This is a genomic window from Butyrivibrio sp. AE3009, from assembly GCF_000420845.1.
Classification (GTDB): Bacteria; Bacillota; Clostridia; order Lachnospirales; family Lachnospiraceae; genus Butyrivibrio.
Genome location: NZ_ATVS01000012.1, coordinates 1 through 57,671, shown reverse-complemented (window position 1 = coordinate 57,671; position 57,671 = coordinate 1). Strand labels below are relative to the sequence as shown.

The window sequence follows — 57,671 nt, the reverse complement described above, 5'->3', positions numbered from 1 at the left end:
TAAGTGGTAAAGAACAATCCTATCACGGTATCGTATCTTTGCTAAACAATGAGACTGTTTCTCCATTAAAAGGTCGAATTATTATGGGGGCAGAAAAGGTGACAGGTGGACTAAAGGCTCAACAAGTTATAACCATTCTTGATAAGTCCGATATCAAAAATATCGGAGGAAATAACCTAGATGAGGAAAAAATGCTTCAGTTGATTTCGAATTATCTACATGGATGGGAACAAGCAGTTGGCACAAAAATTTCAGATAGAGATGCTCAATACGGCCCCTTCTCAAAAATATCCGGCTTACGTTTCATGATATTAATGCTGCCCACATTCTTTGAACAAGCCAAAAACGAAAGAGCAACATTCGATGAAACATACATCAAGAATAAAATCAACACATTATTCTCCGATAATGGAATAGCCCCATCAGACGTCTTCGATAAAAACAGCGCATACTACAAGAGTCTTGGCGGGAACCCATTTGGAGGAGAAACCCCTATCACAATGCTCGCAAAAGACTGGAGTAATAAACTAAAATCATTAACTTCTGGTGACTTTGATCCATTGGCATAATATGCTCCAACAGTGCAAGAGCTGACGTCCTTCAACGTCAGCTCTATTTTTAAAACCAGAACACAAGCTCTTATTCTGGCTCTCCATCCTTATGACAAATCTCAAAGTACTCACACGTCACGCAAAAATGCCTGCAGAATTTGTTATAACCCATAAGACATTTTCTTACCCAATACAGCAATCTCTTCATCAGCTCTTCCCCCTCATGTCTCAAAAGATAATCATCAGTAGTACAGCAAAAGCAATGATCAAGAACAATGTGAACTTCACTGCAAAGAGAGCAATCTTTGCAATAGCCACATCAAATTTATCTATTGGTTTGCAGCATCTATTGTAAAAGAATATGTAATGTTTGTTATCCATAACGTGCCTCCTTACCAGCCCATATCATCCATATCAACTTCAAAATCGAGCCATGCCTCCAGGCGATCATCTTCTCTGTCACGCCTAAACTCTTTCTGTTTCCGCTCAAAATCCTTGCGCTCTTTCTTTGACATTCCACTTACAAGACTCTTATATTGAGATTCTGAAATTCTTACGTCTTTATCCTTTTCTCTTTTTCCAAAAAACATATTTTGTACCGCCTTTCTATGAATCAATTTGCAGTTCCACCCACAAATCACTTTGTTTCACCTCTCCTGATGATAGAATTGTCTCACTTGACATATCCTATAAAAAGGACAGTTTGCCAAGTCAACATCCATGCGGCTTTCAAGTATTTTATTGCAATAAAAAAGAGGGTAGCCTCACAATTGCAAAGCTACCCTTTTCATAAAACTCACTATTTAGTTAAACGGAATCACATCCAAATCCGGCAGATCGTTGAAGCCATCATTAGCATCACCAGACTGATCTCCTGAACTCTTGCTCTCGGCAAATTCCAGGTTCTCTACGATCACATCTGTGGTGTAGATCTTGGTACCGTCCTTGTCATAGCTGCCGGTTTGGATACGGCCGGTGACGATGAACTTTGTTCCTTTCTTGCCGTACTTCTCCAGGAAGTTGGCCTGGTTTTTGAAAGCTACGAGGCCAATGAAGTCAGCATTTGGCCCATCTCCTTCTTTTTTGAAATCTCTGTTTACTGCAAGAGTACATCTTGCTACTTTCTTGTCGGAGTCAGCATTTCTGATCTCCGCATCCTTAGTTAATCGTCCTGATAATAATACTTTGTTCATGTGAAATATTCCTCCTTATGGTTTATGTGTTTCAGGTTTTGTATCATTTGAAATATCCGCGGAAAGCCGCTTCTGAAGAATCCCTGCGAGGGCTTAAAAGAAAGTGGCAAGCAGTGCATTTGGGCCACAAATGCTCTTGCCGCTTGTTGGGAAGTTATTCCCAAACCCTTTAGACCGATGAAAATCATCGGAGCTTAGCCCTCGCAGACTCGGACTTTTTACCTGGTGGGATTACTTCGTGGTCTCTCTTTTTGATGGTCTCTACCATTGGTATCAAGCTGCAGCATGGTCTCCACGTTATACTTGGCTTCCTGGAGTTTTTTATTGCTTTCATTTGCCAGCTTGTAGTCTCTGTAGCATTTCTTTTTCCTGTCCATAAGCTCGCTGTACTCCCTGTTGAGGTCCTTCAGTTTTGGGATCTTACCATCAAGCTGATCAAACTTTTTCTGAGCAGCTTTGCGAAGTGCAAGCTCCTCTCTGTGAGCTTCATAGAACTTTGGGCTGAACTTGGATTTGCGATATTGCTCATAAACATCCTTGGTCTTGGAATAGTTGATGATGTGTTTCCTGATATCGTTGATTTCAGCAATTCTGCCTTCAATGCCCTTGATTTCTTCTGTAAGAGCACGGAAATTCTTGGATGAAGAATCAGCCTTTTCCTTCAGATCTTCATAGCTCCTGATTCCCTTTTCATTCAGAAAAAGAAGTGTGTTCATCATGGCCTTGCTGTTAAAACGCTGTCCCCAGCGAGCGTAGCCTTTGCCTTTTCCCTGGCGGAGCTTTTCCTGGATATCGATGAGAAGGTCGAAATGTCTCTCTGGCTTTTCTGTCTTATTCTGCCCTTCTCCTTCGATAATTTTCGTCAGATAATCTGTAGAATAATTCTGACCAAGAGATTTGAAACGGACAAAATTCTTTCTGCCAAGTCCTCGTATTGCAAGGTGTTTACCTCGCTTAAGTTCATATCCTTCCTTCACCAAAGAGCTCAACAGATCTTCGAAGGTTTTGGGATTTTCAGCCACAGCCTTATCGATGGATTCTCTGATATCCTGCCTGCAGCTCTTTTCATACTTAGGTCTCTTGCCGGGATTCTTGTATGGCTCTATAACTGACAAACCATGCTCCAGGCAAATGATGTCACTAAGAGTTCTAAGCCCCAGGCCACAGTACCAGGAATCTCTGAATTTCCTGTCGCAGTGAAGATTCACCGAGTTATAAATGATGTGGTTATGAATGTGCTCTTTATCAATATGCGTGCAGCAAACGAAAGCGTGCTCGCCCTTGGTAAACCTCATGGCAGTTTCATAGCCAATTGCATTCGCCTCCTCAGGAGTTACTTCTCCGGGCTTGAAGGACTGGCGAATCTGATAAGCAATGATATCGCCCTCATACTCTCGTCCGGTGTTCTTGATATATTCCTGTCTTGCTGTTTCGAACTCCTTGGCAGGAATCTCATCATTGCAGGCATACGAAGTTACATATCTGCCATCATCGGTCTTATCCTCATCCTTGGCATAATCGATTCTTGCAGAAAGGCATTGTCCGATGGACTTGCCCTGGTTCTTATGCATGGCAATAAGCTTAGTGGCTGCCATGTGACACCTCCCTTCTGCTACTCCATGGAATTAAACTTATCCAGAAGTTCTCCCAAAAGCCTCATTATCTCTCTGTGGGATCTTTTGATATCCTCGATGTCGCTCTTATAGATACTTCCGGTCTCATTAGCTCTGCGTGCATACTGATTCAGGTTGTTGCTGCAGATTTTTGTAAGTCGCAGAATTTCCTTAAAGTCGGACATATCAACTTCTATGACATATCCTCTAAGGACAAGCTTACGCAGGTAAGCACTTCTGTTTCTAATGCCTACCTGCTCCATTCTGCTGTTAACAGACTTAAGCTCGTCTTCAGAAACTCTGCACTTGATTACAAAACTTCGATTACTCATCGCTCCTATCGTCCTCGTCATCATCATCCTCATCAGAAATCTGATTCAGATAATCATCCTCTTCATCCACATAATCAGCATCGGGATCCGGCTCCTCCTTTGGCTGCTTCTTCTTTTTCTTGAAAGCAAAGAAACCTGCGATCATTGCAATTGCTGCAAATGGAAGTGCTATAAGTAAAGGTGTGTAGTCCTTCTTTGGAGGCGCAGGTGCCGGCTCAGGCTCGGGTTCTGGCTGCGTTACAGGTTCCGGCTCGGGCTCTTTTTCTTCTTTGATGCCCTTGTACTCTTTTACTTCATCCTCATCCATAAGAGAGAGAAGATCACGCTCATCAACCATATTCAGGAAGTGAACGTTCTCATTTCCATCGTCGTCTCTGTCGATGATGATGTAGAAGTAATTGCCGCTCTTGGTAACAACAGTGATGAACTGTTTGCCGCCGCACTCAAGAGTTCCGTAGTCATCAACCAGCTCCATGTTGCCATCGGGAGTAAGGGGACCATATTCCTCTATAGGCTTCTCTTCCGGTTCTTCAGGAACGATTTCCTCCTCTTCTACCGTTTCTTCAGGATTGACGTAGGCAAAGGCCGTTACCGGTGTCATTCCAAGAAAAAGAGCTGAAGCAACTGCCACAGCTCTTACGCAAAATCTCCCTAATTTAATTTTCCTCATCTTCTGTTTCCTCACTTTCTTCATCTTCGTAGATGTATTCCGATTTCTCTTTTCCCGGATCTGACTTGGTAAAGGCATCCGCCACCTCATCAAATCCATCTGCACTCTTTTGAGCCGTAGCTAACTGAAGTAGTCTTGCCAGCTCTTCAGGCTTAAGTTTAAGTGCATTTACTTCCGCAATGATCTGATTGTTCTCAGCAGCCTTCAGCTTCTCTTCACAGTTTTTTACCCTTTGGTCAGCTTCGGCTTTGCGCTTCTTGGCGCGTTCCAGTTCATCACGGAGTCTGTCAATTCGCTCGTACATAACTCTCCCTTCTACCCATTGATTCTTGCATAGGTATAAAAATGTTTTCTCCAATAATTGGTGTTTACTGATGTGTACTGGATTGGTGATCCGCAGTGAAGCATCATTCCATCTCCCACGTAGATTCCCACGTGGCTTGCTCCCTTCACATCATAGGTTCCTTTGAAAAAGATAAGATCGCCGGGACGGGCCTCTGAAGCAGGAATCCTGGTACAGCGATTCAAAAGTCCGTTAGCTGTAGTTCTGCCAACATTCCAGCCATTACCACAGTGATTGATCACCCAGCACACAAAGCCTGAACAGTCAAAGGATGTTGAAGGCTTGCTTCCTCCCCAGACGTAAGGATATCCAAGATACCTCTCCGCCTCTCGGATCATGTTTGCAAATCTCACATCCGTAAGAGCCTCCGGTGGAATCTCGTAATCCCCATATCTTCCCGGATCCACAATGGAATAAATGTCATCATCGAAAAGATATTTTTTATTGCCATAGGTCTCAAGAAGAACCTCATATCTTGCCAGCTGATCAGCTGTAAGGCCAAGGCTCCTTATGACAGTGTCGAGGGTGTGATTAACAAGGCTGACCTTCAATATCTTCCACTCGTACTGTTCTATGTAGGTGTACTCCTCGTAGTAGCCGCCATCTTCATAGCTGTCATCCTCTACCCAGCGATAATCTGTGACTTCTCTTTCTCTAATTTCTGTCACAGGTCTCAGGGCCAAGGTGTACTGCTTTTCAAAGATTTCCTCTATTTTGGCCTGTACCATGCTTTCCGTATACTGCTCATAGAGAACAGTAAGAACTGCAGCCAGCTGATAAGGATTGTGACCGATGTTATCCAGAGTGTACTGATATTCATCAAACCCCGGATGATCTACTTCGATATTATCGATGGTGTCCTTCAGTTCATCCTCCAATTCTCTATAATTGGCTTCAACAGCCAGGATCTCATCATCCACAGCTGTATAGCTTGTTGTGATTCCCACATGGGAAGCGCCATTAAACACACAGCCGCAGGATGAAAAGATTCCGGAAATAAGAATGATAAGAGCCAGCACAACAGCAATTACTCCAATAGCTTCAGCATGCTCTTTCAGGAATTCTCCGAGCTTACCAACCAGGTCCTCAGCCTGATCAACAAACTTTCTGCCAACATTTCCAACCTGATTTGCTGCTTCTTTGGAGCTTTTCTGAAATGCTTTTTCCTTTATTTCCTTCTTCATCTGACTGTGTTGTCTGGCCTTAGACTGAGGATTGGATCCTGACTTCTTAGCAGCATTTTCTTCCCTGACATCACGCTTATGTTTATTCTCATAGCGCTTATTGCTGTAGAGGTCATGCTTAACAGCCTCAGCCATGGCGCTGGCTGCAGAAAGTCCTGCACGCGCACTCTCTGCCCCAACGTTCTGGTCTTTATTCTTATCGTCTGATCCTTCTGAAACACCGGAGGAAACGGCTCTTGTGGCAGTTGCAGCCTTTCTCGCCATTTCCCTTGCCGCAATTTCCTTATAGGCCCAGGTTCTTCCCTGGGACCTCATCTTCGCCAGGGCCTTTCTTTCCTCCAGGGTCATCTCGTTATCTTTTTTCCCGGTACGAAACTTATCTCTTGCAGCCTTCGCAGCCGTAGTACTGGTCTTGAGCTTTGAAGCGTTGTTTCCACTTTTCTCATTCATTAGCCTGCTCCTTTGCTTCCTGAACCTCCTGAGGCTTCGTTGTCATAATGTGATACAGTTCAAGATCCTTAGGGAATCTGTCTACAAAGGGAAGAATGACACTTCCGTAAAATAAAAGTCCTTCACCTTCTCCCGAATGAGTCACATACGAGAGCTGATGAGGACTTATATTAAGCTGCTTTGCAAGGATTGCCCTGTCTCCAACCGCCTGATTCAGCATGATAACGAAGTCAGAGTTTTCAAAGATATTTTCAACCTCCTTGGAAGCCAGGAGGTCCTTGACGTTCTGAGTTATGCCACTGGGAATGCCACCCCACTTTCTGAAACGCTTCCAGATCTCTACTGTATAAGCGGCTGTCTGCTCTTCTTTGAGGAGCAGATGCATTTCATCTAAGTAGTATCTGGTGGACTTTCCGGCCTCTCTGTTGGACGAGACTCTTCCCCAGACCTGATCCTGAATTATGAGCATTCCGATCTTCTTGAGCTGCTTACCAAGTTCCTTGATGTCATAGCACACAATTCTGTTGGTGATATTAACATTGGTCCTATGGTTAAAGAGATTAAGTGAACCCTTTACATAAATCTCCAGGGCGGTTGCTACATGCTTGGCTTCAGGCTCATCCTGCTTCAGAAGCTCTTTATACAGGTCTTCCAAAAGAGGCATGTTCTCAGGTCTTGGATCCTCGAAGTATCTCTGATAGATCTGATGGATACATCTGTCTATTACAGTCTTTTCAACAGGAAGAAGACCATCCTTACCGCCAACAATCAGCTCGCACAAAGACAATATGAAATCAGCCTTTAGCATGATTGGATTATCATCTTCGCTGTAGTTCATGTTGATGTCCATGGGGTTGATGTACTGGTCAGATGTAGGACTTATCTTGATAACCTGGCCTCCAAAGTGCTCAACCAGTGGCCTGTACTCGGCTTCAGGATCTGAGATGATGATGTCATCGTCAGTAACCAGGAATGCATTTGCAATTTCTCTTTTTGCGGCAAAAGACTTACCGGAACCGGGAGTTCCAAGGATAAGGCCGTTAGGATTCTTAAGGAGCTTGCGGTCCACCATGATAAGGTTATTGGACAGAGCATTGAGTCCGTAGTACAGTGACTCTTTTCCCGTCTGAAACAGCTCCTGTGTGGTAAAAGGCACAAAAATCGCAGTGCTTGAGGTTGTCATGCCTCGTCTGATATCCACAAGGTTTGTTGCCAGAGGAAGGCAGCTCATAAGTCCCTGCTCCTGCTGATAATCAAGTCTCACCAGGTTACAGTTATGCTTCTGGGCAATACTGTTTGCCTGGAAGAAATTGTTCTCAAGGTCCTGCTGGGTCTTTCCGGTATTAAGGATAAGGAACGTCATAAGGAACATTCTCTCATTCTGTGACTGCAGTTCCTTCAGAAGTGCCTTGGCATCTTTGCCGTAGGTGGCAAGATCTGAAGGAATTATATCCATGTCGTAACCGGCACGAACAGCCTTTTTCTGCTCCTCAATCTTGGAACGATCCAGTTCAGTGATTGTGTGCTTGATGGTCTTAATAGCCTCATTCTGATTAACAGACTGCAGATGCATTGTGACAATCTGGCTTGATTCCATGGAAAGGAAATCTGCCAGCATTCTGTCGCTGATATCTGAAGCTGTGATCTGCAAAAAGCTCATGCAGCCGTAGGCATCCCCCATCTGGAAGAGTCTTCCGTTTTTGAAATTAAAGCTGCTTGGTGCAATAGCATCTTTTACCGAGGCGCCTGCCCTCACTGTGTCCTTCCAGTCAAAGAAGAACTTGGCATCATCCCCGATATGGAACTGAGCGTGCATGATCTCCAGCCTCTCTTTTCCATTAAGGGTCCTTGCCTGGACTCCAATACGCTTGAAGTTATTGAGAAGGTCCGTCTCGATGTGGATGAGCCTTGGCTTCGCAGTCTTCATATTCTCAGCATGAATACCAAAAGTAAGATACTTGGTCTTGGTAAGACCGTTATTGCCGGCCTGCATCTGATGGAACAGCATGTAGCTATACTCATCACGGACCTTGTTGTAGCCGTCAGGTCTGTGCTTAATCGCGATCTTTTTCTCAAACTTCTCAGCATCTGTGGACATGTTTAAGAAAGAAATCTGGAAGTGCACAGAACTATCGAAGAAGTTAAGGAAGCTGCACCACTCCTCAAAGATCTCTGTCTGGTCCTCTGCCTGAGCCAGCTGATAGTTTATGTCCTGAAACTGGATTGTCTTGGTGTAGAAGTCCTTTCCCACTCGGCATATCCCATCAGGAAACATGCGGTCAAAGGGTATGCTCTCCTGAGCGCTTTCCGGGACGTTTTTCTTTTTCTTTTCCCTGTGAAACAGTTTTATTGCCTTCATCTGTCTCTTTATTCCTTTCCTGCTCTGCTATTTCCTCAAGCAGTGCATAATAGTTTGTATTTTTGTAGAGGCGTTTCTTGGGTCTTTCAAAGGTTGCTTCGTAGAAATGCTCCAAATACACCTCCAATGGCTGCCCATTCTTTTCATACATGGCAAGAAAAAACAGTGGCATCATGGAAAGCATCATTCCAAGCATTGCCACTGTTATGTTTCCCAGCCTCTTTATGAGAAAGAAAGCCGGAACACCGATCATTGCTCCAAGTGAAAAGCAAATAAGCTGCCTCTTTGTCAGATTGAAAAACACCTTGGATTTTACTTTGGAAAAATCCCTGGGTGCGCTTATATAATTTGCCATATTCCTCCTTTTCCTTAAGTTGCATGGACAATCGATTTGGCGATTGATCCGGTCTTCAGGAGCGTAAAACCAAGCAGTATCGTAAAGCCCAGTACCTTCCACAGCGAACCCATGATGTCAGCAGAAAAAGCTACCGACTGAATCATTACAGCGTAGATTCCCACGCAGACCATGATAAGGAAGCCCTGAAGTCCAAGTGCCCAGAGGGACCTGAAATAGTTCTGTCCGATTTGTGACTGTTCGCGGCTTCCAAAGGTTGCAAAAGGAATCGGAGCCAGGGAAATTGTGAGATATATCTCAATCATTCTTCCATTCACTACGAGGAAGATGAAGATTGCAGCTATCTTCACCAGGAACTGCACGATGAAGCTCTGTAAAAAGATACTGAACAGCACTCCGGTGTCGTAGGACTCAAGAGTTGCCTGCATTCCCGCCAGAGCTGATGCATCAATTGCGGTACTGGCCATGATGATTCCGCCGCTTCTGTCTATGATCCACTTGGCAACATCAAACACTGCCAGGGTTATGGTAAAGGTGTTGGAGATAAGTGTTACTGCTACAAAGGTTTTGAATATCCACTTAAAGAATATAAAAGTCTCGAAGTTAGCAAGATTGTTGTGGGCGATAACAAGCTGAATAAGCTCGTAGCAGGCGATAAAAGTAAGGATAATTCCTGCTACCGGCATAATCAGGTTGTCCGACAGATTCCTGATGAGGTTATAAACCGAAGGCAGGTAACTTGCCGGTGTCTGCCCCACCACGTTTGCTATCTCTCCGACTTCACTATTCATGGAGTCAAAGGTATTGGTCAGGTGTTCCATTATTCCTTCGATGAGCATGTTTCTAAACCATTCTTCAATTTGTTCTAATACGGCTTCCATTCATGCCCTCCATTATTTTCGATTAATTTGGAAAAAGCCGGGGAGATTGCTCTCCCCAGCCTTAGGTTCAACCTTCCTGCGGATCAAAAGAGACCTGCAAGAAGAGGCACAAGTGTAGTACCGATGAGGGCGATTCCGCCGCCAGCCATGAGCTGCTTCATACCCTGGGACTTAGCGCCGGGGTTATCACCGCCGTAACCTTCCATGAGGTTAACGCCTCCCCAAATGCCAAGGCCTGCGCCAAGTGCGATTACAAGTGCCTGAAGTACTGTGATTGAACTCTGAAAAAATGCCATAATTTTGTCCTTTCTACCGCTATCTTTTTGCGGTCAGCGACGCCAACGTCTTTGGCGCCGGTAATAATGTTTTTGTTTTTAAGTTTCGTTGAAATCAATGTCGATGACTATAAATTCGTCATCGGCGTGCAATATTATGTTGTTCTTTTTCTTGAGATAGTTCTCAATGTGGAAATAGTTCTTTTTGTCATAATCCGCTGTCAGAGGATAATTAGGATGCTTGGTAACATCATACTTCTTGGAAAAGAATGGTCTGACGCCTCTGATCTGGACAATACATTTTCCACCATCCATAACTGCCAGTTCGTCCATGCTCATAAGGTCATGGGCTGCTTTCTGGCAGTTAATTCCATAGGTAGGCTGTGAACCTCTTGTATCCTGGGTTGTATAGAAATCAATGGTCTCTTTTCCCAAAATAGCATTGAGGTCCTTCAGGGTCTCCTGCTCAGCGCCACCAAGAAAGACCTGTGAATCCATGTTTCCAACAATGGTATCGCAGCCATCCTTGTAGATGGTCTTAAGCTGGGACTTGGCCTGGAACATAAGACAGGCTGAGATTTCTCGGCTTCGAATAGTTGCAACGATCTTCTCCAGATTCGGGATCTGTCCGATGTTCGCGCACTCATCGATGAGGCATCTTACATGGACCGGAAGTCTGCCATCATACTGGTCATCCGCTTTTTCACAGAGGAGATTAAAGAGCTGGGTGTAAACCATGCTTATAAGAAAATTGAAGGTGCTGTCTGTATCCGACATGATCAGGAAAAGAGCTGTCTTCACATCTCCAAGGGTATCAAGCTCCAGCTCATCGTACTCTGTGATTTCTCTAAGCTCCGCTATATCAAAGGGAGCCAGCCTTGCGCCTGCACTTACCAGGATTGACTTGGCAGTCTTTCCTGCAGCTAGCTTATATTTTTTGTACTGCCTTACCGCGAAGTGATCCGGCTGTTCTGCCTCAAGTTCCTCAAAACTGAGGTCAACTGGGTTCTTGAAGGTCTCATCTTCCTCCCTTACCTCCATGGAATTGAGCATCTCCAAAAGAGTCTTGAAGTTCTGTTCCTCTACCGGAGCCTCAAAGTGAATGTAGCCAATGAGCGCAGTATAAAGAAGCCTTTCCGCCTTGTCCCAGAAGGGATCAGTGCTGCTACCTTCACCCTTGGTATTCAGCATGAGAACTGTTACCATCTTCAGGATGTCTTTTTCCGAGTGAATGTAGTAAAAAGGGTTATAATGCATGCTCTTGGCAAAGTTTATGGTGTTGAAAACCTTGATCTTGTAATCGTTCTTAAGAAGCGCCATTCCTGTTTCAGGAAGGAGCTGTCCCTTAGGATCAGTGACCACATAGCTGGAGTGCATCTGCAGCAAATTGGGCTTAATGAAAAACCTTGTTTTACCTGAACCGGAACCACCAATAACCAGTACGTTTTTGTTTCTTGCGTACTTGGGATTAGCGGGTCTTGAATTCATCGTCAGCTTCTCTGAATCAGAGAGAATTATGTTATTCTTGAATTCAGGGTCAACATAGGGTGTGATCTCTTTTTTTGTTCCCCATCTTGCAGAGCCAAACTCCACTCTGTGTCTGAATTTCTTTTGGTTGTCCTTCCTATCCCAGATGAAAAGAACTATCAATAGGAGTGCCAGGCTAATGAGGCCCACAAGGGCTTTGGGATTTTCAAGGATTGTCTCAAAGGTTATCACCTGGTCCTCACCTTCTCCCTATGGGCTACCTTATGTGGAATCTCTGCCGCTTTACTCTTCAGCTCTTTCAGGTGCTGGATTATGGATGGCTTCTTGGGCTCAAGCATTTTCTTTTCCGTGTAAAGCTGAACCACCTTGGAGATGGCATCCTGGTCTCTTGCCTTGAAAAAGATTGTGTAAATCGGCGGCTCCTGTCCTTTGTTCTTAACTACAGCAAAGTCCACACCGAACCTGCCGGCAATCTTCTGGAACTCCCTGAGGTCAGTCTTAGCGACGTCAACGCTGGTGACGCCCTGATCCTGGCCAATGAGCTGTTTTACAGTCTGCTTGCCAACGGGCTTTACGTCCTTCTTGGCCTTAACTTTGGCCTTTAGCTCCTTTTTTGTTTCATCAATCCAGCGCATGACCTTAATTGCATCCTCCAGAGAAACTCTGGAAGATCGATAGACATAGCTGATGGATTCTTTTGTTACTTCTTCTCCTACCATCCCTTAGTCCTCCGATAGCTTATAAGCATTAAACTGGAAGGGTCCGGCCTGATAGTTGCCGGTCTGCTCACGGAAAGCTTTTCTGGCCTCTTCCACCTCGTTCTTTTCCAGAGGTTTAAGACCGTTGTCCTCTTTCATGATGAGGCAGTCGTAAAAGATAAAGCGATGTCCCATAAGCTCAAGGACCTTGTTCTCATCATAGAGAACCACAAAGTCGGTTCCGGGGATAAAGTCTTTTCCCAGATTTCCTTCATAGGACTCCACCATGTAGCTGGTGAGGTTCTGACACATTCCCCAAACTACTTTGTTGCTGTCGATATAGATGGAGATAGGGAAATCCTCCGGAAGTCCCTGGTCTGAAAGGCCGATTTTCTTTCCATTTCCTGTAAGAATGTATTCCATGTTCTTCCTCCTTTCCGATGATCAAAGGCAGCCAAAGCTTACTCAAGGCAGAGTCCCGGGTGCTTGTCCTTCCATTCCTTGATTCCTTCCTGCTTAAGAAGATTCTTGTAGCAGGGAAAACAGATGGGATGCTCCTTGGCATAGGGACAAGTCCTGCAGGGAAAATCAGCGCTAAGAGCTGCTTCCAGAACTTCTTGTCTGTATATGCAATTTCTTTTAACACCGCCACAAATGTCTTTGTGCTCACAGCCACGGCAGTTCTTTGGCTTGTCCTTTGAAAAAATCATCTTATCTAGCGTCTCCTCCCTTAGCTTTGGGCTTAATTTCGGGGGCATTCTCCTTTTTGGGAGCTGCAGCGATCTGCTCTTTCTTGGCCTTAAGGTCGGCTATGAGGGATTTCTTTTCCCCCTGGACCTCAGACTTGGCCTCATGAGCTTTCTCGTTTACGATCTCGCCCTTGATTCCGTCCTTATCAACGTTGGGCTCTCCCATGTCGATTCCGGCTTCCTTGGCCTGCTGGCGCTGCACGAACTTATCACCACGCTCAAAGATCTTGGCCTCAGCATCGTAGTGATAAACGTTGTCGGTAAGCTGCTCTGCAGGATCAACCGTAGTTGCATTCACCTCTCTGACCATCATTTCCAAACTCGGAACATCGAACTTTCCGTTGTCAGGTATGATCAGAAGTTCGTGGATGCTGCTTGGAAGCAAGAAAAAGCTTTGATTTCCAACCCTTTCCGATGCTTTTTCACAGAAATCTCTGTAAGCAAGCACTCCGGCTCCGTGAACGTTGCCTTCAACGCTGACTACGATCATCTGCTCCTCCTCAGGGGGAACATTAAGTCCCAGCATCTCGACATTCTCAACTCCCATCTGTCTTGCAAGAACCTCAGCCATGCCTTCGAATACAATAGGCTGGATCTCAGGCGCTTTCTCCAGCGCATCAGCGTGAAGCTGCTCTGCAGTGATGCCGTACTTATCAAGAAGGTCGTTGGTTACAAGGATTGTTCCGTGTCCATCCTCCATTCCGCATACCTGGAAGCGGTAAACCACAGCCAGGTCCTCAATGTTCTTGTGAGGAATGTTCTTAAGGAAGTCAGCATTTCTATCTGCTGAAACAACCTCCATGACCAGTGTTTCCTTCATGACGTCGTAGTTCATGATGTTCTCGATGTTGAACTCGGGTTTGTTCCTGAGGCTCCCATCAGCCAACTCAGCGGCCTTATTAAGAACTACGTCGTAGGCTTCGCCATTTCTGTAGGCATCATAGAGAGTGTCCAGATTCATACTCACTCCGATCTCGCAGTCCTCAGGCTTAACAGTCAACGCATCGTAGGCTGAGTTAAGCTTCTCAACAGTTCTCTGCTCAACCGAAGCATCCATGCCGTACCTGGAATAAAGCACTTCCTTCAAATCTTTGGCGATCTGTTCTTTGAATTCTTCAAAATCCATACGTCTTTTCCTTTCTGTTTTTGGGAAAAATAAAAGCGCCGCCCTGATGTTTCCACCAGAAGCAGCGCTTCACTAAAGTTATGTTTCTTTTGCAAAAGAAAAGCCTCAGAGCGAATCGGTTTGTTCTCTCGTTCACTCCTTGGCTCATTATAATAATAACACCCTCAAAAGCGGGGTAAAATTATCATTTGGTTATCGTTTGGTTATCTCTTGGGTATCATTTGGGTATCATTTTTCGGAGTTTATTAACAGCATTATCGTAATTCAAAATGCTCAACTTTTAATCTAGGGACATAGTATGAATCTACAGTTTTATTATATGAAAATCCAATCAGCAGGCTCCCCTGATATTCTTTTTGTTTAATATCTATAGTGGCCTTTCCATCGCCATATCCATATGCTATTACCTTGTCTCCAACTCTTAATGTAGGCTCCTTAACCGACCTATCATCGTATAATATAACCGTCTCTCCTTCATATGTTGCCCAATATGAAAGACTATAAGTGATTCCAAGTAATTTCGAGTCCTCAATTTTTGTTATTGTTGCATTCATTCTCAAAGGAGTCGATTCATACGTCTCTGGATATCTGTAAAGATCCTCATATCCTATAACCTGCGTCGAATCTTTAAATGCTTGTAAACTACCTTTTGACACATCAACATCTACAGAATACTCATCTGATAAATCTGTTCCGGGATCAAATTCTGCTGCAACAACTGTATTTTTCGCGCCATCGCTAAAGACTTCTGTAGCATACATACTTATGCCCATGTCATCGAGCACTTGTTCAGCGCTCTCAGCATCCATCCCAATTAAATTGGGCATTATTTTAGCTTTCCCTTTCGATGTATATATAATTACAGTCTCGTCTTCTCCAACCTTCACTCCTGCAGTTGGCTCTGTGCGTATTACGACGCCCTTTTCATAAGAATCACTATACTCTGATTCTTCATCAAACTTAACATTACTTCCGAGTACGCTCCTTATTTCGCTTTTAGCATCATACTTTTCAAGGCCTAAAACATCAGGCATAATCATGTTTTCTTTTGACGAATTAGAATTATTATCACTTCTGGTACGCTCATTAGTATTAACATTGACATTTGCATTTACTTGCTCATAATCTTTTTCTGAATATGTTTCTATACTATTGCGAGCTTCCATCGGAGTTTCTGATACATCATTCTTTGTATTTGGCAAAAATACTGAAACCCACCCCATGCATCCCAAAAAGCCTATAATCATAGCTGCAATAGATAATCCATGTTTGTGTTCGTCATCTTTTTTTGCTATATCAATTATGCTGAGAATGACAGCTACTGGACCGGTAATAAATAATAAGGAGCATACTAATGCAGCAACGCTAATCCATGAATTCTTCTTTTTTACTGCCTTGGTTGGATTTTGCATTGATTGATTAGCACTTTTTGTAACATTTTTACTACCAGTAGCAACAGTGCGATTAGCTGAGGAATTCTGCGGACTTACACCTTTGTTTTGTGGAGTTCCCGCTGAAGTTGAGGTACTTCTTTTAAAACGAGTACCACATTTAGGACAACTGGCTGACTGTGCAGGAATTATTGCACCACATTTTGGGCATTTAGCCTTTGCAGTAGTAGCAGTAGTGGCCATATTTAATCAAACCCCTTTCGTTCATCTCAGATCACAATCTTACAAGTATCATTCTATCATCGATATGTAAATTAAATGTAAACGTAATATAATAATGTGATTAATTGTTCAACTTCCTTATCAAAAACAAGATTTCCCCATATCGGCATTTTTTACTTTGCCAATATGGGGAAGTATTCTTAGTCCCAGGAATGGGCCATGATCCCATAACCTTCCGCGTATGAAGCGGGTGCTCTGCCTCTTGAGCTATCCTGGAATAGCGGATATGGAGGGGCTCGAACCCACAGCCCTTCGGTTAACAGCCGAATGCTCTGCCATTGAGCTACATATCCAAAACTGCGGTAGCAGGGCTCGAACCTGCAACCTCCTGAGTCAGAGTCAGATGCTCTACCAGTTAAGCTATACCGCAATAGTGCCGCCTGTGAGGGTTGAACTCACGACCTTCGGTTTAAGAGACCGCTGCTCTGCCAACTGAGCTAAGACGGCTAAGTGCTCCCCACGGGGGTTGAACCCGCATCTCTCGGCTTAAAAGGCCGGTGCATATCCGCTCTGCCAAGGAAGCATAATGGGCACGGACGGTATCGAACCGCCTCACAGGGATTTTCAATCCCTTGCTCTACCATTTGAGCTACGAGCCCTTAGAGACAAAGGTGGGATTCGAACCCACGCTCACGGAGTTGCAGTCCGCTGCCTTTCCAGCTTGGCTACTTCGTCTTAAACTGCGGCAATAGGACTTGAACCTATAATAGTCCTGAGTCAAAGTCAGGCGCTCTGCCAATTGAGCCATACCGCATTGTGCAGTCTTAAGCGACTGCGATTATGTCATCAATAGGAACCTCAAGATACACCGAAAGAGCCACAATCCTGTCTATGCTTGGAAGAACCTCTCCCCTTAAGTATCTATAAACAAGCGATGTACTTGCACCGAGGTATTCTGAAACTTCTGATACTGTATGACCGCTTTCTCTGATCAGCTCCCTGATCCTTAATCCTGTTCCCTCGATATCTATTACTGGATAATCCATTTCTTTTTCTCTCCTTTTTGCATTAAAAAAATCCACCTAACGCAAGTTAAGTGGACCTAGAACTACTCTATTCTTAATGCTCAGGATTTCTTCGGATTATCTTTTCCCGGATCCTGGACCATCAACCACCAACTTGCAATTTGCATAACTAACAAAGCACTTCTGATTTTTGCAGAACTGCATGAACTGTTTGTTATTAAATTGCTTGTTGATAGTTACGTAGTACATTCTTAATTCTTCTCCTTAATCATTGCTGCTGTATCGCAGCTCTTTGCGTTTCTGTAATTGTATTATTTATCAGAAACCTTGATCTGTATAGTGTCATCAGATGACACTGAGCGTTTGCGGAAGGATTCGAACCTTCGGCACAGTATTCCGTGCTCTGCATTAGCAGTGCAGCACCATAAGCCATCTCGGTCACGCAAACGTAGTGGGCAGGGTGAGACTCGAACTCACGTTGTTTCTCTTGTCAGGGTTTTACAGACCCCTGCCTTCGCCGCTAGGCATACCTACCCATAATAGCTCCTGCGGGGTTTGAACCCGACATCTCCAGCTTGAGAGGCTGGCGTCCTAGCCGATTAGACTAAGGAGCCTTACTGATTCCAACGGGACTTGAACCCGGTATCTCTGGCTTGAAAGGCCAGTGTCCTAACCCTTTAGACTATGGAACCATGCGCAGGCGATTTCACGCCCGCTAATCTATATTCAGTTCATGCGCTTAGTGAATAAAGCCATTCCCCTTCGACTACGATAATGTCATCCATAGCAACACCTAAAACAGCTGCTAATACGACTAAATTGTCCAGTGTTGGCATGGCAGTTCCGTGCTGCCACTTGTAAATCGCCTGTGGAGTAGCAAAACCGAACACATCCTGTAAATCCCTAACAGACATACCGGCTGCCACTCTTAAATCTGTAATTCTCTGTCCCGTAGCGACCATGTCGATCGCTGGAATATTCTGTGTCATTTTCGACTCCTTTCTGGCTCTTGGCCAAGTACACGAGGTGGGATTCGAACCCACATGCATCACTGCGTCTGATCCTAAATCAGGTGCGTCTACCAACTTCGCCACTCGTGCAAAACAGACCCGCCAGGACTTGAACCCGGACTAACAGTTTTGGAGACTGCTGTGCTACCAATTACACCACGAATCTATAACGCAGAGCCTGGGATTCGAACCCAGATATCCGTGAGGAATGTCGGTTTTCAAGACCGATGCTGTACCAATTGAGCCAACTCTGCATATTTTCAGACAAAAGAAAAAGCTGCCTGCCTCATCTAAGAGGTAAGCAGCTGCTAAACATGTTCATCTATAAGCTCGGATCCTGTCTATCACGATCCTGCCAAAACAACATTTTCTCGCATTTGCCTATCCTTAAATGAGCGCATGAAATTAAACATCCACTCTGATTTGCTCTGGAGTGATGATTCATAACTTTCGCTATACAGGCAATAATTGCGATTCATTGTTGTCATGTCTCTTTCTTTTCCTTTCCGCGAGCGTTTATCTGCTCCGCTTATCTCTTTCTATATCGTATAGTAACACCGGTTAGTTTAGTTGTCTATTAGCCTCGTAGTATAAAATAATCATATCCAATTTGTTGTTATTATTCGTTCAATAAGCTTGCCCCATTCAGATATATCATTCCATACAATATCTGATTTCTTACGTTCACTAAGCTTATCTCCAACTCTGCATCCAAGATCAATTGCCCAGTTCTTTGACATATCTTCTGAATCAAAGTATTTCCATTCCAGACCATTTGTATAAAGAACTCTTTTATATGAATCTTTATGTTTACTAATCTGTTCTACATGATCATCATAAATCTCATATGTATTTTTAGCCTCTATACAGCCTTTAATTACCGGTTCAGTCATTGATCTATTCAATACAACAAAATCAGGGAATCCACCTTTCCCCTCTAATCTTAAATCATCATTGCTTATTGTTCTTCTTGCAGAAACATCACGTAACGATATTTTAGGGCAATACTCTCTAACTATAGAAGCTATGATAGAATACAACTCAATTTCAACACCATGATTTTGTGCACATGAAAGCTCTATTTCTTCTTTGTAACACTCAAAATCGTTATATACAGCCATTCTATGTTTCTCCTTATTCAGCAACTAAAAGCTCTTGACGTCTATCTCTAACCAAACTAACTGCAATTGTTACAATCATTGCACCAGCTATAATTACAAGCCCGCCATTATCAAATGCTTTATAGAAGCCCTCTGAATAATTTGCTTTAATGTATTTAGCCCAAATATATCCCAGAATAACGAGCAAGTTTACTGCAACAGTCGCTGCATAAAGGAAAGCAACTAATATACTAGCTACGATGTTCCTTCTCGTTGCTCGTATCTCTCCTGTACTTGCGAAATTAGAGGCTATTACAAAGCCTGCAGAAATCAAGTATATAACAGTAACCAACACAGCTTTTTGCCAAGAGGGATACTCTATACTGCTGTTAACCACAATCATTGCCAATCCAATAAAGAACATTGACGAGAATGCGACCATCGGTCCGCTAGTCTGTTCATTCTTTACCAATACAAAAATAATAGCCTCAATAATGAGTATAACTGCAATAATGCTCGCCTTACTCTCTCCCGGGATAATATCCTTAAGACTTGGAAAAGCAAACACAAGGAACAATACTCCAAGCAAGCCAGAGACATATGGGAGTTTAGTCATAACTGCGTTAAATGATTTCCTTGCAATCCACATTCCAATGGCTATTGCTAAAACTACTGCTGCTAACATTACTGATCCCCCTTTTATTTTCCGTCCTTTTTCATCTGATTAAGCTTGTTTACGTACACAGCTGCTCTTGAATAGAACTTAAGCTGTTCCTCTCCATCTTTTACTGTAGTTGCTCTCTCAACTCCCTTGGCTGTTCCCTGGCGTACTGCCTCATTGAACATCTTGCCAAGGCGAGCTCGTACCTGAGCAGGTGATTCTTTTATCTTGTACTCTACAAGGACCTCTCCCACATCAGAGAAGGTGGGGAGATCTGCCAGAGTGAACTCTTTGTCCATCTTCTTGGCTTCCTTGATCATATTGCCGACAGCAACTGAATAGTCGTAGGTAGTTCTTTTGCCGAACTTCTCCTCGATCATCTCGCAAACATAATAGTTAACAGTTACGTTCTGCTTCTTGGCTTCCTTCTCGATGCGATCATACAGATCCTGGCTAAGCGAAAGATTAACTCTTGGCATATCTTCATCCTCCTTGTGAGTATTGTTTGACATTCCTGATGATTCCATTTTATGAGTGTTGTTCCGATATGTCAAACATTTTTATACGACGCCACATGCAAGATCATGGCTTACCTCCGACTGATAGTAACTGCTCATTGTTGTTGGGGCATTGAACAGAGCCGACAGAAGGTAGCTCTTTATGTTCCTCACCTTGGTGGTATTGTCTTTCATACAGGCCATAACGTACTCAAGGTGCATGCTGTTAAGCTTGAGGAACTTGGACTTAACCAGGTTAGTAGGATACTCATTCTTGGAGATCCAGATTGTAGGATTCTGGCAAAGAACTGTCTCCAGCACAAGGTCATAGATTCCCTCAATGATCTCTGTATCCTGAGGATACCTTTCAAGCATGATATCAAGCTCAAGATTCTCCCTTACGATTTCTGCATAGGCGTTATACTCATCATTCAGATCTGTTTTCATCGAAACGATATGATTAGTATTTATATCTCTTTTAGTATTATTTATATTAATATTATTAGTGTCGGATTTGCCGTGGTCTAGAACCGGATTTTCACTGGGTCTAGAACCCGAAATTTCCGTGGTCTTGACCCCGATATTTCCGGGGTCTGAAATTTCACTTTCTGTTTCAGAACTTGGTTTTTCCAAGGTCTGAATCTCCTCATTTCCTGCTGATGCAAAATTCTTGAGATAAATGATAGTGGGCTTCCCCTGGCCCTGTTTTCTGCGCTCTATAAGCCCAAATTCCTCAAGATTCTTGAACAGGCATCTGATCTTATCCTCGCCACAGCCCAGCATTTCTGCGGCTTCTGTCTGTGCAAAGTATATATAAGCCCTCTGAAGCTCATCAAACCACTTATTCTTAAGGGATAATGACATTCTATCAAGCATAAGACCGTAAAGAGTCTTAGCAAGAGCGTCAAGCCCGCTAAAATAGGCGTTTGTGAACAAGAGCTTTGGTATTCTGTAAAAGGCAAGCATTTCAGCTTCCTGACCGCTGAAATAATCAAAAATGATTCTTTCGCTCACTCTTTTTTCCTCCCTTCAATGATTTTCTACGATGTTCTATGGATTTGGGTGGTGCAGATTCTGCACTACCCTATTAGTTGAAATCTGCATCTACGATTGAAATTCTTAACGTAGATCCGACTTGGCTTGCCTTTTTCCTGGAGCTTACTAATAAGACCAAATTCCTCTAATTCGTTCATACAGTCGATTATTGTGTGTCTTGAGTAGTTTATGTCCTTTTCAAGCTTTCTGAGGGGATAAAGGATATATACGCGGTTCTTATCATCAATCCAGCTGTTCTTTTTTGCCTCAGTCATTTTGGCTAAAAGAACTGCATACATCATCTTCGCTGCAGGAGACAGGGAAGAGAAATCCTCCCCTGTCAGTAATTCCTTTGGAACCGAAACTGATGCAAACTGCTGGGACTGTGTATTGTAGAAATATTCCATCATTTATTCGTCCTCACTTTCATGGGTCCTTCTCCATTCCTCACACATCTCGAGGATAATCTTCTCAATCTGCGTCTGAGAGTAATATACCGGGAAGAACTTGTTGAGCTTACGCTCATTCAAGGTAATCTTTTTTCTTACATGTGGTGTTGCTCTGTTCTGGATAAGAATATCTATCATCTGTTCCTGGGTAAGAGAATCATCCTCACGGTACTTTCTGAGGTCCATAAGCTGTTCCTGCTTGATCATGCCGTTTTCGTGGATGTATTCCCAGAGCCATTGCTGATAGGTATGGTTTAAGTAGGAGATCTCTACCGCCACAAGGAAAGCTAATTTTCCTTCATCTACCATGTTTAGAAGCTTAGGAATCAGCTCTGTGAGTCTGATATATCTAAATACCTGAGTTCTGTTTAAGCCGCTCTCCTTGCCGATAATATCTCCGGAATTTGACTTTGTTGCATCATGAAACAAAGTTCCTGTGACCTGTTTTCCCTGATGCTTTATCGCATCCATCTTCATCTTGAAAGCAAAGGCCTTCTCACTTGGCAAAATCTCTTCCCTCTGCATATTTGCATTGACCATGGCTATGGTTGCATCATCATTTGTCATTTCCTTGATGATGGCAGGAATCTTACGAAGTCCGGCTCTTTTAGCCGCATGTAGTCTTCTGTGGCCGGAAATCATCTCATAAGTACCTTCATCATCAGGTCTTACCAAGACAGGCGTAAGAACACCGCTTTCCTTGATACTTTCCACCAGCTCATCCATCTTTTCATCATCAACAACCTTAAATGGATGATTCTCAAAGGGATAAATAGTCATTACATCAAGATCAACAGTCCCCTCGGTGCTTGGAACACCGAGGAGCTCATCTATACTAGATAGCTTTACTTTCTGACCAACTCTTTGTGCCATCGTTCAAAACCTCCTTAATAAATGATGTGTAGGCAAATGCTGCTTTTCCTTTTGGATCATAGACGTAAAGGCTGCTTCCTGAAGCACTTATCTCAGCAGCTCTCACTGAAAGCGGGATTTCTGTCTCAAATACGTTGATACTTGAGGAATAAGCCTCATAGATCTGAGCCGCTATATCTTTTGCATAATTTGTTCTGTTATCAACCATGGTGATGAGTATTCCCTCTATTTCGAGCTTTGGATTGAGCTGCCTCTTTACCCTTCCTATTGTCTTAATAAGCTGTTGCAGGCCCTTTACAGGAAGATATGCAGCCTGGCATGGGATAATCACTGAATCTGCACAGGCAAGGGCGTTAATTGTCATCATTCCAAGAGACGGCATGCAGTCAATTATGATATATTCATAAGCCTCTCTGGCTTTATCCACATATTCCCTAAGGATTGTCTCTCTGCTGATAACTCCGGTCATGCTGATTTCCAAGCTTGAAAGCTCGATATTGCCCGGCATAAGGTCTACGCCCTCAGGATGATGGATGATTCCCTGTGAAACATCCACAGGCTCATCATTTATGATGTTCACAAGGGCAGTTGCCAATGAAAAATCCAATCTATCCGGTTCATCACAACCAAGGCTGATTGACATTGACCCCTGAGGATCTGCATCTATCATGAGGATCTTGTGGCCTTCCCTTGCAAGGCCTATTCCTAAATTCACGCTGGTGACGGTTTTTCCTACTCCGCCTTTCTGGTTTGCTACAGCAATTACTTTAGACATCTCTTTTACCCCCTTATTCTTTGAATGACTCGATAAAAGCATCAATCTTTTCTGTATTACAGAGAACTACCCCCTTTACCTTCCGGGTTGCCTGAGCCTCTTTTGCCAAAGCCTCGAAAGTATGACGCCCCATTGAGTAAAGCTCAGCCCCTTCCGCATACCTGACGTACTTTTTCTTGCCTTCTTTTACGATCTCTTCCAAATTTTCAATTTTCCTTCTTCTGGTCATATCCATATCCTCGCTTTCATAGTCTTCATTGCAGTTTTCTTCAATGTACTTATCCAGAACATCCAGATCCACAAGGGCAGTTTTCCGAAGTGAAATGTTGGCTCCGGCTTCCTTGCACATGACTACAAATGACCAGTAGGCCATGCTATAGAGCCGGGCTCCATTCTGATAAGTGCAGTACCGGTGTTTTTTACCGGCAAGATACTTTTCCAGATCAATTGGTGGGGGATTTGCTTGATTCATCCGTAACCTCTCTTTCTTTAGTTACGAGATGCAATAAGAAGATTTGAAAGATTCTTTGACAACAAAAAACCACATCTTCTCGTCGTGAGAAATGTGGTTTTTAGTCAAAATTTATATGAAACGATTACTCCTCTAGGGTCCTTTGACTACCCATGGAAGTCCTTTTGCGTCAGACGATTTTCTCCATACATGTCCAATACGCTCCGTAGAAATCCAATGAAAGTGTTGTAACTTCATGGCATTTTTGGATAACATAGGGTCTCTACGGATTTCAATGATTGCTAATGAGTCCGTGTGTTACTTCTGTGATTTCAGTGTCGGGAACAGCAATACATCTCTGATTCCTGCACTATTTGTCAGAAGCATTGTCAGTCTGTCAATACCATATCCGATACCGCCTGTAGGTGGCATACCGATCTCAAGGGCATTGAGGAAGTCCTCATCAGTGTGCTCAGCCTCTTCGTCGCCTGCTGCCGCATTGGCATCCTGTGCTGCGAAACGCTCGCGCTGATCGATAGGATCGTTGAGCTCTGAGTAAGCGTTGCACATCTCCCAGGTGTTGATGAAGAGCTCGAAACGCTCAACCTTCTCAGGATCTGAAGGCTTCTTCTTGGTAAGAGGTGAGATTGCAAGAGGATGATCCATGATGAAGGTAGGCTGGATCAGGTTCTCCTCGCAGAACTCCTCGAAGAAGAGGTTGATGATGTCACCCTTGGTGTGACGATCCTCGAACTCGATGCCTTTCTCTTTTGCAAGGGTCTTGGCCTCTTCGTCTGTCTTAACAGTATCGAAGTCGATACCTGTGTACTTCTTGATTGCATCGTTCATGGTAAGACGCTCGAAGGGCTTGCCAAGATCGATGATATGGTCGCCGTAAGGGATCTGGGTTGTGCCGCAAACCTTCTCAGCGAGATAACGGAACATGGACTCTGTAAGCTCCATCATTCCCTCGTAGTCTGTGTATGCCTGGTACAGCTCCATAAGAGTGAACTCAGGATTGTGTCTTGTGTCGGTTCCCTCGTTTCTGAATACACGGCCGATCTCGAAGACTCTCTCCATGCCGCCTACGATAAGTCTCTTGAGGTAGAGCTCAAGGGAGATACGAAGTTTTCTCTCCTCGTCAAGGGCATTGTAATGTGTGAAGAAAGGTCTTGCAGCAGCTCCGCCTGCGTTCTCAACAAGCATAGGAGTCTCAACCTCGATGAAGTCTCTGCCTGCAAGGAAGTTACGGATCTCGCGGATGATGGCGGATCTCTTCTTGAAGGTCTCCATTACGTCAGGGTTCATAACAAGGTCAACGTATCTCTGTCTGTAACGGATCTCTGTATCTGTAAGGCCGTGGAACTTCTCAGGAAGTGGCATAAGTGACTTGGATAAAAGAGTAAGCTCCTTAACGTGGATCGAGATCTCACCTGTCTTGGTTCTGAAAGCAAAGCCCTTAACACCGATGATATCGCCGATATCCATCTTCTTGAAATCAGCGTAAGCCTCGTCACCAATATCGTTTCTTGAAACGTAGAGCTGAAGGCGTCCGTCTCTGTCCTGAAGTCCGGCGAAAGAAGCCTTACCCATAACACGCTTACTCATCATACGTCCTGCAAGAGATACAACCTTCTCTGCGGGTACATCTGAAAGAGCTACAGGAAGTGCCTTGCCCTCCTCATCAACGGGAACTACGAACTCAAGAGTATCGAAGTTGTCACGAACCTGCTGTGTGTGATGAGTCTGATCATATTTTACGATCTGGAAGGGATCTCTTCCCTGTGCCTGAAGCTCAGCGAGCTTGTCTCTACGAACCTGGCGAAGACGTCCAACGTCTTCCTGAGGCGCATTGTTGTTCTGCTGATTGTTCTGCTGATTATTGTCTGCCACTATTTCATCCTCCTAAAAATCCGGCAAAAAAGTTCTGCCATCAATGTTATCATACCCGATAAGAGCCAGCGATCTTGTAGAAAAACGCTGGCCCCTCAATGCATACTTATGCTGATATCGTAAATTACTCAGATCTCTGGATCTCAAGTACCTTGTACTTAAGGACACCGGCCTGTGTCTCAACGGAAACGGTCTGTCCCTTCTTGGCACCGATAAGAGCCTTACCTACAGGTGACTCATTTGAGATCTTGCCTTTAAGGCTGTTAGCCTCTGATGAACCAACGATCTTGTATTCAAGGTCCTCGTCAAACTCAAGGTCTTTGATCTTAACCTTGCAGCCGATGCTGATTTTGTTAAGGTCTACGTCTTCCTCAACTACTACTTCTGCGTTCTTGAGGATCTTCTCAAGGGCTTCGATTCTGGCCTCTATGTCACGCTGCTCGTCTTTAGCTGCATCGTACTCAGCGTTCTCTGAAAGGTCGCCCTGCTCTCTGGCTTCCTTGATCTTCTCGGCAACTTCCTTACGCTTGACAACTTTAAGCTCATGAAGCTCATCCTCGTATTTCTTGAGTCCTTCATAAGTTAAAATGTTCTTCTTCTCTTCCATCTTGATTCCTACCCTTCATATGAGATTTGAATGCATCTATATAGAAATAACTATTCTTAGTAATCTATGTCAACTTTGGTATTATAATGTCTATAAAAACATCTGTCAATCACCTAAACTTACGCATTTTCCTTATAATGTGGCATATATGTGTGTACGCAATTGTGATATTGCGCTATTTCTTTACTTTTTCCCCATTTAGCCCCACAATAAATAAATGAGTATTAAACTTTTATTAAGAAGGAAAAGGACACAATAATTATGGCAAAAAAGTATTTTTCCCTGGCTACCGTTCTGTTTATGACCGCTTCCCTTATCGGATGCTCATCCATTCCCGGGTCCCCCAACACTTCTGAGACTGCAGATGGTTCTTCTACCGCAGCCACCACTGAATCAGACAATTCCTCTGAAGCCGGCTCTGCATCCACCACCGCAGATGGCGCTTCTTCTGCTAAAGACATCACCCTGACCACCTATTACTTCAGCTCCAAGAAGGACGGCGTAGAAAGATGCACAGGTCAGTACACCGATATCACTTTTTCAAGAGATCTGGAAAAAAAGTATCCCAAGCTGGCCGAAGCTGTGAACCGTATCACCTCTGAATGGGAGACTTCCGTAAAAGATGCTGTGGGAGATTTTGCCTATTGGTATGACGAGGAATACTCTTATGACGTAACTTTTTATGATGATCTGAGCGCTGAGATCATAAGATTCGACGACAGGCTCTTTACCGTCACCCAGAGCGACGAGAGCTACGGCGGCGGAGCTCATCCCAACCATTCATACTATGTCTACAACATCGATCCTGTACCAAAGGGGCCTGTCCCCATCAACAAACTGTGAACAACATCATCTTCCGGTAATCTGTAAAGTTCACAATTTGTTAATGGGGACAGGCCCCTATTTACCTTTCACTATTTACCGCTACTGCAACATAACCTTCCTGCAGGCTTCCTTCAATGACTCCATATCAGTCATCTGATTTATTTCATTCCTGAACCTGGCACTTCCTGTCATGCCGGTGGTGTACCAGGATACATGCTTTCTCATCTCGCGGATGCCGATGTATTCGCCCTTGTACCGGAGCTGCAGATCCGCATGGCGGATAACAGTATCGTATATCTCCTGATTGGTGGGGCGCTCACAGACTACGCCGGTTTCAAAATAGCTCTTGATCTCCCTGAATAAAAAGGGGTTGCCCTGGGCGGCTCTTGCCACCATGACACCATCGCAGCCGGTCTCTTCAAACATGCGCCGGGCGCTGGGACCGTCTACTACGTCGCCGTTACCGATTACGGGAATCTTAAGAGCTTCTTTGACATCTCTTATGATGCTCCAGTCTGCTTCTCCTGAATAGAACTGTTCTCTTGTCCTGCCATGGACTGCTACGGCTGCTGCACCGCCCTGCTGGGCTGCAAGAGCACACTCAACTGCGTTGATGCTCTGCTCGTTAAAGCCTTTTCTGATCTTGACTGTGACAGGTCTGTCGGAAACCTTGACCAGTGCAGCAACGATTTCCTCGATAAGCCCGGGATTCTTCATAAGGGCTGAGCCCTCGCCGTTTCCCACTATCTTAGGTACGGGGCAGCCCATGTTCACATCGAGGATGTCGTAGGGTCTGTCCTTGATCATCTCTACGGCTTCCTGCATTACTGCGGGCTCTGAGCCGAAGAGCTGGAGGGATACGGAGCGTTCCTGGGGGTGGATCTCAAGGAGCATGTTGGTGTTGCGGTTCTTGTAGATAATGGCTTTGGCGCTGACCATCTCCATGCATACGAGACCGGCGCCCATCTCACTACACAGCAAACGAAACGGCAGGTCTGATACACCTGCCATGGGTCCAAGAATTATATTATTGTCGAGGGTTACATTCCCTATAGTTAGTTTTCCGTACATGGTGATACCTGGAGTCCGTCCCGAAGTAAGATATATTCGCCCAATTCGCTCATAGTTCTGAGCACTCCGACAAGCCAATTCATAAGGAATTGTCTTGTCCCCATAGAACTATAATCGCTCGTTGAACATAGATATATCCTCGTGGAACTCACTCAATGAATTTAATTTGTTTCGTCTCACTAGTTTACAGTGAGTGTGCCTGCGCCAATAATCGTGAGTCCTATGGACGCATGGCAGGTGGCTGAAAATGTAGTTATTAGTCGTCTTCTTCTAAGATGTCGGCAGGATTTTCGTGTAATACATAGATGCGGTAGTAGAGGCCGAGGGCTTCGAAGAGGTCCTGGCGTTTTCTTCTGACTTCGCCTACGAGAAGGCCGGCTGTGATCTCGTCGTAGGTGATGTCTTCTTCGTCGGCGTCGGTCTCGATGCTGATCTGGCCATCTTCTTCAAAGACGATGGTGAAGATTCCGCCTGCTTCCTGGGTAAACAGGACGCTGATGATGTTCAGCTCCTTTTTGATGCTGTCGGGAATCTGCTTGAAGATGGGGTTAAAATAGTATTTCTGCTCATAGGCATTGGCGCCGCACAGAACGATCCTGCCGCCTGCTGCCTGCTCGAAGACTCTGCCTTTGTTGGTCTTTTGCATCTCGTCGATCTTCAGGTCTTCTTTGGTCTCATTTATCTCTTTTTCTTCGAATTCTTTTTTATACTCGTTCTCAAAATCTTTTGCGTTCATTATCTTTCACCTGTATATGTTCTATGTCTGTATATCACTCAGGATCCTCGGTGTTCTCAAGTTCCTTGAGCTGAGGCTTGGTCCTTCTGTTCTTCTCGTAGAGGATCTGGAGACCGCGAAGGGTGAGGGTCGGATCGTATATGTCGATCTCCTCGGTTGACTCGGAGATAAGGCGTCCAAGGCCTCCTGTGGCTACGACCTTCATGTCTGTAAGGCCTGATTCTCTCTTCATCTCATTGATTATGTATTTGCTCTGGCCGATCTGTCCGTAGATAAGGCCTGCCTGCATACTGGAGATGGTCTCCTTTGCAAGGATTGATGCGGGCTTTTTGATCTCGATCTCGGGGAGCTTGGCTGTCTCTTCCCAGAGGGCTCTTGCGGAGATCCTGATTCCGGGGGATACCACGCCGGTAAAAAACTCACCTTTGCCATTAACTGCTATGTAAGTAGTTGCGGTTCCGAAGTCCACCACCAGCACCGGTCCGCCGTAGAGTTCGTAGGCTGCAACTGCGTCTACGATAAGGTCCGGACCTATTTCTCTTGGGTTGTCGGTGACGATCTTGATACCGGTCTTGATGCCGGGGCCAACGATATAAGGCTTCTTGCCAATGTATTTCAAAATGGAATTGACCAGAGCGTGCATGAGCTTGGGCACAACGCTGGCGATCATGACGCCCTCGATACTGTCTTTTTCAATCTTGTTCATGGACAGCATGGAAAGAAGGTGAACGCCGTACTCGTCTGAAGTATGGGCGGTCTGGGACATCATGCGAAAGGAACAGACAAGGGTCTCCTTGTCGTAGACTCCGAAGGTTATGTTGGTATTTCCTACATCGATAACAAGAATCATGGCTTACTCCTTTGAATCGAATGTTTCACGTCAGTATGTTGCTAATTAAACCATTATGCATATGTGTACAGGCCTCGCACTGTGACTTCGCCTGCATTTATTTCGTGTCTGTTGCCGTCCCTGTCCGTTACGATGAGGGCTCCCATATCGGTAATTCCCTCAGAAACGGCCTCGAACTCGCCCTTGGGATCCAGGATGCGGACATCTCTTCCCTTGCTTATAAGGCGGGATTCGTATTGCTCTTTTAACAGCGACAGATCATAGGTCTTATTGTATTTCTCGTAGTTGTCCTCAAAATGCTTCATGACGCAGGCAACTACAAGGCTCCTGTCAACTTTTTTACCGGTTATGGATAAAATTGATGCGGCGATATCCTTGATACTGTCAGGAAAATCAGTCATGTTGACGTTAATTCCCACACCTATTACCACATTACCAATCGTATTGTCAGGATTCATGTGAAGCTCTGTTAGTATACCACAAATCTTTTTTTCGGCAAGGACTACGTCGTTGGGCCACTTGATGAAGGTATGATGGTTATCTCGCTCTCTGTCTTCCGGCCTCAAGTCGATTTGTACATCTTCACCGGTCTTGCTCGAAGAATGAGATGTGTCGCCGGCAGTGAGCCGCATGGCTTCCTCAACGCCCTCAGCCACCGAGAGCCCCATAATAAGGGTCAGCATTGAGATCCTCTCCGGCGGCGCAGTTGGCCTTATCAGAAGGCTCATGGCGATATTGGTGCCGCTTGGCGTCTCCCAGCTCCTGCCTCTGGAGCCGCGGCCCTTGTCCTGGCGATCCGCCACAACAAGCGTTCCATGGGGTGCGTTCTCTTCTCCAAGGAGCCTCGCATCATCGTTGGTGGAGCCGGTTATATCTTTGTACAGAATATTTCGAGCAGCCCATTTGGTCTGAAGCTGCTCGGTAATATGCTCTTTATTTAGCATTGTATGTTCCCTGATTTCTATTTATTGTTCTTTCCAATAAATATTTTAATGTGGGGCGGTTGGGCAGTCAACTTACTGCTTGGTTACTTTAACCTTGAGCTTGTATGTCAGGTTGGAGCCATCCATGGTTTTGATTGTAACCGTAGATACTCCGGGTTTGTTGGCGTAAAAATACAGATATACATATTTATACTTACCGGTTACTTCCGACTTACACTCAACCACGTCAGGATTACTGTTAGTTATGTAAAAATCCATGTCTGCAGGATCGTGATTAATAAATACCATTAAACCGGTAAGAGTATAAGCGCCGGGCGACAGATTAAGCTCCTTAAAGCCTTCGTTTAGGAGATATAAGCTCTTGTTCTGATCCACTCGTCTGACGAGTTTGGTGGCAGATAATCCGGTGCCATCCGTAGCTGTGGCCGTTACAAGGATTCCGTAGTCTTTTCCCGCTCCTTCATGCCAATACTTGACCCACTGCTTCTCAAAGTCTTTCTGTTTGGCGGCAGTTATCTTACCGTTTTTAAAGGTAAAGATTGCCTTGTCCTTTCGTATCATCTCCCTAAGTTCATCACTAAGGGGAACTTCCTTGTCCTTCATATTGCTTGAATAGCAAACAAGTTCATAGCTCCACTCAACTTTGCTGTTTGTTGGTTTGCCATATTTATCCCCGCAATTTGCATAAAACTGCAGGGTTCCACCTGACGCAAGGATATTTTCCATTCTGTTTTTTTCAGGCACCAGAGTGATATCCGATACCGGTACGACTACCTTGATCTTGAGTGTTGCCTTTTTGCCTGAGCCATCCTGCGCAGTTGCGGAAACTGTGACGTCCCCGGCCTTAACTGCTGCCACGGTGGCTGTATTGCCATCTGCCACAAGGGTTGCAACGCTGCTGTCTGATATCTCCCAGCCCACATCCTCGCCGTTGTCGGTATGTGCTGACAGGGTGATGCTTGTGCCAAGAGCTCCCGACTCGTGGGTTGCGATGGTTGTAACCGAAGTAGGATCTATTGTCACGGAAGTGGCTCTCTCCTTGATCATAACCTGCTTGGACTTCTTAGTTCCGCTCCCATCAGTTGCCATCGCTGTTACCATAAAGGTAGCTCCCGCCGCTGCCTCTTTAGGGACCGTAACTTTCCCGGTCTTGGGATCTATTGTCACACCTGCGGGCGCTCCGTCAATACTCCAGGCCGCATCCTGTATTTACTGCTTGTGTGCGCTACTAATGCATTATAGCATTGCAGGGAGGACGATTGTTGGTTTTCTGACGAATGGCATTTGAAATGGGATGAATTGCGCTTTATATGAAGATGCCAAGGGGACAGCATATGCCAAGTGGCTGGTTTTTATACCAATGGGGACGGTTCTGTTTGGTATAGTTTTTGTTTTCAAAAAAACTATACCAAACAGAACCGTCCCCATTGGTATAAAAACCGGCCACTTAACATCTCACCTTATCATCTTAGCCTTCTTTCAGTGTCGCCAGCATCACAGCCTTGATAGTATGCATACGATTCTCGGCCTCTTCGAAGACGATGGAGCGGTCTGACTCGAAGACTTCGTCAGTGACTTCCATTTCGTCCAGACCATATTTTTCCTTGATCTCTTTGCCGATGCCGGTGTTAAGGTCATGGAAGGAAGGCAGGCAGTGCATGAATACACATCCGTCGCCGGCATTCTTCATGATGTCCATGGTTACGCGGTAGGGCTCAAGGTCCTTGATGCGCTCTTCCCAAACTTCATCGGGTTCGCCCATGGATACCCAGATGTCGGTGTAGATAACGTCAGCGCCCTTGGTGCCTTCAATCGGATCCTCGGAAAAATCGATCACGGCGCCGGTCTTATCTGCGATGTCCTTGCACTCTTTGATCAGGTCCTCGGAAGGGAAATACTTCTTGTTGGAAACGGCGGTGAAATGCATGCCCATCTTGGCGCAGGCAACCATCAGAGAATTGCCTGTGTTGTATCTCGCATCGCCCATATAAACCAGGTGAATGCCCTTAAGCTTACCAAAGTGCTCCCTTATGGTAAGAAGGTCAGCCAACATCTGTGTAGGGTGGAACTCATTGGTAAGACCGTTCCACACGGGAACCTTGCTGTACCTAGCCATGGTCTCAACGATTTCCTGCTCAAAGCCCCTGTACTCGATTCCGTCAAACATTCCCGCCAGAACCCTTACGGTATCTGCGATACTCTCTTTTTTGCCTATCTGGGAATCTGTGGGGTTCAGATAGGTGGAACCCATTCCAAGATCACTGGCAGCCACTTCAAAAGAACATCTGGTACGAGTGCTGGTCTTTTCAAAAATAAGTGCAATATTCCTGCCCTTGAGTTCATCATGAAGAATACCCTTTTTCTTCTTATCCTTAAGCTCTGCTGCCAGATCGATAAGATAAAGGATCTCTTCCGGTGTGTAATCAAGCAGTTTCAAAAAGTCGCGTCCGTACAGATTCATGTTCTTTTTCCTCCGTTAAAAAATGCTTTTTAAATAAGTAATATGCATAATCATATCATTAAATGTATAATTATGCAAGTTTTATGCATTTTTTATTCCATCTCAGTGGAGAGGAAATCCCAATCAGAGTCATCACCTACATTTACGCAATAGAAGCCCGGTATTGTTTCCTTTAAATTCCAGGTATTGCCGTTATCATTTGAGGTATAAATATCACAGTTGAAAATATAATCATAATCATCCATTATGACATAGTTTACTTCAATCTCGAAGTTATCTCTGTAAATGTATTGAGCAGAAAGCACTTCCTCATGCTCCATCGCAGCACCTGTCATGCCTTCAGCTTCTTCTTTTGTTATAGCCTTTGCACCATAATGGCAAAAGAATCCGTTGTCAAAATACATGGGATATGACTGAACCGCTTTTCCGTTATACATTCCATTCTTTACCGGAACTCCCGCCTCGCGAGAAATGAATGCATTGTTAGTGTCTAAATTCCAGATCACTTCGCCGTCAGAGAAGTTCTTCTGTCCCTTGGCCCAGGCATCTTTAAGCGCATCTGTCAGTTTGTCTTCCATACTGGTATAGATAAGACCGAATCCATCGATTCCTCTGTATCCGTTAAATGTCATATAATCTCTTCCATCGAGGCTCATGACATTCTGTTCGCAGCACAGCTCTACACTTCCGAATGTATCTAACTTTGTTGCGTTCAGGCTCTCGTCTATAAACCAGATATCTTCAATAGCGAAATATTTACGGGAATCATCAGGATTCTCACGGGTATCATCAATTCCTGCCAGTACAAAAGCTTCCTGCTTGCCATCTTTATCCAAGTCCACAACAAAGCTTCCAAAATCGTTACCATCCTGGAATTCTGATGAAACAACTTTCACAAATTCGTTCTCAGAATAATCCAATTCGATGCTGTCGCCATCAAAAGCTGCCTTTTCCCCGGAATCCGACACATTTGATGTATCCGATGCAACCGGCGCTTCCTTATCTGCGGCCTGGTCTGTGTCTGCAGTCTCTTTCTGTACTGAACTGTCCTGTGCTGCCATTTCCTGAAAAGATATATCCTGGGCAGCTGAAACAAAGTCATCAGTATTCTCACCCACTTCTTTAGCATCTGTTTTGCCACATGCTGTAAGAGTAAAGCATGTGCACAAAATCATCGTCAAAAACTTCTTTTTCATAAAAAACTCCTCCTAATTAATAAATCAATAAGAACGTCCCTCTACACCTATAGTCCAGGTGTCATTTCGATGGCCACCACAATCCTGTCCATCCATTTCTTCGCTGAATTCAACATCCGGAATAGAAATATCAGGAGCAATATCTTTTACAACTGATGGGTCAATGGACTTAAGATACTCCGTATATTCCTGGGCTGCTCCCGGATGTGTCATTTTTTCATAATATTTTTCAACAGCGTTTCCCCAGTCATTGGCGCCGGCATATACACCATTTCGTACAACACCATCATCCAGATCAACTATTGGAGTATACCAGTTGGCATAATCGCAGAATCCACCTTCATTACTGAGATTATCACTGTTCTTGCAAGCTTCGTCAAACTTATCATGATAAAGAATATAGCCCAGAACTTTTCCGAACATAAGGTCATTGGCCTTCATTACATCTAAGGCATAATTTGCTTCATAACCGTTCTGTCCGTCAGCTGCCTTATTTGTTGAGCTGGTATTAAAGCTTCCGTTGGCCTCAGCAACGATTATTGCCATCATCATCCTGGGATCCATTTCTATACCATAGGTATCATAAATTGCGCGGCATGCATCATACAATGCATCAACCTTTTCCTGAGTCCAACCATATTTTTGCAGTTCGTGACTCATCCACTTCTCCTGCGGAGAATCACCATCCATCTGCATTGTATTGTCATACCAATCAGGTTTGTCACCGCTTGGTGTATCTGTGCCGGAACCATTTCCGCCGGGCGCATTCCCGGTCTGATTGCCCTCTTCAGATTCCGGTTCTTGTTCTACAGAATGACCATGGGCTTCCAATTTATGTTTCATTATTTTTTCTCTGATAGCTTCTTCTGTGCCTAGATATTGCTCGACTATTTGCTTAAGACTACTATCAAATTCTTCAAGCTTTTTGGAATGATTCTTCACCTCGTTTGCACAGCTTGTCAGTATCGGTTTTAGCATAGCAAATGAAGGATCCAGCTCACCAGCGATACTGTCTATATCGGATGCAGCTCCATCGAGCTTCACAGCCGATGCTGCAAACATATCTCCACACGCCTTAACTTTTTCAGGGTGAATAGAAAATGGCATTTTATCGTCTCCTTAGTTCTTTAGTACTTAATCTTATGCAATTTTAGCACATAAAATTTTGAATTGTTGCTTTTCTGACGAATGACACTTGAAATAGGACGAATTGCATTTTGGCAATAAAAATGGAGTACCCTAAGGTACTCCTGATATAAACAAATATTACCAGAATACATGCGCTCCGATGATGATTCCTTCGCGGCCGTTAACGCGGCGGAAGTGGAGTGCGCCGCCAACGGTGGTCTCACCGTTAATGGCTGCCTGTGCTGCCTGATAACAGGAATCGTTGATCCTGCCGCTGTTATATACATTGGCTACGGTTCCGTTAAGGGCAGGTGTAAACTGACCTGAAGCGTATATTACGCCATAAATACTGTTCTGATATGCACCGCTCTTGACACGGTTCATAACTACAGCGCCTACTGCAAGCTTGCCTTCATAAGGCTGGTTACCTGCTTCGCACTGGATGAGGGCTGCAAGAAGCTTAACTTCATCAGCATCTGCTGAAACCTTGCCACGGTTTTTGGTAAGGGCGGCCTTCTTCTCAGCTTCCTCCCTGATTTTGATGGCGGCAACGGTCTCACCCTGGTCAATCCTGAACTCTTTTGTCACGAAGCTGCTCTGAACATAGCCTGTCTCATCGTTGAAATCAACGCTGATCCAGCCATCTCCCGTATCCTCTATCATTTCGACAAAAGTGTTCTGGGGGAGAACTCCGAGTACAGAAGAATCCTCGGAAGCTTCTGCTCTGACATTGAGTGCACTGCCGGAAGTCTTGACTACCTGTCTTCCAACGTCAAGGGCCTGTGCCTGTGCCTCGTCATCGAAAAGTAGATATTCGTCCTTGGCCCATCCGATAAGGTCTCCGGACTGGAGCTTGGTCCATCCGTCCTTCCTGTCAATGATCCTGCCACCGCAGTCCTTGTACAAAACTCCGACTTTGGTGGAGTCCTCGCTGGGCTCCTCTCTTACGTTCATGGCTCTGGAAACATTGGCCATAACAAGAGTAGACTCTGTTGTATCCTCCGTAGTCTGGGCGGAACTTGCTGCAGATGATGACTTGTCTGCGTTCTTGGCTGCCTTAACCTCTGCTGCATCTTTGTCCAAACCAAGTGGTGCCACGGGGCTTAAAATGTTTGAAATACCGGTGGAGGGTTCGCCGTATGCTCCAGCATTGCGAGCCTCCGCAGTTACTCCGCCGTTCGCCACAAGGGTGATACCAAGAAGGGTCGTCATGACCAGTCTTGCTATCCCGGCGGATAACTTTGCTGTCTGTTTCATGATTCTAATAACCTCGATGTCTTTATTTGTTACAAATATGTTGCAATTTGTTAACGTCCTCAAAACACAACAATATTACTAGAAATATTTAATTTTGTCAAATTTGTTTATATATTTTGCCTATAAACCGCCTGCTGATGGGGGGAATAGGGCTTCTGGGGCAGGGGAGTATATGGGGAGGCAGCGGGGCGGAAGCATCGGGAAAATGCTGGTTTTCGTGCGCCTCGTGATTCTCTAAGACTCGATGGTGAAGGAATGACTCCTACTCATGCCTATTCGTGGACAGTCGTCATTCCTTCGCCCTCTCGTCTTGATAATCATCTCGTCGTGCGAGAACTGCACATTTTCCCGATGCTTCCGCCCCGCTGCCTCCCCATATACTCCCCTGCCCCAGAAGCTCCTATTCCATGCATACCCGCGGCTGTTTATAGACAAAATACACCAACGAAATATCCACAAAGAGGGGGCTGCAATCCTTTTGTGATTAGCGAAAGTTATTTAACATACGGTAACATACAAACTCCCTCATAGTCATCGCACAAACGCCTCTCACAAGGATTGATGAAACGGCCCGGTTTGGGGGTAAAATCTACTTCTTTCCATCATACACAAACAGCTCTGGGAAGACTTCTATAACGTAAGATTTAGAGAAAGACCTTACGGATTGGAAGTAGCGTAAAATGCGCAGGTGACAACAAGTATTTTACGCTACTTCCAATTCGTAAGGCCCATTCCAAAATACTTCCGGCATGAATCCCCCGGAGCGTCCGGGTAGCCAATAAGTAGATTTTATAGGTTTCTACTTCTATCGATGCAGGCAGTTACAGCGTCCATGACTGTTCCGCGGAAGCCTTGCTCTTCCAGGACGCGTACAGCTTCGATTGTGGTGCCTGCAGGGGAACATACCATATCCTTCAGTTCACCGGGGTGCTTACCGGTTTCAAGAACCATTTTTGCACTGCCAAGGACAGACTGTGCTGCGAATTCATAGGCCTGCTTACGAGGCATTCCACCTGCAACTGCAGCATCTGCCATGGCTTCGATGAAAAGAAATACGTAGGCAGGTGATGAACCGCTGACTCCAACCACTACATCCATCAACGATTCAGGCACTGTATAGGCCTTGCCAAAGCTCTCAAGAAGCTCCAATACAAAGTGAAAATCACTGTCACCCACCAGGTCGTTTCTACATACCGCTGAGCAGCCCTCAAGTACAAGGGCGGGAGTGTTGGGCATTACTCTTATGATCTTGGTTGGTTTCTCGAACTCTTTTGCCAGCCATGCGATTGTCTTGCCTGCAGCGATTGAAACAACTACCTTGCTCTCATCAATGCTGTCCATGATATCTGCGATGACAACCTTGAGATACTGGGGCTTAACGGCAAGGATGACGATGTCCGCCTCCTTGGCTACGGCTTCGTTGGAATCACGAACCTGAATGCCGTATTTGTTAGCAATCTTAAGTCTGGTCTCCTCTGTTGCCGCAGTTCCGATAATCTCGTTGGGGCCCATGAGCCCTTTTGCCAAAATACCACCAATCATGGCCTTCGCCATATTTCCAAGTCCGATAAATCCTACAGTCATTGCTTAGCTCCTCCTTTGTCTTGATGCCTCAAATGTCAAAATTGCTGATGATGTAGCAGCGTTCATGGATTCCACCTCTCCCTTCATGGGTATGAGAATGTACTCTCCTGCTGCATCTGCGGTCTCTTTTGTAAGACCGTTACCTTCATTTCCTATCAAAAAAGCTGTGGGCTTAGTGTAGTCAAATTCGTCGTAGTTCCTGGTTCCCTTAAGGTGCGCTGCGTAGGTGCTGATGCCGCTTGCGTGGAGCTTTTTGAGCATTTCGGGAACATTCTCTACATATATAAAAGGCATTCTGAAAATGGATCCCATTGTGGATCTGATAACCTTGGGATTGTAAATGTCCGCGGAGCCCTTACTAAGGATAATCCCCGTAACTCCGGCACCTTCTCCGCTTCGCAGCATTGTTCCAAGATTGCCGGGATCCTGAATATTCTCAAGAATAAGAATAAGCGGCGCTGCGTCCTTGTCAGTCTCGTTGTAGCCTTCGATGACTTCCTCTTCGGTGTAATGATACTGCCTTATCACCGCCAGAACCCCTTGCGGCGTCTGGGTCGCAGCCATTTTCTTCATAACTTCCTCGGAAACAGGCTCAGCTCCGTACCTCCAGAGAATCTCTTTGTCATCTTCACCGGCACTGTCAAGGAACTTCTCGGTAACATACACTTCCCTGACCTGCAATACCGGTGCTTCCCTCAGCATTTTCATGCCTTCGATGACGAAGACGTCTCCTTCTCTTCTTGCTTTACTTTTTTCTATATAGCTAACAACCTTCTTGACACGGTCGTTATTAACACTTGTGATCATAACTATTCCTCATTTATCTATTATTCAAGAAAGCGACTGTTGCACTCTTCTCAAAAATTATAACACCTCCTATTTCTACCAACAACAAAGTAAGCTAAATACATAAAACGAAAAAGACCTGAAACAGCCGACTGTTCTGAGCGAAGTCGATAGGAGGCTGTTTCAGGTTTTTTGAGTTTTAATGAATCACGACGCAGATGACAACAAGTATTTATAGCTCCTGTTCTCTTCGGCATCGATTCCCGTCCCGGAAATAAATCAAAGTATACGTGCGATCTCGTACATGTACTCGTTGATGTTCTTCTTCATTGCAAGAGCCTCGTCGATATCGTAATCAACGAACTGGCCGTTGCGGTAACCAACTACTCTGTTGGTCTTGCCTGCTGCAAGGATATCAGCTGCGTAGCATCCCATCATGGAAGCATATACACGATCCTTACATGTAGGGCTACCACCACGCTGCATGTAACCAAGGATTGAAGCTCTTGTCTCAAGACCTGTAGCAGCCTCGATACGACGAGCCATTGAAGTTGAATGTCCGATACCCTCGGCATTAACGATGATGTGGTGTGTCTTACCTTTTTTACGGTTATCAATGATGTTGTCAATGATGCGCTGCTCATTGTAATCGTACTTCTCAGGAAGAAGGATGTCGTCAGCACCGTTGGCGATTGAGCACCAAAGTGCGATATATCCTGCGTGACGTCCCATAACCTCAACGATACTTACACGCTCGTGAGATGAGGATGTATCACGAATCTTGTCGATAGCGTCCATAGCTGTATTGATGGCTGTATCGAAACCGATTGTATAATCTGTGCAGGAAATGTCCAGGTCGATTGTTCCGGGAACACCTACAGTGTTGATACCCTGCTGTGAAAGCTTCTGTGCTCCGCGGTAAGATCCGTCACCGCCGATAACTACCATTCCGTCTATTCCATGCTTGCGGCAGATCTCAGCGCCCTTAGCCTGTCCTTCGGGGGTTGTGAACTCCATGCAACGAGCTGTTCCAAGGATTGTACCACCGCGCTGGATGATATCTGAAACGCTACGTCTGTCCATATCGATGATCTCTTCATTAAGAAGACCCTGATAACCCTTCTTGATACCCTTAACCTTAAGTCCGTTTGCAAGTGACTTACGAACAACTGCACGGATTGCAGCGTTCATTCCCGGTGCATCACCACCGCTGGTAAGAACTCCGATTGTTTTGATCTGCTTAGCCATAATCATTTCCTCGATTCTAAAACTGTCTTTATTTAACCTCTAAAAAATCCTAATTAATATAATACAAAAATGCCGCATTGACAATAGTTTGACATACTTAAATTAAGTGTACCGCAAACTTTTTTTGTCTGCAATAAAATTTGCCTAAACAATATCAGCACTTTTCTGACAAATGACACCTGAAATGGGATGAATAGCACTTCTCATGCCGCCGGGCATTTGATAAACTATCGATATAATGTGATCACGGAGGAGAAATGTATATGGGGACATTTTCAATCAACCCCGGCGGGGTAAAAACAAGTGCAATTCAGCTTCAAAACGCCGGGCAAAAACTGCAGTCTTTTTCACCGCAGATCCGCCATATACTACAGAAGACATCCGCAGTGTAATGTATGCCATGAAACATAACGGAGACACTTATGGTCTTTCAATTGATCAACAGGCTGCTATGAGTGGAAAATTGTATTTCAGGACGTAAACGGCATATATTACGCCTATGAAGGCAGTAGCGCCGACGGCAGCACCTTCCCACCAACCTACGGCGGAGTAGACGGCGAACTGTACGATATCTTACACCAATAATGTAGTATCGATACTGAGATATGTTATAATCAGTTATCACTTTTTATTGGGGAAAAAAAATGGCTTTTACTCACTTACACGTCCACACGGAATACTCTCTTTTGGACGGTTCCAACAAGATAAAAGAATACGTTAAAAGACTTAAGGACCTGGGCATGACCGCCGGTGCCATCACGGATCACGGCGTCATGTACGGCGTCATAGATTTTTACAAGGAGTGCAGGGCTGTAGGCATCAATCCCGTTCTGGGGTGCGAGGTCTATGTAGCTCCCGGCTCCCGCTTTGAAAAAGAGTCTGCGGTTGCGGATGAGAGATACTACCATCTGGTACTCCTTGCTGAGAACAACGTGGGCTATGCCAACCTTTCCCATATCGTAAGCCGCGGCTTTACCGAAGGCTATTATTACAAGCCCCGTGTAGACATGGAGCTTCTGGAGCAGTACCACGAGGGCATAATCGCCCTTTCCGCCTGTCTTGCCGGCGAGATTCCAAGGAATGTCATCAAGGGCGAGCCTGTTAAGGCCAAGGAAGCTGCTATGCGCCTTGATAAGATATTCGGCCACGGCAACTTTTTCCTTGAGCTTCAGGACCATGGCATTCCGGAGCAGAGAACTGTCAACAACTACCTGCTGGCTCTGTCACAGGAGCTTGATATTCCGCTGGTTGCCACGAATGACTGCCACTACACCTACGCCGACGACGCGGAGGCCCATGACCTGCTTCTCTGCATTCAGACAGGTAAAAAAGTCACCGACGAAGACCGTATGCGCTACGAAGGCGGTCAGTACTACGTCAAGAGCGAGGAGGAGATGCGACATCTTTTCCCCTATGCGCAGCAGGCTATTGATAATACGCAGAAGATCGCTGACAGATGTAACGTTGAGATTGAATTCGGCGTTACCAAGCTCCCTCACTACGAGGTGCCTGAGGGCTATGATTCCTGGACTTATCTGAATAAGCTCTGCGACGACGGTCTTGCGGAGCGCTATCCCGAGGACGACGGTACCCTTCGTAAGCGCCTTGACTACGAGCTCTCAGTAATTCAGAAGATGGGCTACGTTGATTACTTCCTTATAGTATGGGACTACATCAACTACTGCCGTCAGAATGGCATCGCCGTAGGCCCGGGACGTGGCTCCGCAGCAGGAAGTATTGTCTCCTATTGCATGCATATCACCAATATCGATCCCATTAGGTATGACCTTCTCTTTGAGCGTTTCCTTAACCCGGAGCGAGTATCCATGCCTGATATAGACGTGGACTTCGAGTACGAGAGACGCCAGGACGTTATAGATTATGTTACGGAAAAATACGGTGCCGACAAGGTTGTGCAGATCATAACCTTCGGTACACTGGCAGCCAAGGGTGTTATCAGGGATGTGGCCCGTGTTATGGACCTGCCCTACAGTTTTGGCGATACCATTTCCAAAATGATACCAACAGAGCTCAACATCACTCTTGATGCAGCTCTTAAGATGAATCCGGAGCTCCGTGCCCAGTACGAGCAGGACGAGACCGTTCACAAGCTCATCGACATGTGCAAAAAGCTTGAGGGTCTTCCCCGCCACACCTCAATCCATGCAGCCGGCGTCGTTATCTGCCAGGCTCCTGCAGAGGATCTGGTGCCACTGTCACGCTCCGCTGAAGGAAATATAACAACCCAGTTCACCATGACTACCATAGAGAAGCTGGGACTACTCAAGATGGACTTTTTGGGACTTCGCACCCTTACCGTTATCAAGGATGCAGTCCGTTTCGCCAACGAATCTCTGGGCAAAAAGCCCGGTGACGAAGGCTTCATAGACATTGATAGGATTGATTACAACGACCCTGCGGTTCTTGCCTCCATCGGAAGCGGCAAGTGCGACGGTGTATTCCAGCTGGAGTCAGGCGGAATGCAGAACTTCATGAAGGAGCTTAAGCCCCAGTCCCTTGAGGACGTAATTGCGGGCATTTCCCTGTACCGCCCCGGCCCAATGGACTTCATTCCCAAATACATCAAGGGTAAAAATGATGCTTCCTCCATCTCCTACTCCACACCGGAGCTGGAGCCGATATTAAAGCCCACCTACGGCTGTATCGTGTACCAGGAGCAGGTTATGCAGATCGTTCAGCAGCTTGCCGGCTACAGCCTCGGACGAGCTGACCTGGTTCGTCGTGCCATGAGTAAGAAGCACGAGGACGAGATGGTCATAGAGAGGGAGAACTTCGTCAACGGTAACGAAGCCGAGAATGTTCCCGGCTGTGCTTCCAAGGGAATATCCGCCGAAGTTGCCAACAGAATCTATGATTCCATGATGGACTTTGCGAAATACGCTTTTAACAAGTCCCACGCCGCCTGCTACGCTGTTGTTGCGCTGCAGACCGCATGGCTTAAATACTACTATCCTGTTGAATTCATGGCCGCCCTTATGACCTCAGTTATCGATAACTCGGGAAAAGTTTCGGGCTACATCATGAGCTGCAGGAACATGAATATCACTCTTTTGCCCCCTGACATCAATGAGGGCTTCGATGGCTTCTCTGTGGCTGAAATTGACGCCGGAGAGAATGACAGACCTATTCCCGGTGCGGCTATAACCTGCGCTCCCGGCAAGAAGAAGGCAATCCGCTATGCCCTCACAGCCATCAAGGGCGTTGGAAGGCCCGTTATCTCCGCCATTGTAAAAGAGCGTAAGCTCCGCGGCAAGTTCAAGGACATCGACGACTTCCTGACCAGAATGCAGGACGCTGACAGCGAAGTTAACAGACGCGCCATCGAGAACTTTATCAAGGCAGGCGCCTTCGACTGCTTCGAGGGCACCAGAAAACAGCTCATGACCGTCTATGGCCAGATCATGGACCGCCTCCACAGCGCAGGCAAGAACAGCATGGCAGGCCAGATGTCTCTTTTTGACATAGCAGGAGAAGACACCAAGGCCCAGTACAAGATCCCGCTTCCCAAAGTAGGAGAATTCCCTCGTGAGCTCATGCTGGAATTTGAAAAAGAAGTGCTTGGCATCTACGTTTCAGGGCACCCCCTTGAAGAATACGTTGCCATGTGGAAAAAGAAGATCACCAACACCACCACCGATTTCTATTTGGACGAAGAAACCGGCAAGCCTGTGGTTAAAGATAATGACAGAGCTGTGATCGGAGGAATAATCTCCGAGAAGAAGATAAAATACACCAAGAACGACCAGATAATGGCCTTTTTAACCTTAGAGGACCTGGTGGGAAGCATTGAAGTAATCGTCTTCCCCAAGACCTATGAAGCCAACGCCCCGCGCCTAGGCGAAGACGCCAAAATATTCATCGAAGGCCGCGTCTCCGTAGAAGACGAGCGCGATGCCAAGCTAATTGCTTCCAAGGTCACTCTCTTCGATGAAGTACCCAAGACTGTGTGGCTACGCTTCCCCAATAAGGAAGCCTATGAAGCCGCTGATGCCAGCATAATGAACATAATCTCAAGCAGCGATGGCAACGACGAAATCGCCATCTACTTAAACGACACCAAGCAGATCAAAAAGCTCGGCAGGCAATTCAGCATCAAGGCTGACACCGCTATCCTGGAGCGTTTCTCCTCGCTAATTGGCAAAGAGAATGTTCAGCTGACGTAACCTGAGGAGATAATTCATAGAACGAAAAAACGGAAATCCGCTGACTGCTTTGAGCGTAGTCGATAGGAAGCGGATTTCCGTTTTTGAGTTCTAATGAATTACAACGCAGGTGACAACAAGTGTTTTCGCAAACCGGTCACCTTTCTTACGGGGTAAACTGTATTACTGTCCGATATTGTTGCGGATTAAATTAAGCCTGTACTGCTGCCTTGAGGGCTTCTGCTCTGTCTGTAGCCTCCCAAGGAAGGTTAAGATCGTTACGGCCGAAGTGACCATAAGCTGCTGTCTGCTTGTAAATAGGTCTACGAAGGTCAAGCATCTTGATGATTCCTGCAGGACGAAGATCGAATACCTTACGAACTGCCTCTGTAAGCTTCTCATCAGAAACCTTACCTGTGCCGAATGTATCAACAAGGATTGATGTAGGCTGTGCTACACCGATAGCGTATGAAAGCTGGATCTCTGCTCTGTCTGCAAGGCCTGCTGCAACGATGTTCTTTGCAACGTATCTTGCTGCATATGCTGCAGAACGGTCAACCTTGGTGCAGTCCTTACCAGAGAAAGCTCCGCCGCCGTGACGAGCTGCTCCGCCGTAGGTGTCAACGATGATCTTACGGCCTGTAAGTCCGGCATCACCCTGAGGTCCGCCGATTACGAAACGGCCTGTGGGATTGATGTAGATCTTGGTATTGTCATCAACAAGTGAGAGGTCAACAACTGCATCGATAACGTACTTTCTGATGTCAGCGTGGATCTGCTCCTGTGTTACTTTCTCGTCGTGCTGGGTTGAGATAACGATGGCCTCAAGTCTCTTAACCTTGCCGTTCTCGTCGTACTCAACAGAAACCTGGCTCTTGCCGTCTGCTCTGAGGTAATCAAGAGTTCCGTTCTTTCTAACCTCTGTGAGCTTCTTGGTAAGCTTGTGAGCAAGGCTGATAGCGTAAGGCATGTACTCCTCGGTCTCGTTGGTAGCATATCCGAACATCATACCCTGGTCGCCGGCACCGATGGCTTCAAGCTGCTCATCTGTCATCTGGTTCTCTCTTGCCTCGAGAGCCTTGTCAACACCCATAGCGATATCAGCTGACTGCTGATCAAGTGCTACAAGTACTGCGCAGGTATTGCCGTCAAAGCCCTTAGCTGAGTTATCATATCCGATCTCGCAGATTGTCTCACGAGCGATCTTGGCATAATCAACATGAGCCTTGGTTGTGATCTCACCTGTGATGAGAACGAAACCTGTGCAGGCTGCTGTCTCGCAGGCAACACGGCTCATGGGATCCTGTGCCATGCAGGCATCAAGGATTGCGTCTGAGATGTTGTCGCAGATCTTATCGGGATGTCCCTCTGTTACTGACTCGGAAGTGAAAATAAACTTATCCATTCTAATTATCCTTTCTTCACAAAAAAACTCCGATTATCTTGTTGCGTGCGTAACAAAACAATCGGAGCTGATCATCGTATCAGATCCTCTTATTGCTCGTATTCCAATCCTTTGGAATTGCACGCTCAGGTTGGCACCTTCCGATTCGGCTCGGGGTTGCCGTGGCTTCACAGGTCCTATGTACCTCCACCACTCTGAATAAGAGAACGGTTAATTGTTAAACCGGACTTTTAGTCCGTTAAGAAATGTTAACCCATTAATCCTACAAAATCAATAGGGATTTCATAAATTCATTAACATTTTGAAAAAAATTATCATTCGTTGGCATTGCCTTTGAAAATAACGATGCCCTTTTTCTTGAACTTCTTGGGAGCCTCTGTGGTTGCTGCGCCATCTGTTGAAGCGGGCTTCTTAACAACCTTACGTACTACCTTCTTCTCGCCCTCTGCTGTGGTCGCAGCCTTAGGCGCCGCCTCTGCTGCTCCCGCCGGCGCAGATGCCTTCAGCGCCGCAGCCTTTTTGGCTGCCGGCTTCTTCGTTACGCCTGCTGCAGCGGCTACCTGGTCTACGACCGAGGTTCGCTTAGGCGCAGCCTTCTTCTCCGGCGCCGGCGTAGCCTTAGGCGCCGGCCTCTGTGCAGCCTTCGCTGCTGCCTCCGCCGCTACCTTGGCAGGATCCTGCAGTTTCATTGTCAGCGAGATTCTCTTTTTATCAAGCTCAACATCAAGTACCTGTACGTCAACGATGTCGCCTACGCTCACCGCCTCAAGAGGATGCTTAATAAACTTATCTGTAATATGTGAGATATGTACCAGTCCGTCCTGGTGAACACCTATATCCACGAAGCAGCCAAAGTCGATTACGTTACGAACCGTACCCTTCAGCACCATACCGGGCTTAAGATCCTTCATATCAAGGACGTCGCTTCTAAGGATAGGTGCAGGCATGCTCTCACGAGGGTCACGAGAGGGCTTCTCAAGCTCTGACAGAATGTCTGTAAGAGTAATCTCACCGATTCCCAGCTCCTCTGACAACTTCTTTTTCTCAGCCTCGGTGACGCGCCTTGAAAGTGAGCCTACAGAAGCACCGGCTGCATTGTCCTGGCTGCGAACTTCGCTGGCATTCTGACCACCGTTCTTACCGCCGCTTCTGCTATCATCCTCAACAACAGCCAGATTGCTGCCTGCAAGAGCTGCTGCCAGCGCTGCTCCCATGGCTGTGCCTGTATTCTTTATAACTACCTGCTTAGGCTTCTTCTGGGGCTTTGGCTTCTCGGTCTTAGCGGGCTTTTTCTCAAGTGCAGCCTTAGCCGCATTCTTCTGAGCTGCCCTTACATCGTCAAAGGTAATGCCAAGCTTGTCCATGAGCTTGAGCGTAGCTTCGTAGGACTCAGGGTGCACACTGGTTGCATCGAGAGGATTCTCACCATCTGCGATACGAAGGAAACCTGCGCACTGCTCATAGGCCTTGGGTCCCAGCTTAGGCACGTTAAGAAGGTCTACTCTCTTCTCGAACTTGCCGTGCTCCTCTCTGTAATCAACGATGTTCTTGGCGATAACCTTGCTGATACCTGAAATATACTGAAGAAGAGGTGCCGATGCGGTATTGAGATCAACACCTACCTTGTTAACACAGTCCTCAACCACGCCCTCAAGGGTCTCGCCCAGCTTTTTCTGGTTCATGTCGTGCTGGTACTGGCCCACACCGATGGACTTGGGATCTATCTTAACCAGCTCTGCCAGAGGATCCTGAAGTCTTCTTGCGATGGATGCCGCACTACGCTGTCCCACGTCAAACTGAGGGAACTCCTCTGTAGCCAGCTTACTTGCTGAATAAACGGAAGCCCCGGCCTCATTGACGATTACGTACTGAAGGGGTCTGTCCAGCTCTTTTATCAGTTCAACGATGACCTGCTCAGACTCTCTTGAAGCGGTTCCGTTACCTACGGAAATAAGGTCAACGTCATATTTGTCGATGAGCTTCTTGAGCTCTGCCTTGGACTCCTCAACCTTGTTCTGAGGAGCTGTGGGGTAGATAACCTTGGTATCAAGGACCTTGCCGGTGGCATCAACGATTGCCAGCTTGCAGCCTGTTCTGAAGGCGGGATCCCAGCCAAGTACTGTTTTGCCCGCGATGGGCGGTGCCATAAGGAGCTGAGTCAGGTTCTTGCCAAATACGGAAATAGCTCCGTCCTCAGCCTTCTCTGTCAGCTCATTTCTGATATCACGCTCAATTGCAGGTGCGATAAGTCTCTCATAGGCATCCTGATTGATCTCCTCGATGACGGGAGTTGTGATGGGATTGTCATTTTTGAGCATCTTCTTATTAAGATACTGAAGGATCTGCTCCTCGGGAGCTTCGATCTTGACCACCAGGAACTTCTCGGCTTCACCTCTGTTAAGGGCCAGAACTCTGTGTCCCAGCACCTTGCCAAGGGGCTCCTCGTACTCGTAGTACATCTCGTATACGCTCTGGGCCTTCTCATCCTTGGCCTTACTTGTAAGGCGGCCCTGCTCCATTGTGGCTTCTCTGATATATGTTCTGAAATCAGCGTTGTCGGAAACATCCTCAGCGATGATATCCATAGCTCCCTGAAGAGCTGCTGCGGGGTCATCCACACCTTTTTCAGGATCTACGAAGGCAGCTGCCTCCTCCTGCAAAGGCTTGGTTGTCTCCTGGGCAAGAAGGATCTCTGCCAGAGGCTCAAGGCCCTTCTCTCTTGCAACGCTGGCTCTTGTCTTTCTCTTAGGACGATAAGGAAGGTACAGATCCTCGATGGCAACCATGGTCTCAGCTGCGATGATCTTGGCCTTAAGCTCATCAGTTAACTTGCCCTGCTCCTCGATAGAAGCAAGAACCGCCTCTCTTCTCTCTTCAAGGCCTCTTAAATACTTAAGTCTCTCGTCGAGATTACGGAGCTGCTCGTCGTTAAGGGATCCTGTCACTTCCTTACGATAACGGGAAATGAAGGGAATTGTGTTGCCCTCGTCAATCAGCTTAATGGCTGCTTCCACCTGCCATTTTTCTACGTTAAGTTCCTCTTTGATCTTTAATACAATATCCATACTGTCCTCACTAAAAAAAAGCTTAATACTCATGCCGTATCCGATAAACTCAGCCTTATTTTTGTCTGAACTTTTCATAAACAGCACACACTCCCCTATTATACCAAGCCTTTGCGGGCATTTTCAAGACTCTGCGAAGGTCCGAAACATTGTAAAAAACCCGTTCTTATTGTAGAATCAAAATAAGAATGTATGTTTTGCACAGCGAGGAGTCACATGTCAGACAACGGGGACGATAAGTACTATTACAACAATTACAACTACAACCAGGCCCACAACGACCTGGATCAACACGTTAATCTTGCGACCGTGGCTATGGTTGCAGGACTTTTGTCAGTTCCATTTTGTTTTTTCGGATACATTGGTATCGTGCTTGGCGGCATAGCAATAGTGATGGCCATCCTGTCCAAGGGTACGGCCGCGAAGTTCCTTCCGCAGGCCAAGAAGGGCATTGCCTACGGAGCTCTCGGCGTCATAATAGGCTATGCAGTGGTTATCTCCAGTATACATATGCTTCTCACCAATCCTGAGATGCGTCAGCAGATGAACCAGATAAGCCAGCAGTTGTACGGAGTCAGCTTTGACGAGACACTTGAGGAATTGACGGGTAGTCCCGTTACTCCTGAGGGCAACTGATAGCAGTTTTCCCATATTTAAGTGTCCGGAAAAGAGGTGCCTATGAGTATTATCGGTGCTGTAAATAGCGGATACGGAGCAGTCGGATTTTTTGGCGCACCCGGTACAACGGATGCCTCCAAGGCCGAGGGTTCCAAACCTATTTTGAATCCTTCCGAGTCCACCAAGGTTCAACCCGGAAAGAAGTCCTCTCCTGCGGAATGTCAGACCTGCAAGGAGCGCAAATACCAGGACGGTTCCGATGAGATGGTCTCCTTCAAGACCGCCCAGCATATCAGCCCTCAGGCCGCAGCAGCAAGAGTTCGCGGTCATGAAGCCGAGCACGTAAGTAACGCCTACAAGGATGCAGCCCAGCATAACGGCAAGGTCCTTCAGGCTTCAGTTTCGATCAAAACGGCAGTATGTCCGGAATGTGGCAGAACCTATGTCTCCGGCGGAGAGACTGCCACCAAGATAAAATATACAAATGAAGAAAATCCTTACCAGCAGGCCAGAAAAGCCCTCGACAAACAGGGCACTCTCGGTGCAAATGTTGACCTTGCCGGCTAAGGCAGGGGAGCACACCTAATGTCAGAATTAAAAACCATATCACAGCTTAAAGCTATCGCCAAAGAGAGATCTCTTGGCAAGTACGGCACCCTCATCGGTGCCGCTATCATTCTCGGCTTCATCAGATTCCTGGTGATCTCGATTACATCCTCTTTTACCGCAGGATCAAGGAGCCCCATAGCAATCGTACTTGGCTGGCTCATTGCGATCATCGTCAATACGCTTCTCGGAGTCTTCGTATCCGGCGAAGCTTATATGTACATGAATCTTATCTATTCCCAGACCGTTAGTATATCGGATATATTCTTCGGATTTAAGCAGCAGCCCCAGAAGGCCGTGGCTCTTCAGGGCATCTTTGAGATTATCGCCAACGTGCTGACTCTGCCATATTTTGTGCTACTGTACGGCTTGCAGGCGGGTATTGATTTCTCAACTTCTATCCCATTTCTCATCCTGACGCTTGTATCATATCTTCTTTTGTTTTACGCGAAGATTGTATTTTCCCAGATCTTTTTCCTTCTCCATGACTTCCCGGACTGGTCGGTCAGGCAGATCCTCACCACCGGCATTCATCTCATGAAGGGCAAAAAACTGAAATACCTGGGCCTTATCTTGAGTTTTATCCCTATGATTCTTCTTGGGTGCATAACCCTATTTATCCCGCTGCTGTGGATCAACGTATATATGCTTGCAACCTACGCAGCCTTTTATCAGGATATTATGTCCGGCGCTGCAGCGCAGAAAGAAGAAGGTGAAAATGGACTTAATTGATGCTATCAAAGCCATAGACAAGCCCCACGAGGATGACGTCTTAAACAGACTTTTTACCCCCTGGGGAGAAAATCTTAATTCGGATAAAGTGCTGCAGGAGTACCCGCGCCCACAATTTGTCCGTGACAACTATGTGAACCTGAACGGCTACTGGGACTACACCTTTGTCTCTGAAAAAGAGTCCGTTGAGATTCCTTCCGACGACAAGATGGAGGGCAAGATCCTGGTACCTTTTTCACCGGAAGCAATGCTGTCGGGAGTTGAGAAGCGTCTTGATCCCGATCAGTATTTATGGTACAAAAAAGACCTTCCCGCCCTCACAAGGAAATTCAAGGATTCCAGATATCTGCTGCATTTCGGCGCTGTGGATCAGTTCGCCGATATCTACGTGAACGGAACATACCTGGGTTCTCACAGCGGCGGCTATCTTCCTTTTACAGTCGATATCACTGAACATCTGTATTTTTCCCCGGACGGAAGCTACGCAGAAGACAACAAACTTGCGGTAAGGGTAAAAGATACAAGTGACTCCTCCTACCACAGCAGAGGCAAGCAGACTCTTCGCCGCGGCGGCATGTACTACACCTGTCAGAGCGGAATCTGGCAGACCGTCTGGATCGAAGAGGTGCCAAGCACTTATATCAGAGAGATCCGCATCAGACCTGAGGCGGACTTAAAGACCGTATCCATAGAGATTTCCACCAATAGGCCCAGCTCCGTGACAATCAAGACTCCCGGTCTGGAACTGGTTAAATCAGGGCGCTCTTTTGACAGCAACGAATCTGCTTTCCCCGGAGATGCCTCTTTTTCCTCAGACACCTATCCCACAATTGGGCAAAAGAGTGAGGGGGATGCCCCTTCCTATTATCACTTCACCTTAAGTCTGAAGGACCCGCACCTGTGGAGTCCGGAGGATCCTTATCTATATCCTCTGCAGATTGATACAGGAGAGGATCATGTGCGCTCCTATTTCGCCATGAGATTCTTCTCCACGGAAAAAGATGACAAGGGTATCACCAGATTTTGCCTCAACCACAAGCCCTACTTCCTCATGGGAGTTCTGGATCAGGGCTACTGGCCGGATGGGCTCTACACCGCCCCCTCCGACGAGGCACTTATTTATGACATTACAGAGATGAAACGTCTCCATTTCAATATGATGAGAAAGCACATCAAGATCGAGTCTGCCCGCTGGTACTACCACTGCGACAGACTGGGCATGATCGTGTGGCAGGACATGGTAAGCGGCGGCTCTTCCTATGCCAAGCCCGTTGTAAGCTACCTGCCAACTCTTTTTCCCAAAGTATTCGGAAGAATGAGCGATGGTCCCGCCTACTACAAGACCTTCTCCAGAGGCTCCGCAGAGGGCCGCAGCGAGTGGCTGCTTGAGATGCAGAACACCATCCGACACCTCTACAACGTGCCTTCCATCGGCACCTGGGTTCTCTTCAACGAGGGCTGGGGACAGTTCAACGCCGCAGGCGCTACAGTTATGGCCAAAGAGATGGACGACTCAAGACCGATTGATCAGGCCAGCGGCTGGTTTGACGAAGGAAGCGGAAGCTTTAGAAGTGTCCACAACTACTTCCGTCCCCTTAACGTGGAGATTGACAAGGCCGGTCGCGCCTTCGTTATCTCTGAGTACGGCGGCCTTACCTGCCACCTCGACGGCCACTCCAGCGTGGACAGAGTCTACGGCTACAAGAAATTCGAGAACCTCGACACCTTCGGTGTTGCCTACTACAACCTGATAAACGGCGACCTCAAGCCCCTTATCGCCAAGGGTCTCTCCGGCGCGGTCTATACCCAGGTCAGCGATGTGGAGGAAGAGGTTAATGGGCTGATGACGTATGATAGGAAGATCACGAAGATTAATCCGAATCTTGATCCGAATATGAGTAAGAGGCTTAATCAATGAGTACTAATACCAAGTCAAATACAATAAAGGACCTTACCGTCGGCGATCCTATGAAGCTGATCTTTGGCTTCGCAATGTCGCTGTTCTGGGGCATGCTGTTTCAGCAGCTCTATAATATAATTGATACTGCCATCGTATCCTGGTTTCTTGGCAAAGAAGCCTATACCGGCATGGGAACAACAGGTGCGGTGAACTTCCTTATCATGGGCTTTTGCATGGGAGTCTGCAACGGCTTTGCCATCCCTGTGGCCCAGAGATTTGGGGCAAAAGATTATAAAAGCATGAGAAAGTTCGTTTCTCATGCTATCATTTTGTGCAGTATTTTCGCTGTTGTAATGACTTTTCTTGTCAGCATATTCTGCAGACAGATCCTGGTCGCAATGAAGACTCCCGAGGATGTTCTTCAATATGCGTATCAGTATATCATCGTTATATTCCTGGGAATCCCCGTAACCTATATGTACAACCTGCTCTCAGGTATTATCAGAGCGCTGGGCGACAGCAAGCACCCGGTTCAGTTTCTCATCATCGCTTCCATCATCAACATCGGACTTGACCTTCTGTTTATCCTGCCCCTTCACCTTGGAATCACAGGTGCAGCGCTGGCTACGGTTATTTCCCAGTTTATCTCGGGCCTTATGTGCCTCATTTTTATCATCAGAAAGATTGATATCCTTCATCTCAAGAAGGAAGACTGGAGACCGGACAGATCCCATTTCTTCATTCTTATCAACATGGGTGTTCCCATGGGTCTTCAGTACTCCATCACCGCCATCGGAAGCGTTATCCTTCAGACTGCCATCAACAGCCTTGGAACTGACGCAGCTGCTGCCGTTACCACCGGCGGCAAAGTTGGCATGTTCTTCTGCATTCCTTTCGATGCTCTGGGCTCCACCATGGCCACCTACGGCGGTCAGAACGTTGGCGCAAAAAAACTGGATCACCTGTCCCAGGGTCTTGTAGCCGCCATCAAACTGGGCTGCGGCTACGCTATCCTGGCCTTCGTGGTCCTGTACTTCTTCGGAAGGAACTTTGCCATGATCTTCCTTGATGCCGGCGAAGTGTCCTGCCTTGACAATGCCCATTTATTCCTGATCTTCAACTCAATGTTCTACATACCGCTGGCTCTGGTCAACATCGTGAGATTCCTTATCCAGGGCATGGGCTACTCCATGTTTGCGATCCTTGCCGGCGTAATGGAAATGATCGGCCGCACCCTGGTGGCAACACTTCTCGTTCCCCTCATCGGCTTCAATGCAATCTGTCTTGCAAGCCCTGTAGCATGGGTTCTGGCTGACGCCTTCCTCATTCCGGCATTCATCATCGTACGGAATCGTCTTAAGAAAATATTTAACGGACAGGTGGAAGTATACTGAGGCGAATGGGGACATGACATTGGTATAAAAACCGTCCCCACTTCATGCTTTAGAGTTTTCCTAGCAATTCTTGGTATGTTAACTCTCCGCCAAGATAATCGGATTCTCCTTCAAGTCCATCAATCACGGTCTTAATCTCTGCTTCGGTGAGGTTTTCGTCTGTGTAGTTGAGGTAAACTACTTTTCCCTCGGCGTTCTCAAGGGCTTCATCTGTGGTTTCCTCTTCGTCGGGAAAATCGTTGCCGTTGAGGTCGTCGAAGTTGTAACCCTTGAGGGCGTAGGAGCTGACCATGTGGTGGTCACTGTCCATGATTAAATAGGTGTAGTAAAAGATTGCGCCGGCATAGTCCTGATTGAAATTGGTTATGACTGCTTTCTTTTCCACATATTCATAGCCTGCATTTCCGCCTGCTCCGTAGGCCCACTCGAAGATCGGGCAGTAGAGATGTCCGTCCTCGTACATATAGAGGGACTGCATATATCCCGGCGTAGATATGACTAAATCGGGGATGTCATCATCGTTAAAATAAATAAGACCATATCTCAGTTCATCAGCTTTATATCTAAGCGCGGCGTTTTGGGTTACCGTAAGGTAAGCATCCTTGTAAGTAGCAAAGGTTCCGTCAAAGCCCTCTCCAAAAAGAAGCTTTTTTACCAAATCACCGGATATATCCTGCCCCAGAGCATCTCTTACTTGCTCAGAAAAATAGTCCTGTGAAATGAAACTATCCATGTAATCCTCGGAGTATCTCTTTTCGAATTCGCAGATGGCTACTTCCCTGCCTCTTTCAGTATCTCCGATAACGATAATGTCTTCGTAGTTATCAAAATTGCTGTCTGCAATGGTGATCTCATCTATATTCAAAAAAGTATAATCCACGAACTTGTTACCTTTATGCTCATTAAACAGAATATTATTTTCAGCCTGGACTTCGTCGCCCTTAGTAACCGTTAAATGTGCCAGCTTCCCCATACTATTTGACTCGTATGTGCTGAGGGTAAGTGTTACTTCGCCGCCATATTGGATAAGATTCGCAGTCATGCTGTAATCCGTTTCGCCAAGCTTCCACAAAGAGTTATCTTCTAGAGCTGGGGCTTCGGTGCCGGCCAGGGAGGAGGAATCGGCTTCCTTGGCTGATTCATTTGTCTGAGGACTTACCGTACTTTCCTGCGGTTCATCGGATGTGGCCACACTTGAAACTTCCTTACTTACATTTTCAAATTCTGCAGGGGCAACCGCTTGCTGCTCTGCCTGGTTTCCGCAGCCCGCGAGCATAATGGCTACAGCCGCAGTAGCACTGATTACTTTTCCAAACCTTTTCATTTGCTTAATTCTTCTTTCCTTTTTTTCAAAATATCTTTCATAAAATGATCTTCATCAATATCATTTTAATTCAATCTCAATGGGATCTGCCTCTGCACCAAAACCATTTCTGAAATAGGTAAGACCCTTATCCTTGGTCCAGGTCATGTTGCAGTAGTAGCCGGATTCAACCAGAGGATTCCAGAAGGAGAACTTGTAATTATCCCCCTCTTCTTCGATCTTTGTCTCATAATCTGTGGGGTTCTGGGGCTTCCCACTCTTTGAATAAATCAGCATAGAGTCCGTAAGAAACTCTTCCTCAGTGGGGATCTTCTCACACTGCTCTTCCATATAGATTGAATCTTCCGTAACGTAGAAGGTTCCCAGAGCATATCTGTCCATTCCGCTGTAAGTTCTCTCAGGGATATCTTCATACTGAACAGTCAGAGAGTACACATCGCCATTCTCATAATTGGCAAGAAGCTGAAGTTTAACCGTTATCTCATCGGGATCTTCTAAAAAGAAATTCTTTACTTTGTAGGTATATTCTTTTGACCCTTCTGTGAAGAAATAGTCATTGTGGACTTTGGCTGTCAGCGTGTTTCCAGCGGAAGTATTTGCTGCGGAAGCTGATGTCTTGCAAAAGCCCTCATAGGATTTCTTCAGATTCTCTGCTGTTATATCCTTGAACCAGAAGGCGTTATCAAGAAGTGCATCAACAGCCTCAGGCTCCTGACAAGGTTTTAAAGAAATGCGATTGTTCTCCATTCGCATTTCGTAATATGTATAGTCGTTACGGCCTGCACCATACTCCATATCTATAACAATATATGCGTTTTTATCAGCATTATCTGCGGATCTGATGCCCTCCATAAATAAATCGGGCTGGGATTTCATCTCCTCCAGAGCTGATGTGTCAATGGCTTCCAGGGTTCCCTCCGCAGTAACCTCATATATGTAGTTCATGGAATAGTGCCCTGTTCCTGCCCAGCCTGACTTGATAACCTCCAGCATTCCGTCATTATCAAGGTCGGTCACCGCAAATCCATAATTTGCAAAATCCGTGGCCTCAGTAAAATCGCCATGGGCCTCCTCTGAGAGTTGCCAAACTGCAGCCTCTTTCTCAAGGAGCTCCAGCTGCCCCTCAGTATCAAGTGCAGCGTTATCGGAATTTTCACTGCCTTTCCCGGCGATGACTTTCCAGTCGATGTCATCATTTCTGTGCTCATAGAATTTACCTGCCACCGCAAGCCATTCCTCCATGGTCACTTCCTTTTCATTTTCTCCCAGATAAAACCAGTCCTCAGCATCCATCTCGCGGTTTTCGTTTGCGTCGTACCAGGAGGCAACCGTCTCGGAAGTCTTTTTCCCCGACTCAAATTCCGTGTATCTGAATATATCATGAAGCGGCGCATCTCCCGGATACGCATACAAAACTCCGATAAGACCGTCTGTATTTATGGGCACGTCATAACCGCAGCCATCATATATCATCTTATATTCACCATCTACATTTTTGATAAGGGCCGACACCGGGCTGGCCAGAATAAAGAGCTCGTCCTCGCCGTCTTTATCCAGATCCATGATCACATAATTCACATCACGGTTACCGACAAGTTCTGTAAGACTGACGCTCTTGCCATCTAAGGTCTGAAGCTTTGCTTCTCCCTGCAAAAGAGCGTCATAGCTGATATTTTCAGCTGTTTCTTTTGATGTTTCTTTTGATGTTTCTTCTGTATTGGTTACAGACTTCTCCGTAACCTCCTGCAGCAAGGAATTTACATCACTGTCTTCCTGCTGCATCTGCTTATCTCCGCATCCTGTCATTACTACCATCGACGCGGCGATCATTAGTATCACTGTTCGTTTCAATACTTTTTTCATTACATTTATCTCCATATCAATAGATTATCAATTCAGTCTCCAGTTTACACACTCATTTAAACACAATATTTTTCTCTAATAAATCTCGCTATATGCCAAATGCTTATTCCTATTCCCCAAGCTATACAAATTAGTAGAATCGAGTAGGCTGACTCCTACTCGATTTCGCACACGAACATTCCGCATTTCATGCTCCATGTTCTTACGACCGGCAAATGAATTTGTATGCAAGCATCCATTCGCTTGCCGGTCTTGTGCT

The 57,671-nt window shown here is 45.9% G+C and carries 53 protein-coding genes, 15 tRNA genes, 1 pseudogene and 1 riboswitch (1 of these 70 running past the window's edge); of the genes and pseudogenes, 8 read left to right on the top strand and 61 right to left on the bottom strand.

Going from position 1 to position 57,671, the window contains the following annotated elements; genetic code table 11:
* On the top strand, positions 1-569 hold the 3' portion of the coding sequence (locus G588_RS0108360) for a DGQHR domain-containing protein (protein WP_022778282.1). The gene continues 529 nt to the left of window position 1, outside the view; only the last 569 of its 1,098 coding nucleotides appear in the window; its start codon lies beyond the left edge, outside the window; it ends in the stop codon at positions 567-569.
* Positions 570-779: 210 nt separating this feature from the next.
* On the opposite strand, the gene G588_RS22455 is transcribed toward G588_RS0108360, so the two are convergent.
* From G588_RS22455 to greA, 45 genes and pseudogenes are all read right to left on the bottom strand, one after another.
* Positions 780-932, bottom strand: a complete 153-nt coding sequence (locus G588_RS22455; protein WP_022778281.1) for a hypothetical protein — start codon at positions 930-932, stop codon at positions 780-782.
* A gap of 11 nt (positions 933-943) precedes the next feature.
* Positions 944-1,141: a hypothetical protein gene (locus G588_RS0108350; RefSeq protein WP_022778280.1), complete on the bottom strand. Its 198-nt coding sequence runs from the start codon at positions 1,139-1,141 to the stop codon at positions 944-946.
* A 213-nt stretch (positions 1,142-1,354) separates the two neighbouring features.
* Positions 1,355-1,744, bottom strand: a complete 390-nt coding sequence (locus G588_RS0108345) for a single-stranded DNA-binding protein (RefSeq protein ID WP_022778279.1) — start codon at positions 1,742-1,744, stop codon at positions 1,355-1,357.
* A gap of 218 nt (positions 1,745-1,962) precedes the next feature.
* On the bottom strand, positions 1,963-3,339 hold the full coding sequence (locus G588_RS0108335) for a relaxase/mobilization nuclease domain-containing protein (RefSeq protein WP_022778277.1): 1,377 nt from the start codon (positions 3,337-3,339) through the stop codon (positions 1,963-1,965).
* A 17-nt stretch (positions 3,340-3,356) separates the two neighbouring features.
* Entirely contained in the window at positions 3,357-3,689 is a 333-nt protein-coding gene (locus tag G588_RS0108330) for a plasmid mobilization protein (protein WP_022778276.1), read from the bottom strand.
* Positions 3,682-4,359 carry a DUF4366 domain-containing protein gene (locus tag G588_RS0108325; RefSeq protein ID WP_026668664.1) on the bottom strand — a complete coding sequence of 226 codons (678 nt, stop codon included), beginning with the start codon at positions 4,357-4,359 and terminating at the stop codon, positions 3,682-3,684. Before G588_RS0108325 ends, G588_RS0108330 begins: the two co-directional genes overlap by 8 nt.
* On the bottom strand, positions 4,346-4,663 hold the full coding sequence (locus G588_RS19670) for a DUF4315 family protein (protein ID WP_022778274.1): 318 nt from the start codon (positions 4,661-4,663) through the stop codon (positions 4,346-4,348). Before G588_RS19670 ends, G588_RS0108325 begins: the two co-directional genes overlap by 14 nt.
* 11 nt (positions 4,664-4,674) lie before the next feature.
* Positions 4,675-6,336: a C40 family peptidase gene (locus G588_RS19665; RefSeq protein ID WP_022778273.1), complete on the bottom strand. Its 1,662-nt coding sequence runs from the start codon at positions 6,334-6,336 to the stop codon at positions 4,675-4,677.
* The gene (locus tag G588_RS0108310) at positions 6,329-8,695 is read right to left on the bottom strand and encodes a VirB4-like conjugal transfer ATPase, CD1110 family (protein WP_022778272.1); all 2,367 of its coding nucleotides are present in this window, start codon (positions 8,693-8,695) and stop codon (positions 6,329-6,331) included. The genes G588_RS19665 and G588_RS0108310 overlap by 8 nt, the downstream gene beginning before the upstream one ends.
* Entirely contained in the window at positions 8,616-9,050 is a 435-nt protein-coding gene (locus G588_RS0108305; protein WP_022778271.1) for a PrgI family protein, read from the bottom strand. The genes G588_RS0108310 and G588_RS0108305 overlap by 80 nt, the downstream gene beginning before the upstream one ends.
* 14 nt (positions 9,051-9,064) lie before the next feature.
* Complete coding sequence (locus tag G588_RS0108300; RefSeq protein ID WP_022778270.1) at positions 9,065-9,931, bottom strand: VirB6/TrbL-like conjugal transfer protein, CD1112 family; 867 nt, start codon at positions 9,929-9,931, stop codon at positions 9,065-9,067.
* A gap of 83 nt (positions 9,932-10,014) precedes the next feature.
* A complete protein-coding gene (locus tag G588_RS0108295) occupies positions 10,015-10,227 on the bottom strand; it encodes a Maff2 family mobile element protein (protein WP_022778269.1) in 213 nt (70 codons plus the stop codon).
* Between the two features lie 78 nt (positions 10,228-10,305).
* Positions 10,306-11,823: pseudogene (locus tag G588_RS19660) on the bottom strand (VirD4-like conjugal transfer protein, CD1115 family); the annotation flags it as partial.
* Positions 11,824-11,921: 98 nt separating this feature from the next.
* Positions 11,922-12,413, bottom strand: a complete 492-nt coding sequence (locus tag G588_RS19655) for a PcfB family protein (RefSeq protein WP_022778267.1) — start codon at positions 12,411-12,413, stop codon at positions 11,922-11,924.
* A 3-nt stretch (positions 12,414-12,416) separates the two neighbouring features.
* Positions 12,417-12,815: a hypothetical protein gene (locus G588_RS0108280; protein WP_022778266.1), complete on the bottom strand. Its 399-nt coding sequence runs from the start codon at positions 12,813-12,815 to the stop codon at positions 12,417-12,419.
* Between the two features lie 38 nt (positions 12,816-12,853).
* Entirely contained in the window at positions 12,854-13,102 is a 249-nt protein-coding gene (locus G588_RS0108275) for a hypothetical protein (RefSeq protein ID WP_022778265.1), read from the bottom strand.
* 1 nt (position 13,103) lies between these two features.
* Positions 13,104-14,267: a DUF5688 family protein gene (locus tag G588_RS0108270; protein ID WP_022778264.1), complete on the bottom strand. Its 1,164-nt coding sequence runs from the start codon at positions 14,265-14,267 to the stop codon at positions 13,104-13,106.
* A 254-nt stretch (positions 14,268-14,521) separates the two neighbouring features.
* Positions 14,522-15,901 carry a PASTA domain-containing protein gene (locus G588_RS0108265; protein ID WP_022778263.1) on the bottom strand — a complete coding sequence of 460 codons (1,380 nt, stop codon included), beginning with the start codon at positions 15,899-15,901 and terminating at the stop codon, positions 14,522-14,524.
* 183 nt (positions 15,902-16,084) lie between these two features.
* A tRNA-Met gene (locus G588_RS0108260) sits at positions 16,085-16,157 on the bottom strand.
* Between the two features lie 4 nt (positions 16,158-16,161).
* A tRNA-Asn gene (locus G588_RS0108255) sits at positions 16,162-16,233 on the bottom strand.
* Between the two features lie 4 nt (positions 16,234-16,237).
* Positions 16,238-16,310 (bottom strand) — tRNA-Gln (locus G588_RS0108250).
* 4 nt (positions 16,311-16,314) lie between these two features.
* Positions 16,315-16,387, bottom strand: a tRNA-Lys gene (locus tag G588_RS0108245).
* 4 nt (positions 16,388-16,391) lie between these two features.
* Positions 16,392-16,463, bottom strand: a tRNA-Lys gene (locus G588_RS0108240).
* Between the two features lie 4 nt (positions 16,464-16,467).
* Positions 16,468-16,539, bottom strand: a tRNA-Phe gene (locus G588_RS0108235).
* Positions 16,540-16,543: 4 nt separating this feature from the next.
* A tRNA-Cys gene (locus tag G588_RS0108230) sits at positions 16,544-16,615 on the bottom strand.
* A gap of 5 nt (positions 16,616-16,620) precedes the next feature.
* Positions 16,621-16,694 (bottom strand) — tRNA-Gln (locus tag G588_RS0108225).
* Between the two features lie 10 nt (positions 16,695-16,704).
* A complete protein-coding gene (locus tag G588_RS0108220; RefSeq protein WP_022778262.1) occupies positions 16,705-16,926 on the bottom strand; it encodes a helix-turn-helix domain-containing protein in 222 nt (73 codons plus the stop codon).
* Positions 16,927-17,265: 339 nt separating this feature from the next.
* Positions 17,266-17,353: transfer RNA gene (locus tag G588_RS0108210), tRNA-Ser, on the bottom strand.
* Between the two features lie 4 nt (positions 17,354-17,357).
* A tRNA-Tyr gene (locus G588_RS0108205) sits at positions 17,358-17,441 on the bottom strand.
* A gap of 4 nt (positions 17,442-17,445) precedes the next feature.
* Positions 17,446-17,519 (bottom strand) — tRNA-Glu (locus G588_RS0108200).
* Between the two features lie 4 nt (positions 17,520-17,523).
* A tRNA-Glu gene (locus G588_RS0108195) sits at positions 17,524-17,597 on the bottom strand.
* A 39-nt stretch (positions 17,598-17,636) separates the two neighbouring features.
* Positions 17,637-17,894 carry a helix-turn-helix domain-containing protein gene (locus G588_RS0108190; protein ID WP_022778260.1) on the bottom strand — a complete coding sequence of 86 codons (258 nt, stop codon included), beginning with the start codon at positions 17,892-17,894 and terminating at the stop codon, positions 17,637-17,639.
* A 29-nt stretch (positions 17,895-17,923) separates the two neighbouring features.
* Positions 17,924-18,005, bottom strand: a tRNA-Leu gene (locus G588_RS0108185).
* 4 nt (positions 18,006-18,009) lie between these two features.
* Positions 18,010-18,081 (bottom strand) — tRNA-Trp (locus tag G588_RS0108180).
* A 4-nt stretch (positions 18,082-18,085) separates the two neighbouring features.
* A tRNA-Ser gene (locus tag G588_RS0108175) sits at positions 18,086-18,169 on the bottom strand.
* Positions 18,170-18,514: 345 nt separating this feature from the next.
* Positions 18,515-19,036, bottom strand: a complete 522-nt coding sequence (locus tag G588_RS19650; RefSeq protein WP_022778259.1) for a hypothetical protein — start codon at positions 19,034-19,036, stop codon at positions 18,515-18,517.
* A gap of 13 nt (positions 19,037-19,049) precedes the next feature.
* Complete coding sequence (locus G588_RS0108165) at positions 19,050-19,700, bottom strand: hypothetical protein (RefSeq protein ID WP_022778258.1); 651 nt, start codon at positions 19,698-19,700, stop codon at positions 19,050-19,052.
* 14 nt (positions 19,701-19,714) lie between these two features.
* Positions 19,715-20,155 carry a hypothetical protein gene (locus G588_RS0108160; RefSeq protein ID WP_022778257.1) on the bottom strand — a complete coding sequence of 147 codons (441 nt, stop codon included), beginning with the start codon at positions 20,153-20,155 and terminating at the stop codon, positions 19,715-19,717.
* A gap of 81 nt (positions 20,156-20,236) precedes the next feature.
* A complete protein-coding gene (locus tag G588_RS0108155; protein WP_022778256.1) occupies positions 20,237-21,187 on the bottom strand; it encodes a DUF6017 domain-containing protein in 951 nt (316 codons plus the stop codon).
* Between the two features lie 65 nt (positions 21,188-21,252).
* The gene (locus G588_RS0108150; protein ID WP_022778255.1) at positions 21,253-21,618 is read right to left on the bottom strand and encodes a replication initiator protein A; all 366 of its coding nucleotides are present in this window, start codon (positions 21,616-21,618) and stop codon (positions 21,253-21,255) included.
* Positions 21,619-22,530, bottom strand: a complete 912-nt coding sequence (locus tag G588_RS0108145; protein WP_022778254.1) for a ParB/RepB/Spo0J family partition protein — start codon at positions 22,528-22,530, stop codon at positions 21,619-21,621.
* Complete coding sequence (locus tag G588_RS0108140; protein WP_022778253.1) at positions 22,493-23,305, bottom strand: ParA family protein; 813 nt, start codon at positions 23,303-23,305, stop codon at positions 22,493-22,495. The genes G588_RS0108145 and G588_RS0108140 overlap by 38 nt, the downstream gene beginning before the upstream one ends.
* Before the next feature lie 13 nt (positions 23,306-23,318).
* Positions 23,319-23,777 (bottom strand): DUF6462 family protein, encoded by a 459-nt coding sequence (locus G588_RS22990; protein ID WP_242830348.1) that lies wholly within the window; start codon positions 23,775-23,777, stop codon positions 23,319-23,321.
* Between the two features lie 297 nt (positions 23,778-24,074).
* On the bottom strand, positions 24,075-25,649 hold the full coding sequence (lysS, locus tag G588_RS0108130; protein ID WP_022778251.1) for a lysine--tRNA ligase: 1,575 nt from the start codon (positions 25,647-25,649) through the stop codon (positions 24,075-24,077).
* Positions 25,650-25,773: 124 nt separating this feature from the next.
* Complete coding sequence (gene greA / locus G588_RS0108125; RefSeq protein ID WP_022778250.1) at positions 25,774-26,256, bottom strand: transcription elongation factor GreA; 483 nt, start codon at positions 26,254-26,256, stop codon at positions 25,774-25,776.
* Positions 26,257-26,517: 261 nt separating this feature from the next.
* On the opposite strand from greA, the gene G588_RS0108120 reads away from it, so the two are divergent.
* The gene (locus G588_RS0108120) at positions 26,518-27,099 is read left to right on the top strand and encodes a hypothetical protein (protein ID WP_022778249.1); all 582 of its coding nucleotides are present in this window, start codon (positions 26,518-26,520) and stop codon (positions 27,097-27,099) included.
* 81 nt (positions 27,100-27,180) lie between these two features.
* Here the strand turns inward: G588_RS0108120 and dusB are convergent, their stop codons facing one another.
* The 12 genes from dusB to pfkA all read right to left on the bottom strand — a co-directional run bounded on the left by dusB (position 27,181) and on the right by pfkA (position 40,342).
* Positions 27,181-28,152 carry a tRNA dihydrouridine synthase DusB gene (gene dusB / locus G588_RS0108115; RefSeq protein ID WP_022778248.1) on the bottom strand — a complete coding sequence of 324 codons (972 nt, stop codon included), beginning with the start codon at positions 28,150-28,152 and terminating at the stop codon, positions 27,181-27,183.
* A 256-nt stretch (positions 28,153-28,408) separates the two neighbouring features.
* Positions 28,409-28,888: a DUF6145 family protein gene (locus G588_RS0108110; protein WP_022778247.1), complete on the bottom strand. Its 480-nt coding sequence runs from the start codon at positions 28,886-28,888 to the stop codon at positions 28,409-28,411.
* 34 nt (positions 28,889-28,922) lie between these two features.
* Complete coding sequence (locus tag G588_RS0108105) at positions 28,923-29,738, bottom strand: type III pantothenate kinase (RefSeq protein ID WP_022778246.1); 816 nt, start codon at positions 29,736-29,738, stop codon at positions 28,923-28,925.
* 53 nt (positions 29,739-29,791) lie between these two features.
* Positions 29,792-30,682, bottom strand: a complete 891-nt coding sequence (locus G588_RS19645) for a biotin--[acetyl-CoA-carboxylase] ligase (RefSeq protein ID WP_022778245.1) — start codon at positions 30,680-30,682, stop codon at positions 29,792-29,794.
* Positions 30,683-30,754: 72 nt separating this feature from the next.
* A complete protein-coding gene (locus G588_RS0108095) occupies positions 30,755-31,849 on the bottom strand; it encodes an Ig-like domain-containing protein (RefSeq protein WP_022778244.1) in 1,095 nt (364 codons plus the stop codon).
* Between the two features lie 301 nt (positions 31,850-32,150).
* Entirely contained in the window at positions 32,151-33,143 is a 993-nt protein-coding gene (gene argF / locus G588_RS0108090; protein WP_022778243.1) for an ornithine carbamoyltransferase, read from the bottom strand.
* A 92-nt stretch (positions 33,144-33,235) separates the two neighbouring features.
* Positions 33,236-34,339, bottom strand: coding sequence for a hypothetical protein (locus tag G588_RS0108085; protein WP_022778242.1), 1,104 nt, complete (start codon positions 34,337-34,339; stop codon positions 33,236-33,238).
* A 24-nt stretch (positions 34,340-34,363) separates the two neighbouring features.
* The gene (locus tag G588_RS21475; protein WP_022778241.1) at positions 34,364-35,446 is read right to left on the bottom strand and encodes a hypothetical protein; all 1,083 of its coding nucleotides are present in this window, start codon (positions 35,444-35,446) and stop codon (positions 34,364-34,366) included.
* Positions 35,447-35,605: 159 nt separating this feature from the next.
* On the bottom strand, positions 35,606-36,724 hold the full coding sequence (locus G588_RS0108075) for an SH3 domain-containing protein (protein ID WP_022778240.1): 1,119 nt from the start codon (positions 36,722-36,724) through the stop codon (positions 35,606-35,608).
* Between the two features lie 789 nt (positions 36,725-37,513).
* Positions 37,514-38,308 (bottom strand): pyrroline-5-carboxylate reductase, encoded by a 795-nt coding sequence (proC, locus tag G588_RS0108070; RefSeq protein ID WP_022778239.1) that lies wholly within the window; start codon positions 38,306-38,308, stop codon positions 37,514-37,516.
* Positions 38,309-38,311: 3 nt separating this feature from the next.
* On the bottom strand, positions 38,312-39,115 hold the full coding sequence (locus G588_RS0108065; RefSeq protein WP_022778238.1) for a TrmH family RNA methyltransferase: 804 nt from the start codon (positions 39,113-39,115) through the stop codon (positions 38,312-38,314).
* A gap of 258 nt (positions 39,116-39,373) precedes the next feature.
* On the bottom strand, positions 39,374-40,342 hold the full coding sequence (gene pfkA / locus G588_RS0108060; protein WP_022778237.1) for a 6-phosphofructokinase: 969 nt from the start codon (positions 40,340-40,342) through the stop codon (positions 39,374-39,376).
* A 644-nt stretch (positions 40,343-40,986) separates the two neighbouring features.
* Here pfkA and G588_RS0108050 point away from each other — a divergent pair.
* The gene (locus G588_RS0108050) at positions 40,987-44,526 is read left to right on the top strand and encodes a DNA polymerase III subunit alpha (protein WP_022778235.1); all 3,540 of its coding nucleotides are present in this window, start codon (positions 40,987-40,989) and stop codon (positions 44,524-44,526) included.
* A gap of 190 nt (positions 44,527-44,716) precedes the next feature.
* Here G588_RS0108050 and metK read toward each other — a convergent pair whose 3' ends face one another.
* Positions 44,717-45,910 carry a methionine adenosyltransferase gene (gene metK / locus G588_RS0108045; RefSeq protein ID WP_022778234.1) on the bottom strand — a complete coding sequence of 398 codons (1,194 nt, stop codon included), beginning with the start codon at positions 45,908-45,910 and terminating at the stop codon, positions 44,717-44,719.
* An 86-nt stretch (positions 45,911-45,996) separates the two neighbouring features.
* Positions 45,997-46,115: riboswitch (SAM riboswitch) on the bottom strand.
* A 109-nt stretch (positions 46,116-46,224) separates the two neighbouring features.
* A complete protein-coding gene (locus G588_RS19635) occupies positions 46,225-48,975 on the bottom strand; it encodes a Tex family protein (RefSeq protein ID WP_035788148.1) in 2,751 nt (916 codons plus the stop codon).
* Positions 48,976-49,191: 216 nt separating this feature from the next.
* Between G588_RS19635 and G588_RS0108035 the strand changes: the two genes are divergently transcribed.
* The 5 genes from G588_RS0108035 to G588_RS0108015 are packed head-to-tail and all read left to right on the top strand — an operon-like array spanning position 49,192 to position 54,225.
* The gene (locus tag G588_RS0108035) at positions 49,192-49,611 is read left to right on the top strand and encodes a DUF4190 domain-containing protein (protein WP_022778232.1); all 420 of its coding nucleotides are present in this window, start codon (positions 49,192-49,194) and stop codon (positions 49,609-49,611) included.
* Between the two features lie 42 nt (positions 49,612-49,653).
* Positions 49,654-50,160 (top strand): hypothetical protein, encoded by a 507-nt coding sequence (locus tag G588_RS0108030; RefSeq protein WP_022778231.1) that lies wholly within the window; start codon positions 49,654-49,656, stop codon positions 50,158-50,160.
* An 18-nt stretch (positions 50,161-50,178) separates the two neighbouring features.
* Positions 50,179-50,931, top strand: coding sequence for a DUF975 family protein (locus tag G588_RS0108025; protein WP_022778230.1), 753 nt, complete (start codon positions 50,179-50,181; stop codon positions 50,929-50,931).
* Complete coding sequence (locus G588_RS0108020; RefSeq protein WP_022778229.1) at positions 50,918-52,849, top strand: glycoside hydrolase family 2 protein; 1,932 nt, start codon at positions 50,918-50,920, stop codon at positions 52,847-52,849. Before G588_RS0108025 ends, G588_RS0108020 begins: the two co-directional genes overlap by 14 nt.
* Positions 52,846-54,225, top strand: coding sequence for an MATE family efflux transporter (locus G588_RS0108015; RefSeq protein WP_022778228.1), 1,380 nt, complete (start codon positions 52,846-52,848; stop codon positions 54,223-54,225). The genes G588_RS0108020 and G588_RS0108015 overlap by 4 nt, the downstream gene beginning before the upstream one ends.
* Before the next feature lie 49 nt (positions 54,226-54,274).
* Here the strand turns inward: G588_RS0108015 and G588_RS0108010 are convergent, their stop codons facing one another.
* The gene (locus tag G588_RS0108010; protein WP_022778227.1) at positions 54,275-55,549 is read right to left on the bottom strand and encodes a hypothetical protein; all 1,275 of its coding nucleotides are present in this window, start codon (positions 55,547-55,549) and stop codon (positions 54,275-54,277) included.
* Between the two features lie 60 nt (positions 55,550-55,609).
* Complete coding sequence (locus tag G588_RS0108005; RefSeq protein WP_155830768.1) at positions 55,610-57,412, bottom strand: hypothetical protein; 1,803 nt, start codon at positions 57,410-57,412, stop codon at positions 55,610-55,612.
* Between the last annotated feature and the right edge of the window lie 259 nt (positions 57,413-57,671).

Coding starts and splice junctions, on each gene's coding strand:
- G588_RS22455 (WP_022778281.1), bottom strand. CDS start 932: ATGGATAACAAACATTACATATTCTTTTACAATAGATGCTGCAAACCA.
- G588_RS0108350 (WP_022778280.1), bottom strand. CDS start 1,141: ATGTTTTTTGGAAAAAGAGAAAAGGATAAAGACGTAAGAATTTCAGAA.
- G588_RS0108345 (WP_022778279.1), bottom strand. CDS start 1,744: ATGAACAAAGTATTATTATCAGGACGATTAACTAAGGATGCGGAGATC.
- G588_RS0108335 (WP_022778277.1), bottom strand. CDS start 3,339: ATGGCAGCCACTAAGCTTATTGCCATGCATAAGAACCAGGGCAAGTCC.
- G588_RS0108330 (WP_022778276.1), bottom strand. CDS start 3,689: ATGAGTAATCGAAGTTTTGTAATCAAGTGCAGAGTTTCTGAAGACGAG.
- G588_RS0108325 (WP_026668664.1), bottom strand. CDS start 4,359: ATGAGGAAAATTAAATTAGGGAGATTTTGCGTAAGAGCTGTGGCAGTT.
- G588_RS19670 (WP_022778274.1), bottom strand. CDS start 4,663: ATGTACGAGCGAATTGACAGACTCCGTGATGAACTGGAACGCGCCAAG.
- G588_RS19665 (WP_022778273.1), bottom strand. CDS start 6,336: ATGAATGAGAAAAGTGGAAACAACGCTTCAAAGCTCAAGACCAGTACT.
- G588_RS0108310 (WP_022778272.1), bottom strand. CDS start 8,695: ATGAAGGCAATAAAACTGTTTCACAGGGAAAAGAAAAAGAAAAACGTC.
- G588_RS0108305 (WP_022778271.1), bottom strand. CDS start 9,050: ATGGCAAATTATATAAGCGCACCCAGGGATTTTTCCAAAGTAAAATCC.
- G588_RS0108300 (WP_022778270.1), bottom strand. CDS start 9,931: ATGGAAGCCGTATTAGAACAAATTGAAGAATGGTTTAGAAACATGCTC.
- G588_RS0108295 (WP_022778269.1), bottom strand. CDS start 10,227: ATGGCATTTTTTCAGAGTTCAATCACAGTACTTCAGGCACTTGTAATC.
- G588_RS19655 (WP_022778267.1), bottom strand. CDS start 12,413: ATGGTAGGAGAAGAAGTAACAAAAGAATCCATCAGCTATGTCTATCGA.
- G588_RS0108280 (WP_022778266.1), bottom strand. CDS start 12,815: ATGGAATACATTCTTACAGGAAATGGAAAGAAAATCGGCCTTTCAGAC.
- G588_RS0108275 (WP_022778265.1), bottom strand. CDS start 13,102: ATGATTTTTTCAAAGGACAAGCCAAAGAACTGCCGTGGCTGTGAGCAC.
- G588_RS0108270 (WP_022778264.1), bottom strand. CDS start 14,267: ATGGATTTTGAAGAATTCAAAGAACAGATCGCCAAAGATTTGAAGGAA.
- G588_RS0108265 (WP_022778263.1), bottom strand. CDS start 15,901: ATGGCCACTACTGCTACTACTGCAAAGGCTAAATGCCCAAAATGTGGT.
- G588_RS0108220 (WP_022778262.1), bottom strand. CDS start 16,926: ATGGATTATCCAGTAATAGATATCGAGGGAACAGGATTAAGGATCAGG.
- G588_RS0108190 (WP_022778260.1), bottom strand. CDS start 17,894: ATGACACAGAATATTCCAGCGATCGACATGGTCGCTACGGGACAGAGA.
- G588_RS19650 (WP_022778259.1), bottom strand. CDS start 19,036: ATGGCTGTATATAACGATTTTGAGTGTTACAAAGAAGAAATAGAGCTT.
- G588_RS0108165 (WP_022778258.1), bottom strand. CDS start 19,700: ATGTTAGCAGCAGTAGTTTTAGCAATAGCCATTGGAATGTGGATTGCA.
- G588_RS0108160 (WP_022778257.1), bottom strand. CDS start 20,155: ATGCCAAGAGTTAATCTTTCGCTTAGCCAGGATCTGTATGATCGCATC.
- G588_RS0108150 (WP_022778255.1), bottom strand. CDS start 21,618: ATGATGGAATATTTCTACAATACACAGTCCCAGCAGTTTGCATCAGTT.
- G588_RS0108145 (WP_022778254.1), bottom strand. CDS start 22,530: ATGGCACAAAGAGTTGGTCAGAAAGTAAAGCTATCTAGTATAGATGAG.
- G588_RS0108140 (WP_022778253.1), bottom strand. CDS start 23,305: ATGTCTAAAGTAATTGCTGTAGCAAACCAGAAAGGCGGAGTAGGAAAA.
- G588_RS22990 (WP_242830348.1), bottom strand. CDS start 23,777: ATGAATCAAGCAAATCCCCCACCAATTGATCTGGAAAAGTATCTTGCC.
- greA (WP_022778250.1), bottom strand. CDS start 26,256: ATGGAAGAGAAGAAGAACATTTTAACTTATGAAGGACTCAAGAAATAC.
- G588_RS0108120 (WP_022778249.1), top strand. CDS start 26,518: ATGGCAAAAAAGTATTTTTCCCTGGCTACCGTTCTGTTTATGACCGCT.
- dusB (WP_022778248.1), bottom strand. CDS start 28,152: ATGTACGGAAAACTAACTATAGGGAATGTAACCCTCGACAATAATATA.
- G588_RS0108110 (WP_022778247.1), bottom strand. CDS start 28,888: ATGAACGCAAAAGATTTTGAGAACGAGTATAAAAAAGAATTCGAAGAA.
- G588_RS0108105 (WP_022778246.1), bottom strand. CDS start 29,738: ATGATTCTTGTTATCGATGTAGGAAATACCAACATAACCTTCGGAGTC.
- G588_RS19645 (WP_022778245.1), bottom strand. CDS start 30,682: ATGCTAAATAAAGAGCATATTACCGAGCAGCTTCAGACCAAATGGGCT.
- argF (WP_022778243.1), bottom strand. CDS start 33,143: ATGAATCTGTACGGACGCGACTTTTTGAAACTGCTTGATTACACACCG.
- G588_RS0108085 (WP_022778242.1), bottom strand. CDS start 34,339: ATGAAAAAGAAGTTTTTGACGATGATTTTGTGCACATGCTTTACTCTT.
- G588_RS21475 (WP_022778241.1), bottom strand. CDS start 35,446: ATGCCATTTTCTATTCACCCTGAAAAAGTTAAGGCGTGTGGAGATATG.
- G588_RS0108075 (WP_022778240.1), bottom strand. CDS start 36,724: ATGAAACAGACAGCAAAGTTATCCGCCGGGATAGCAAGACTGGTCATG.
- proC (WP_022778239.1), bottom strand. CDS start 38,308: ATGACTGTAGGATTTATCGGACTTGGAAATATGGCGAAGGCCATGATT.
- G588_RS0108065 (WP_022778238.1), bottom strand. CDS start 39,115: ATGATCACAAGTGTTAATAACGACCGTGTCAAGAAGGTTGTTAGCTAT.
- pfkA (WP_022778237.1), bottom strand. CDS start 40,342: ATGGCTAAGCAGATCAAAACAATCGGAGTTCTTACCAGCGGTGGTGAT.
- G588_RS0108050 (WP_022778235.1), top strand. CDS start 40,987: ATGGCTTTTACTCACTTACACGTCCACACGGAATACTCTCTTTTGGAC.
- metK (WP_022778234.1), bottom strand. CDS start 45,910: ATGGATAAGTTTATTTTCACTTCCGAGTCAGTAACAGAGGGACATCCC.
- G588_RS19635 (WP_035788148.1), bottom strand. CDS start 48,975: ATGGATATTGTATTAAAGATCAAAGAGGAACTTAACGTAGAAAAATGG.
- G588_RS0108035 (WP_022778232.1), top strand. CDS start 49,192: ATGTCAGACAACGGGGACGATAAGTACTATTACAACAATTACAACTAC.
- G588_RS0108030 (WP_022778231.1), top strand. CDS start 49,654: ATGAGTATTATCGGTGCTGTAAATAGCGGATACGGAGCAGTCGGATTT.
- G588_RS0108025 (WP_022778230.1), top strand. CDS start 50,179: ATGTCAGAATTAAAAACCATATCACAGCTTAAAGCTATCGCCAAAGAG.
- G588_RS0108020 (WP_022778229.1), top strand. CDS start 50,918: ATGGACTTAATTGATGCTATCAAAGCCATAGACAAGCCCCACGAGGAT.
- G588_RS0108015 (WP_022778228.1), top strand. CDS start 52,846: ATGAGTACTAATACCAAGTCAAATACAATAAAGGACCTTACCGTCGGC.
- G588_RS0108010 (WP_022778227.1), bottom strand. CDS start 55,549: ATGAAAAGGTTTGGAAAAGTAATCAGTGCTACTGCGGCTGTAGCCATT.
- G588_RS0108005 (WP_155830768.1), bottom strand. CDS start 57,412: ATGAAAAAAGTATTGAAACGAACAGTGATACTAATGATCGCCGCGTCG.